General features: G+C 36.8%; 57 protein-coding genes and 3 pseudogenes (1 of these 60 running past the window's edge). 22 read left to right on the top strand and 38 right to left on the bottom strand.

Annotated features, from left to right (window positions below):
• The 3 genes from L647_RS0119555 to ggt all read right to left on the bottom strand — a co-directional run.
• On the bottom strand, nucleotides 1-27 hold the 5' portion of the coding sequence (locus L647_RS0119555) for an SIMPL domain-containing protein (protein WP_024612527.1). It extends 699 nt beyond the left edge of the window; only the first 27 of its 726 coding nucleotides appear in the window; its start codon is at nucleotides 25-27; its stop codon lies off the left edge, out of view.
• A gap of 153 nt (nucleotides 28-180) precedes the next feature.
• On the bottom strand, nucleotides 181-1,875 hold the full coding sequence (locus tag L647_RS0119550) for an NAD-dependent malic enzyme (RefSeq protein WP_024612526.1): 1,695 nt from the start codon (nucleotides 1,873-1,875) through the stop codon (nucleotides 181-183).
• Between the two features lie 286 nt (nucleotides 1,876-2,161).
• Nucleotides 2,162-3,934, bottom strand: coding sequence for a gamma-glutamyltransferase (gene ggt, locus L647_RS0119545; protein ID WP_024612525.1), 1,773 nt, complete (start codon nucleotides 3,932-3,934; stop codon nucleotides 2,162-2,164).
• Between the two features lie 64 nt (nucleotides 3,935-3,998).
• On the opposite strand from ggt, the gene rrtA reads away from it, so the two are divergent.
• Nucleotides 3,999-4,622 (top strand): rhombosortase, encoded by a 624-nt coding sequence (rrtA, locus tag L647_RS0119540; protein ID WP_029880553.1) that lies wholly within the window; start codon nucleotides 3,999-4,001, stop codon nucleotides 4,620-4,622.
• 81 nt (nucleotides 4,623-4,703) lie between these two features.
• Here the strand turns inward: rrtA and L647_RS0119535 are convergent, their stop codons facing one another.
• The 5 genes from L647_RS0119535 to L647_RS0119515 form a co-directional block, all read right to left on the bottom strand.
• Nucleotides 4,704-7,211, bottom strand: coding sequence for a prolyl oligopeptidase family serine peptidase (locus L647_RS0119535; RefSeq protein ID WP_024612523.1), 2,508 nt, complete (start codon nucleotides 7,209-7,211; stop codon nucleotides 4,704-4,706).
• A gap of 135 nt (nucleotides 7,212-7,346) precedes the next feature.
• A complete protein-coding gene (locus tag L647_RS0119530; RefSeq protein ID WP_024612522.1) occupies nucleotides 7,347-8,513 on the bottom strand; it encodes an endonuclease/exonuclease/phosphatase family protein in 1,167 nt (388 codons plus the stop codon).
• Nucleotides 8,514-8,638: 125 nt separating this feature from the next.
• Nucleotides 8,639-9,787 (bottom strand): 5-(carboxyamino)imidazole ribonucleotide synthase, encoded by a 1,149-nt coding sequence (locus L647_RS0119525; RefSeq protein ID WP_024612521.1) that lies wholly within the window; start codon nucleotides 9,785-9,787, stop codon nucleotides 8,639-8,641.
• A 2-nt stretch (nucleotides 9,788-9,789) separates the two neighbouring features.
• Complete coding sequence (gene purE / locus L647_RS0119520) at nucleotides 9,790-10,272, bottom strand: 5-(carboxyamino)imidazole ribonucleotide mutase (RefSeq protein WP_024612520.1); 483 nt, start codon at nucleotides 10,270-10,272, stop codon at nucleotides 9,790-9,792.
• 151 nt (nucleotides 10,273-10,423) lie between these two features.
• Nucleotides 10,424-12,013 carry an ABC-F family ATPase gene (locus L647_RS0119515; protein ID WP_076917068.1) on the bottom strand — a complete coding sequence of 530 codons (1,590 nt, stop codon included), beginning with the start codon at nucleotides 12,011-12,013 and terminating at the stop codon, nucleotides 10,424-10,426.
• A gap of 648 nt (nucleotides 12,014-12,661) precedes the next feature.
• On the opposite strand from L647_RS0119515, the pseudogene L647_RS01000000124660 reads away from it, so the two are divergent.
• Nucleotides 12,662-13,869, top strand: a pseudogene (locus L647_RS01000000124660) (porin).
• A gap of 86 nt (nucleotides 13,870-13,955) precedes the next feature.
• Here L647_RS01000000124660 and L647_RS0119505 read toward each other — a convergent pair.
• Nucleotides 13,956-14,864 carry a LysR family transcriptional regulator gene (locus L647_RS0119505; RefSeq protein ID WP_024612518.1) on the bottom strand — a complete coding sequence of 303 codons (909 nt, stop codon included), beginning with the start codon at nucleotides 14,862-14,864 and terminating at the stop codon, nucleotides 13,956-13,958.
• 107 nt (nucleotides 14,865-14,971) lie between these two features.
• On the opposite strand from L647_RS0119505, the gene L647_RS1000000126595 reads away from it, so the two are divergent.
• The 3 genes from L647_RS1000000126595 to L647_RS0119495 are packed head-to-tail and all read left to right on the top strand — an operon-like array spanning nucleotide 14,972 to nucleotide 17,304.
• Nucleotides 14,972-15,691: an MFS transporter gene (locus L647_RS1000000126595; RefSeq protein ID WP_253948911.1), complete on the top strand. Its 720-nt coding sequence runs from the start codon at nucleotides 14,972-14,974 to the stop codon at nucleotides 15,689-15,691.
• Nucleotides 15,610-16,143, top strand: a complete 534-nt coding sequence (locus tag L647_RS1000000126590; RefSeq protein WP_343223090.1) for an MFS transporter — start codon at nucleotides 15,610-15,612, stop codon at nucleotides 16,141-16,143. The genes L647_RS1000000126595 and L647_RS1000000126590 overlap by 82 nt, the downstream gene beginning before the upstream one ends.
• A gap of 24 nt (nucleotides 16,144-16,167) precedes the next feature.
• Complete coding sequence (locus L647_RS0119495; protein WP_024612517.1) at nucleotides 16,168-17,304, top strand: MFS transporter; 1,137 nt, start codon at nucleotides 16,168-16,170, stop codon at nucleotides 17,302-17,304.
• Between the two features lie 545 nt (nucleotides 17,305-17,849).
• Here L647_RS0119495 and L647_RS0119490 read toward each other — a convergent pair.
• From L647_RS0119490 to L647_RS0119480, 3 genes are all read right to left on the bottom strand, one after another.
• Nucleotides 17,850-18,731 (bottom strand): alpha/beta hydrolase-fold protein, encoded by an 882-nt coding sequence (locus tag L647_RS0119490; RefSeq protein ID WP_024612516.1) that lies wholly within the window; start codon nucleotides 18,729-18,731, stop codon nucleotides 17,850-17,852.
• 35 nt (nucleotides 18,732-18,766) lie between these two features.
• Complete coding sequence (locus tag L647_RS0119485; protein ID WP_024612515.1) at nucleotides 18,767-19,378, bottom strand: MarC family protein; 612 nt, start codon at nucleotides 19,376-19,378, stop codon at nucleotides 18,767-18,769.
• A 145-nt stretch (nucleotides 19,379-19,523) separates the two neighbouring features.
• A complete protein-coding gene (locus L647_RS0119480) occupies nucleotides 19,524-20,081 on the bottom strand; it encodes a GNAT family N-acetyltransferase (protein ID WP_024612514.1) in 558 nt (185 codons plus the stop codon).
• Between the two features lie 95 nt (nucleotides 20,082-20,176).
• On the opposite strand from L647_RS0119480, the gene L647_RS0119475 reads away from it, so the two are divergent.
• Both L647_RS0119475 and msrA read left to right on the top strand, forming a co-directional pair.
• Entirely contained in the window at nucleotides 20,177-20,380 is a 204-nt protein-coding gene (locus L647_RS0119475; RefSeq protein ID WP_024612513.1) for a hypothetical protein, read from the top strand.
• Nucleotides 20,381-20,583: 203 nt separating this feature from the next.
• Nucleotides 20,584-21,183 (top strand): peptide-methionine (S)-S-oxide reductase MsrA, encoded by a 600-nt coding sequence (gene msrA, locus L647_RS0119470; protein ID WP_024612512.1) that lies wholly within the window; start codon nucleotides 20,584-20,586, stop codon nucleotides 21,181-21,183.
• Nucleotides 21,184-21,253: 70 nt separating this feature from the next.
• Here msrA and L647_RS0119465 read toward each other — a convergent pair whose 3' ends face one another.
• Entirely contained in the window at nucleotides 21,254-21,490 is a 237-nt protein-coding gene (locus L647_RS0119465; RefSeq protein ID WP_024612511.1) for a hypothetical protein, read from the bottom strand.
• 73 nt (nucleotides 21,491-21,563) lie between these two features.
• Nucleotides 21,564-22,577: a DUF5924 family protein gene (locus tag L647_RS0119460; RefSeq protein ID WP_024612510.1), complete on the bottom strand. Its 1,014-nt coding sequence runs from the start codon at nucleotides 22,575-22,577 to the stop codon at nucleotides 21,564-21,566.
• Nucleotides 22,578-22,897: 320 nt separating this feature from the next.
• On the opposite strand from L647_RS0119460, the gene L647_RS0119455 reads away from it, so the two are divergent.
• Nucleotides 22,898-23,212 carry a hypothetical protein gene (locus L647_RS0119455; protein ID WP_024612509.1) on the top strand — a complete coding sequence of 105 codons (315 nt, stop codon included), beginning with the start codon at nucleotides 22,898-22,900 and terminating at the stop codon, nucleotides 23,210-23,212.
• Here L647_RS0119455 and L647_RS0119450 read toward each other — a convergent pair.
• The 3 genes from L647_RS0119450 to L647_RS0119440 form a co-directional block, all read right to left on the bottom strand.
• Entirely contained in the window at nucleotides 23,204-23,593 is a 390-nt protein-coding gene (locus L647_RS0119450) for a hypothetical protein (protein WP_024612508.1), read from the bottom strand. The two genes, L647_RS0119455 and L647_RS0119450, sit on opposite strands and share 9 nt — an antisense overlap.
• An 88-nt stretch (nucleotides 23,594-23,681) precedes the next feature.
• The gene (locus L647_RS1000000126070) at nucleotides 23,682-23,834 is read right to left on the bottom strand and encodes a hypothetical protein (protein WP_158001080.1); all 153 of its coding nucleotides are present in this window, start codon (nucleotides 23,832-23,834) and stop codon (nucleotides 23,682-23,684) included.
• Nucleotides 23,835-23,978: 144 nt separating this feature from the next.
• On the bottom strand, nucleotides 23,979-24,383 hold the full coding sequence (locus L647_RS0119440; protein ID WP_024612507.1) for an RDD family protein: 405 nt from the start codon (nucleotides 24,381-24,383) through the stop codon (nucleotides 23,979-23,981).
• 674 nt (nucleotides 24,384-25,057) lie between these two features.
• On the opposite strand from L647_RS0119440, the gene L647_RS0119435 reads away from it, so the two are divergent.
• Together L647_RS0119435 and L647_RS0119430 are read left to right on the top strand one after the other, a co-directional pair.
• Complete coding sequence (locus tag L647_RS0119435; protein WP_024612506.1) at nucleotides 25,058-26,035, top strand: DUF1852 domain-containing protein; 978 nt, start codon at nucleotides 25,058-25,060, stop codon at nucleotides 26,033-26,035.
• 78 nt (nucleotides 26,036-26,113) lie between these two features.
• Nucleotides 26,114-27,145: a methionine synthase gene (locus L647_RS0119430; RefSeq protein ID WP_024612505.1), complete on the top strand. Its 1,032-nt coding sequence runs from the start codon at nucleotides 26,114-26,116 to the stop codon at nucleotides 27,143-27,145.
• 218 nt (nucleotides 27,146-27,363) lie between these two features.
• On the opposite strand, the gene L647_RS0119425 is transcribed toward L647_RS0119430, so the two are convergent.
• Nucleotides 27,364-27,621 (bottom strand): hypothetical protein, encoded by a 258-nt coding sequence (locus tag L647_RS0119425; RefSeq protein ID WP_024612504.1) that lies wholly within the window; start codon nucleotides 27,619-27,621, stop codon nucleotides 27,364-27,366.
• 201 nt (nucleotides 27,622-27,822) lie between these two features.
• Nucleotides 27,823-28,578, bottom strand: a complete 756-nt coding sequence (locus L647_RS0119420) for an ATP-binding protein (RefSeq protein ID WP_024612503.1) — start codon at nucleotides 28,576-28,578, stop codon at nucleotides 27,823-27,825.
• A gap of 1,000 nt (nucleotides 28,579-29,578) precedes the next feature.
• On the opposite strand from L647_RS0119420, the gene L647_RS1000000126585 reads away from it, so the two are divergent.
• From L647_RS1000000126585 to L647_RS1000000126575, 3 genes are read left to right on the top strand one after another with little or no spacing between them, the layout of a single operon-like run.
• Entirely contained in the window at nucleotides 29,579-30,193 is a 615-nt protein-coding gene (locus L647_RS1000000126585; protein WP_050582007.1) for an ISAs1 family transposase, read from the top strand.
• 24 nt (nucleotides 30,194-30,217) lie between these two features.
• Entirely contained in the window at nucleotides 30,218-30,511 is a 294-nt protein-coding gene (locus L647_RS1000000126580) for a hypothetical protein (RefSeq protein ID WP_253948910.1), read from the top strand.
• Nucleotides 30,478-30,696, top strand: coding sequence for a hypothetical protein (locus L647_RS1000000126575; protein WP_033024530.1), 219 nt, complete (start codon nucleotides 30,478-30,480; stop codon nucleotides 30,694-30,696). The genes L647_RS1000000126580 and L647_RS1000000126575 overlap by 34 nt, the downstream gene beginning before the upstream one ends.
• Before the next feature lie 138 nt (nucleotides 30,697-30,834).
• On the opposite strand, the gene L647_RS0119405 is transcribed toward L647_RS1000000126575, so the two are convergent.
• From L647_RS0119405 to L647_RS0119365, 9 genes and pseudogenes are all read right to left on the bottom strand, one after another.
• A complete protein-coding gene (locus L647_RS0119405; protein WP_024612502.1) occupies nucleotides 30,835-31,059 on the bottom strand; it encodes a hypothetical protein in 225 nt (74 codons plus the stop codon).
• 103 nt (nucleotides 31,060-31,162) lie between these two features.
• Nucleotides 31,163-31,678: a hypothetical protein gene (locus L647_RS0119400; protein ID WP_024612501.1), complete on the bottom strand. Its 516-nt coding sequence runs from the start codon at nucleotides 31,676-31,678 to the stop codon at nucleotides 31,163-31,165.
• 57 nt (nucleotides 31,679-31,735) lie between these two features.
• Nucleotides 31,736-32,245, bottom strand: coding sequence for a hypothetical protein (locus tag L647_RS0119395; protein WP_024612500.1), 510 nt, complete (start codon nucleotides 32,243-32,245; stop codon nucleotides 31,736-31,738).
• 160 nt (nucleotides 32,246-32,405) lie between these two features.
• Complete coding sequence (locus L647_RS0119390; RefSeq protein WP_024612499.1) at nucleotides 32,406-32,753, bottom strand: hypothetical protein; 348 nt, start codon at nucleotides 32,751-32,753, stop codon at nucleotides 32,406-32,408.
• Nucleotides 32,754-32,818: 65 nt separating this feature from the next.
• Nucleotides 32,819-33,016 carry a hypothetical protein gene (locus L647_RS1000000126065; RefSeq protein WP_024612498.1) on the bottom strand — a complete coding sequence of 66 codons (198 nt, stop codon included), beginning with the start codon at nucleotides 33,014-33,016 and terminating at the stop codon, nucleotides 32,819-32,821.
• Nucleotides 33,017-33,490: 474 nt separating this feature from the next.
• A pseudogene (locus L647_RS1000000126160) lies at nucleotides 33,491-34,145 on the bottom strand (integrase core domain-containing protein); the annotation flags it as partial.
• A gap of 5 nt (nucleotides 34,146-34,150) precedes the next feature.
• Entirely contained in the window at nucleotides 34,151-35,356 is a 1,206-nt protein-coding gene (locus tag L647_RS0119375; protein WP_024612497.1) for an ABC transporter permease subunit, read from the bottom strand.
• Nucleotides 35,349-36,137 carry an ATP-binding cassette domain-containing protein gene (locus L647_RS0119370; RefSeq protein WP_024612496.1) on the bottom strand — a complete coding sequence of 263 codons (789 nt, stop codon included), beginning with the start codon at nucleotides 36,135-36,137 and terminating at the stop codon, nucleotides 35,349-35,351. Before L647_RS0119370 ends, L647_RS0119375 begins: the two co-directional genes overlap by 8 nt.
• Entirely contained in the window at nucleotides 36,134-36,946 is an 813-nt protein-coding gene (locus L647_RS0119365) for a DUF3025 domain-containing protein (RefSeq protein WP_024612495.1), read from the bottom strand. Before L647_RS0119365 ends, L647_RS0119370 begins: the two co-directional genes overlap by 4 nt.
• Before the next feature lie 118 nt (nucleotides 36,947-37,064).
• Here L647_RS0119365 and L647_RS0119360 point away from each other — a divergent pair, with 118 nt between their 5' ends.
• The 3 genes from L647_RS0119360 (at nucleotide 37,065) to L647_RS1000000125080 (ending at nucleotide 40,403) form a co-directional block, all read left to right on the top strand.
• A complete protein-coding gene (locus L647_RS0119360) occupies nucleotides 37,065-38,690 on the top strand; it encodes a M28 family metallopeptidase (RefSeq protein WP_024612494.1) in 1,626 nt (541 codons plus the stop codon).
• A 126-nt stretch (nucleotides 38,691-38,816) separates the two neighbouring features.
• Nucleotides 38,817-39,992 (top strand): putative manganese transporter, encoded by a 1,176-nt coding sequence (locus L647_RS0119355; RefSeq protein ID WP_024612493.1) that lies wholly within the window; start codon nucleotides 38,817-38,819, stop codon nucleotides 39,990-39,992.
• Between the two features lie 168 nt (nucleotides 39,993-40,160).
• Nucleotides 40,161-40,403, top strand: a complete 243-nt coding sequence (locus L647_RS1000000125080; protein ID WP_158001078.1) for a hypothetical protein — start codon at nucleotides 40,161-40,163, stop codon at nucleotides 40,401-40,403.
• 550 nt (nucleotides 40,404-40,953) lie between these two features.
• Here the strand turns inward: L647_RS1000000125080 and L647_RS0119345 are convergent.
• The 6 genes from L647_RS0119345 to seqA form a co-directional block, all read right to left on the bottom strand.
• Nucleotides 40,954-42,540, bottom strand: coding sequence for a dihydrolipoyllysine-residue acetyltransferase (locus L647_RS0119345; RefSeq protein ID WP_024612490.1), 1,587 nt, complete (start codon nucleotides 42,538-42,540; stop codon nucleotides 40,954-40,956).
• An 8-nt stretch (nucleotides 42,541-42,548) separates the two neighbouring features.
• The gene (locus L647_RS0119340; protein WP_024612489.1) at nucleotides 42,549-43,526 is read right to left on the bottom strand and encodes an alpha-ketoacid dehydrogenase subunit beta; all 978 of its coding nucleotides are present in this window, start codon (nucleotides 43,524-43,526) and stop codon (nucleotides 42,549-42,551) included.
• Nucleotides 43,526-44,740, bottom strand: coding sequence for a thiamine pyrophosphate-dependent dehydrogenase E1 component subunit alpha (locus L647_RS0119335; RefSeq protein WP_024612488.1), 1,215 nt, complete (start codon nucleotides 44,738-44,740; stop codon nucleotides 43,526-43,528). The genes L647_RS0119340 and L647_RS0119335 overlap by 1 nt, the downstream gene beginning before the upstream one ends.
• A gap of 265 nt (nucleotides 44,741-45,005) precedes the next feature.
• Entirely contained in the window at nucleotides 45,006-46,058 is a 1,053-nt protein-coding gene (gene astE, locus L647_RS0119330) for a succinylglutamate desuccinylase (protein ID WP_024612487.1), read from the bottom strand.
• Between the two features lie 125 nt (nucleotides 46,059-46,183).
• Entirely contained in the window at nucleotides 46,184-47,821 is a 1,638-nt protein-coding gene (gene pgm / locus L647_RS0119325) for a phosphoglucomutase (alpha-D-glucose-1,6-bisphosphate-dependent) (protein ID WP_024612486.1), read from the bottom strand.
• A 9-nt stretch (nucleotides 47,822-47,830) separates the two neighbouring features.
• Nucleotides 47,831-48,424 (bottom strand): replication initiation negative regulator SeqA, encoded by a 594-nt coding sequence (gene seqA, locus L647_RS0119320; protein ID WP_024612485.1) that lies wholly within the window; start codon nucleotides 48,422-48,424, stop codon nucleotides 47,831-47,833.
• A 241-nt stretch (nucleotides 48,425-48,665) separates the two neighbouring features.
• On the opposite strand from seqA, the gene L647_RS0119315 reads away from it, so the two are divergent.
• The 5 genes from L647_RS0119315 (at nucleotide 48,666) to fur (ending at nucleotide 51,203) form a co-directional block, all read left to right on the top strand.
• Nucleotides 48,666-49,433, top strand: a complete 768-nt coding sequence (locus L647_RS0119315; protein ID WP_024612484.1) for an alpha/beta fold hydrolase — start codon at nucleotides 48,666-48,668, stop codon at nucleotides 49,431-49,433.
• Between the two features lie 95 nt (nucleotides 49,434-49,528).
• On the top strand, nucleotides 49,529-49,750 hold the full coding sequence (locus tag L647_RS0119310; protein WP_002962930.1) for a DUF2788 domain-containing protein: 222 nt from the start codon (nucleotides 49,529-49,531) through the stop codon (nucleotides 49,748-49,750).
• A gap of 2 nt (nucleotides 49,751-49,752) precedes the next feature.
• Complete coding sequence (gene ybfE / locus L647_RS0119305; RefSeq protein WP_002962928.1) at nucleotides 49,753-50,031, top strand: LexA regulated protein; 279 nt, start codon at nucleotides 49,753-49,755, stop codon at nucleotides 50,029-50,031.
• Between the two features lie 14 nt (nucleotides 50,032-50,045).
• Nucleotides 50,046-50,573 (top strand): flavodoxin FldA, encoded by a 528-nt coding sequence (fldA, locus tag L647_RS0119300; RefSeq protein WP_007586856.1) that lies wholly within the window; start codon nucleotides 50,046-50,048, stop codon nucleotides 50,571-50,573.
• 186 nt (nucleotides 50,574-50,759) lie between these two features.
• Complete coding sequence (gene fur / locus L647_RS0119295; RefSeq protein ID WP_024612483.1) at nucleotides 50,760-51,203, top strand: ferric iron uptake transcriptional regulator; 444 nt, start codon at nucleotides 50,760-50,762, stop codon at nucleotides 51,201-51,203.
• A gap of 307 nt (nucleotides 51,204-51,510) precedes the next feature.
• Here fur and glnS read toward each other — a convergent pair whose 3' ends face one another.
• Complete coding sequence (gene glnS, locus L647_RS0119285) at nucleotides 51,511-53,169, bottom strand: glutamine--tRNA ligase (protein WP_024612482.1); 1,659 nt, start codon at nucleotides 53,167-53,169, stop codon at nucleotides 51,511-51,513.
• Nucleotides 53,170-53,387: 218 nt separating this feature from the next.
• Between glnS and L647_RS0119280 the strand changes: the two genes are divergently transcribed.
• Nucleotides 53,388-54,458: a DUF3083 family protein gene (locus L647_RS0119280; RefSeq protein ID WP_024612481.1), complete on the top strand. Its 1,071-nt coding sequence runs from the start codon at nucleotides 53,388-53,390 to the stop codon at nucleotides 54,456-54,458.
• Between the two features lie 60 nt (nucleotides 54,459-54,518).
• On the opposite strand, the gene sucD is transcribed toward L647_RS0119280, so the two are convergent.
• The 3 genes and pseudogenes from sucD to odhB form a co-directional block, all read right to left on the bottom strand.
• Entirely contained in the window at nucleotides 54,519-55,391 is an 873-nt protein-coding gene (gene sucD, locus L647_RS0119275; RefSeq protein ID WP_024612480.1) for a succinate--CoA ligase subunit alpha, read from the bottom strand.
• A pseudogene (sucC, locus tag L647_RS01000000124635) lies at nucleotides 55,391-56,561 on the bottom strand (ADP-forming succinate--CoA ligase subunit beta). Before sucC ends, sucD begins: the two are co-directional and overlap by 1 nt.
• A gap of 177 nt (nucleotides 56,562-56,738) precedes the next feature.
• Nucleotides 56,739-57,671 (bottom strand): 2-oxoglutarate dehydrogenase complex dihydrolipoyllysine-residue succinyltransferase (gene odhB, locus L647_RS0119265; RefSeq protein ID WP_024612479.1); only part of this gene is annotated, 933 nt, incomplete at its 5' end.

The following is a 57,671-nucleotide window of genomic DNA, read 5'->3' as shown; positions in this document are numbered from 1 at the left end:
ACCTAAAACGAGAGTCAGTGTTTTCATAAGTCGATCCTTTAATTTTGTAAATGCTATTAAAGACTTTACGTGGTTAATTAAATATGAACAAGCACAAAAAAACAGGCAATTGCCTGTTTTTTGTTAAGCGTTGTAACGAATGCTATTACGCCATTTACTTTAAATTACGTATAACCGTGATTAAACACTACAACGTTTGTAATTACGGTATTTTGGTAACCAGTAATTTCTATCGATTGCAGCCCATAGCGCATCATCACAAATCTCAAGGGCAACGCCCTCTTCAATTGCTTTTTTAGCAACTGCAAATGCAATTCGCTTACTTAGCGTTTCAATTTCAGTAAGCGCTGGTAATAAACTACCTTTACCTGTGTTTGCACGCGGTGAAGACTCAGCAAGCATTTCGCTAGACACACTTAGCATTGCATCCGTAATACGGGTTGCTTTAGCCGCAATAACACCCAAACCAATACCTGGAAAAATATAACTATTGTTACATTGTGGGATTGGGAAAATTTCACCGTTATATTCAACCGGATCAAATGGGCTACCGGTTGCAACAAGTGCTTTACCGTCGGTCCATTTAATTACATCTTCAGGAAGCGCTTCTACCTGCTTAGACGGATTACTTAATGGGAAAATCACAGGCTGCTCACAACCAGCATGCATTGCACGTATTACTTGTTCTGTAAATAAACCCGGTTGACCAGATACACCAATTAGAATGTCTGGCTCTGCACAGTGCATAACATCAAGTAATGATGCGTATTCACCGCTGTAAGTCCATTCGCTTAAGTTATCTTGCGGTTGAGCCAATGCTTGTTGGAAATCACGTAAGCCTTCCATTCCCTCTGAAAGTAACCCAAAACGGTCAACCATAAATACTTGGCTACGCGCTTGAGCTTCAGTAATGCCTTCAAAAACCATTTGACTAATAATTTGCTCAGCAATACCACAACCAGCAGAACCTGCACCAACAAAAACTACTTTTTGCTGGCTTAGCGTTGAATTTTTAACACGACATGCAGCAAGTAAAGAGCCAACAGTTACAGCTGCAGTACCTTGAATGTCATCGTTAAAGCTACATATTTCATTGCGGTAGCGCTTAAGCAATGGCATTGCATTTGGTTGTGCAAAATCTTCAAACTGAAGTAACACACTAGGCCAACGGCGTTTAACTGCTTTAATAAATAAATCTAAAAACTCATCGTACTCATCTTGAGCAATACGTTTATGACGCGCACCCATGTACATAGGATCGTTTAAAAGTTTTTCGTTATTAGTACCTACATCAAGCATTACAGGTAATGTATATGCTGGGCTTATACCACCACACGCAGTGTAAAGTGATAATTTACCAATTGGGATACCCATACCGCCAATGCCTTGATCGCCAAGACCTAAAATACGCTCGCCATCGGTTACAACAATAACTTTTACTTTGCCTTTTGTAGCGTTACGTAAAATGTCGTCAATTTGGTAACGATCGTCGTACGAAATAAATAGACCACGTGCACTGCGGTAAATGTCTGAGAATTTTTCACAGGCATCACCCACTGTTGGGGTATAAATAATTGGCATCATTTCTTCAAGATGATCGCGCACTAAACGGTAGTAAAGTGTTTCGTTATTATCTTGAATTGCACGTAAGTAAATATGCTTGTTAAGGTTGTCAGTAAAGCTTGAGTACTGCTGGTAACAACGTTCAACTTGCTCTTCAATCGTTTCAAAGCGTGGAGGAAGTAAACCAGCAAGATTGAAATTTTCGCGTTCTTTTTTGCTAAAGGCACTGCCTTTATTTAATAGCGGAGTTTCAATTAGGCCAGGGCCAGAATGGTGTATGTAAAGATAATTTGGATCAGTATTTGTTGTCATATTTCCAGGCTTTAACGAAGTCTTAAGTTATGATCTGCCATTATCATTGTTAAAGGTTTAATTGCAATGAATATGAAACTTGTCAGACCAATGAGAATATACAAATACGAGCTTTACTCGTTCTTGTATTATACCCAAGCTGCCTTAAGATGCGAGTTTCAGTTGGAATTAAACGTTATTTATGCAACCCATTGATTGTAAATAATAGTCACCCTATTACTAAAATCAAAAAAGCAGCATAAATAACGTCTAAACTCTCTTTAGATGGCTTGGGTATTTATATAATTTAAAATTTGATAGTGGCGTTTTTCTTCGTTAAATCAGACAACGCAACACCTTCGCGACGAGGGTCGGCACCGCCATACAGTTTGTTGTTTTTCACTTCAACAGCATGTAAGCCTGAGTTTAAATCGATAACGCGCACATTATGCCCACGTTTAGTTAATGCAGGTGCAATTGCTTCAAGCGCTGTGCCTTTTTCAAGACTGGTGTAATCGTTACGATTTGTTGTACGAGGTAAGTTAATCGCATCTTGCGCTGATAAATTCCAATCAATAACCCCAACCACCACTTGCGCTACGTAATCAATAATACGACTACCACCTGGTGAGCCTACAACTAAACGTAAGCTGCCATCTTTATTAAATACCATTACAGGTGACATAGAGCTACGCGGGCGCTTACCGGCTTCTACACGGTTAGCAACAAGTTTGCCGTTAATGCGCGGAGAAAGCGAAAAATCAGTTAATTGGTTATTTAAAATAAATCCGTTAACCATAACTGTAGAGCCAAATGCCATTTCAATAGAGCTGGTCATCGACACTGCGTTACCTTTACTATCTACAATCGATACGTGCGACGTTGACGGCAACTCATAAGAATCATCCATTGCATAACTTAAATACCCGACTGGATTACCGGCTACGGCTTTTTGGTCTGTTTCGGTAATTAATTTAGCGCGTGATGCAATATAGTCTTTGTTTAGTAACTCTTTTGTTGGTACTTGCGTAAAGTCGGGGTCGCCCATGTATACGTCACGATCAGCAAATGCAATACGCGATGCTTGGCTAAAGTAATGAATTGCTTTTTCGCCATTTGGTTTAAGGGCAGCCATATCTTTATGCTCAAGCAAGCCTAGCATTTGCAGTACCGCTACACCGCCACTGCTTGGTGGTGCCATTGAACATACGTTATAAGCACGGTATTCAATACATACGGCGTCTCGTTCTTTACTTTTGTAATCAGCTAAGTCTTGTACGCTTAATTTACCAGGTGCGATTTTAGAGTTTTGAACTGCATTAACCATTTGTTTAGCGTTATCGCCTTTATAAAACGCATCAATCCCCTGTTTTGCAATGTCTTTGTATAAATCTGCAAGTGGCTGGTTTTTTTTAACCGTGCCCGCTTCAATTAATTTTCCATTAGGGTAAAAATATTCGTTAATTACCGGCATGCTCATTACACCCGGATTTAGTTGGCGCGCTAATAGGCCGTGTAAACGAGGCGACACCACAAAACCCTGCTCAGCAAGTTCTATTGCGGGTGTAAATAATTCACTCCACGGTAAGGTGCCGTATTGTTTATGTGCACTAGCAAAAGCATGTAAAATACCTGGTACGCCAACAGAGCGTCCGCCAACAACAGCTTCAATCCATTTTACTGCTTTACCATGTTTATCTAAAAACAAGGTTTCATCTGCATCTGCAGGTGCAGTTTCACGACCATCAAAACTTGTTAGCTTATTGTTTGCTTTGTTGTAATACATCATAAATGTACCACCACCAATTCCCGACGATTGCGGTTCAACTAAGGTAAGTACTAGTTGAGTAGCAATAGCAGCATCAACTGCGCTACCGCCTTGAGCTAAAATACGTTGCCCAGCTTGAGAAGCATATGGGTTTGCTGCTGCAACCATATACTTATCACCAGTCACAACTTGTTTATGAATAAGACCTGTTGCTGCTTCTGGTTCGCGAGTTTCAATTGTTTGCTGTGCAAAAGAAGGCAATGTTACCGCGCACAGGCTAATGGCAAATAATGAGTTAAGTTTAAAATGCATAAAAATACTAAAAACACTTAATTACGATGAGGTAATTGGCATCTTAAAGTTAAACGGGCACAATATGCAAAAATTTATACTAAAAAATTACAATAAAATGTTTAATTTACCACTACAACCACGTTATTTATTACCGCCTATAACTTTGCTGCTTTTTAGTACCATTTTTGCTGCATTTGATTTAAATAATTTACTTGAATTTAACCGACCTTTAGTTAATCAAGGAGAGCTATGGAGAATATTTACCAGCCAGTTTGTACATGCTAATTGGGCTCATTTAGGTTTAAATGCCAGCGGTGTTTTATTAATTTGGTTACTACATGGTGAATATACATCCCCTACTCGCTATGCATTTAATATATGTACGTTGGCACTTTGGTGTGGTTTAGGTGTGTACTGGTTTTGTCCAAGTATCCATATTTATACTGGTTTAAGCGCATTGCTTCATGGCGTGCTCATTTGGGGCGCAGTTAAAGACATAACCGTAGGGCTTAAATCGGGTTATTTATTATTTATTGGTGTATGGATTAAAATAGCGTTTGAGCAATTTAGTGGTCCTAATGCTGATATAGGCAAACTTATTAACTCTACTGTCGCTATTGATGCGCATTTGATTGGCGTAATTGGCGGCACTTTATTAGCCATACCGCTGATTGTTGAATACTTAAAAAAGAAAAACAAAGTGTAATTTTTGTTCAATCCAAAAAACGCCGCGTTAGTTTATTTAACTAACGCGGCGTGTTTGTTTTTATACTTTAAGAATTAAGAATTAAAGTGTTTCTTTAAATAACTTATAAATACGACGATATTCGTCTAACCAGCTTGAAGGCTGAACAAAGCCATGTGGTTCAACAGGGAATATAGCTGTTTCAAAGTTTTGTTTTTCAAGCTCAATTAAACGCTGCACTAAACGTACTGAATCTTGAAAAAACACATTATCGTCAACCATTGGTGAGTTAATTAATAAACGTTTGTTTAAGCCCTCAGCGTAATAAATTGGTGAGCTGCGCTCATATGCAATTGGGTCAACGTCAGGGTGGTTTAATATATTAGCCGTGTAACCTGTATTGTAATGTGCCCAATCAGTAACAGGTCTAAGTGCAGCACCCGATTGAAATAACTCAGGCGCAGTAAACAATGCCATAAAGGTCATAAAGCCGCCGTATGAGCCGCCATAAGTACCGACTGCTTTAGTATCAACATTGGCATTTTGTGCCATCCATTTAACGCCATCGGCTAAATCTTGTGTTTCAGGAGTCCCCATTTGACGATAAATTGCGGTACGCCAATCACGTCCGTAACCTTTAGATGCGCGGTAATCCATATCCATCACTATATAACCTTCATCTGCGAGTAATGAATGAAACATAAATTCACGAAAATAAACCGAAAACCCCATATGTGAGTTTTGTAAGTAACCCGCGCCGTGGTTAAAAATAACCGCTTTGCGGTTTTTGCCTACTTCACCTTCTACGTAATCAGCTGGGTAGTACACTTTTGCGTATATTGGTTGATCAGTATGGCTCGATGGCACAGCAACAATTTTAGGGGCAGTTAGTTTTTTAGCTAAAAACTCATCCGACACAGTGTGCGTTAATCGCGTTGCTTTTGTATTTGCTTTAGCATCTGCTACATAAAGCTCATTAGGCATTGTAATTGTTGAGTGCTTAAGGAGTAACTTGGTTTCATCAGGGCTTAACGTGTAATCGGTCATACCATTTAAATCAGTTACTTGCTCGCTATTACCTGTTTGTGGGTTAACACGGTAAATTTCGTACAGGCCTGGGTGCTCAACATTCGCTTTGTAATAAATTGCGCTGTCATCGCTGGCAAGCGTTAAGTTAGAAACCTCAAATTGGCCTTGTGTTAGCGCAGTTGCTTTGCCGTTAATTGGTTTTTTATAAAGCTGGCTGTAACCTGACTCTTCCGATAGGTAATAAAGCGTGTTTGAGTTATGTAACCAACCAAAGTCGTTAAACGCGTAAGCAATCCATGCATCGTCATGCAGGCGATGTTGCGAGACAAGTTTGTTGTTTTTAAAATCAACGGTAGCAAGCCAGCGGTCTTTGTTGTCCCATGCTTCAAGCATGACAGCTACTTGCGAGCCGTCATCGTTCCATACTATTGGGCTTTGCTCAAACCCCCAGTCCATAATAAGGTTAATGCCACGAGGCGCCTTTTTAGACTTATATGTTTTACCATCACGTGCATAGTTTTCTTTTTTAACTGCGGCTAAAACATCTTCATCAAAGCCCGGTAAGGTATTAAAGCTAAGTGATGTTTGCTCTTTGTTAGTTAAATTGATGTACACAAGCTGCGATGTTTCTTCTTTAGCATCTGCAACACGGCGGCGTGCTTTTTTAGGTTCTATAGTGGCGTCATTTGTAATGTAGTTAGGCATAATATCGCCATCACCGCGCCAATCTGTTTGCTTTTGTACAACGACTAACAGCGCATCACCATTTGGCGAAAGCTGTGCTTCTGCAACTTTATTACCATCACCTAAGTAGTAAGCCGTGTTAGCAATTGAATCGTTTTGTTCATTAATTTGCTCATTACGTGCTTGCTTATCTTTTTTGTTTTTTTGTTGAAGCGCCACAAACTTAATCAATTTATGCTGCTCTTTAGCAATATACGTGCTTGGCTCTTCAATCCCTTTTGGCTCATCACCAAGTTTTAAGTTAGCAAGCTCGCTCGTTAAGCCTGTTTTTAAATCAACTTTAAAAAATACATTGCCTTGGCGGTAAACTAAATCGCCATTATTTAAAAATTGTGGTTTAGATTCGCTTGCTGATGTCGCTGTAATTTGTTTAAGTTCACCGGTTTTTAGGTTTTTAACAAACACATTGCCTTTAAACGTATAGGCAGCCATTGTTTTATTTTTTGAATAAACAGCTTTATTTGAACCCACAGTATGAAGTTTATTAAGTGCTACCTGCTCTGCTGTTTGGCTAGTAACCGATTGGCTAAATAAATCGCGTAGTGTATTACCTTGCTCTTTTTGAGCATAAATAATAGTAGCCGAATCGCTAGCCCAATAAGCGCTCTCTGGTTGATTGCCCATCCAATCAGGATCGGCCATTGCTTGTTCTAACGTTATTTTTTGTGAGCCGATATCTGCTGGCGTGTTTACAACCGCAGCAACATTAGTTGCTGGTAAAGCACTTTGCTGTGTTGGAGAAGAAGTGTTTGCTGTAGCAGCACAACCTGCAAGCATCACACTTGAGGCAACAGCTAATGCCACTAACGTTTTAGATGAAGAAAAATTAAAAATCATAGTGCTTCTATACAGTTATTATAATTAGACCGTATTTAAGCAGAAGTACTCAAGTTATTGCAATTTTTTAAGATAAATAGCTATTAAACAAGGTAAAGCTCAGTTTAATAGCGCTTTACAGCCGTTTGGTTATGCTTATTCAACTATTAAATCAAGCCAAACCAGTCGATGATCGCTTGAAGCGTTTCTATCTTCAATTAAACGATGCTCATCGCTTGTTTTACTTGGCCAAAACACACCGCCGTTTTTAATTTTTAATCCATAATTTGACGGTAGTACGTAATCTACTCGAGCCTGCCAATTTGCACTGTAGTTTTGCCCATAAGGTACACTGCTATATTGCTCTTTAGCGCCTGTACTTTTTGGAGTAAAGCTGGCGTTAATGAGTGGATTTTTAAGTATTTGATCGGTTGTATTAGTACGTGCTTTGTCGCCCTCGGGAGCTGCATTTAAATCGCCTAAAATAACAAAGCGAGAATCGGCTTTTAGCCCCCCTTTTTTACCTTGGTCATCGTAAATGTAATTAGCATTTGCTACATAATCGGCAATTAGCCTTACTTCGTCATGATTACGTTTACCATTACGATTTTCTTCGCCATCAAACACCGGTGGCGTTGGGTGCGATGCAAGTACATGTATGGTCTTGTTGTTTACAGTAACAGGTAAATCCCAAAACGACTTAGAGCTCAGTCTCAGTGCTTGCCATTCTTGCTCGTTATACCAGTTTTCACCTGTTTTAGGCATTAATGGCATTTGCGCGTTAGGCATGTCTTTGTATTTAAAGGTTTGCAACGTTCTTATTTTATCAAAATCAATTGGGAATTTAGAAAGCACGACCATGCCGTAATGCCCTTCAAAAAAGCCAAAACCTTGTGCATCGCCCATTACGCCATTTTTTTTACCATCGTTATCTAAATCAAATTCTGTTGCTAAACCGGTGTTAACAGGCGCTATATAAAAATAAGGATAATTTATAGCATCTTGCTTTTGCTGACTTACATTTAAATAGTGCTTATTAAAGTACTCTACACCTTGCTCTTTAGGTATAAAATCAAACTCATTAAGTAAAATAATATCAGGACGAACACGTTGAATTATTTCAGCAATATTTTTAATTTGTTGGTTATTTGATTTAAGTGCGTTAACCAAGGCATCGCTTTTAACTTGCTCGCCTTTAGGTGTGTGATTTGTTGCATCCATGCTGACATTAAATGTAGCAACACGAAGAGAGTCTGATGCAAATGCATTTATACTGAAAGAAGCCGCAACAAGTATTGCGCTATAAATTGCTTTAAGTTTCATTAAATAATTTCACTGTAAAATTGTAGACAACTTTATTATTTCACAAACTCGATAACCAAGCGCTTTATTTAATCAAAAAAAATGCCGAGCAAGCTCGGCATTTAGTAAAACAAAGAATTAATTGTTTAATGTAAAATTAGGTTTGCAGCCGCTTTTAAAAGACCTGGGTATTGTTCCTCAGGTAAATATTCTGTGAGCTCTCCAACTTTATCAGCCAAGTCGTTCATACTATCTGCCGATACGTTTATATGACCCATCTTACGCCCAGGCTTTGGTGCTTTACCATACCAATGGCTAGTAACATCTGTAAACTTTAGAACGTCAGCTGGAATGCTTGGTTGACCAAGAACATTTATCATCGCGGTGATTTGTTTAAGCTCAGTGTTACCCAAAGGTAAGCCTGCAACAGCGCGCATGTGGTTTTCAAACTGCGAACAATGACATCCCTGCTGCGTCCAATGACCAGAGTTATGAACACGTGGAGCAATTTCGTTAACAAGCAACGTGCCTTGTACGTCAAAAAACTCAATAGCTAGCACGCCTACATAATTAAGTTCATTCGCTAACTTTGTAAATGCAGTAGTGGCTTGAGTTTGCACGCTATGATTATTTTTACCTGCAATAGAAAACGTTAGCACACCATCTGTGTGCTCATTTTCTGTTAATGGGTATATAGCAACGTTACCGTGTATATCGCGTGCGCCAATAATGGAGACTTCGCGATCAAATGGGATCATTTTTTCTGCAATAATAGTGTGCGGTGCTTGCTCTGTGCCAGAGGCAATAAAGTCTGCCATTTCTGACCAAATTTTATCTATTTCTAAGTCAGATTTTAAACGCCATTGACCTTTACCATCATAACCCGCTTGGCAGGTTTTAATGACTAATGGCTTACCTAAACTTTTAACAGCTTGTTCTAGATGTGCTTTTTCAGTAATTAATTGATACGGCGCACACGCTACGTCGGTTTTATCAAGTAATGCTTTTTCAAGAGCACGGTCGCCGCCAGTTTTAATGGCCGCTTTTCCTGGGTAAAACTTATTGCTATTACAACAAAGTGTTAATACATCATCAGGAATGTGTTCAAATTCTGCTGTAATTGCGTCAGCGTCTACAATAGCCTGCTCTAGTGTTGTTGTATAAACTTCACCAGTTAACGGGTGCATGATTTTTTTGCTGCCTACATCGTAAGCAACCACATTTAAATTAAGTGGTGCACCGGCAAGACTCATCATTCGAGCTAATTGACCAGCACCTAAAATTAGAATATTCATTATTACTCTGCAGGATTTGGATTAGCTAAAATAGTCTCGGTTTGTTGTTTACGAAACGCTTCAATTTTTGCAAAAATTTCTGGATTTTGACATCCTAAAATTTGCGCAGCTAATAAACCTGCATTTGCAGCACCGGGCTCGCCAATTGCTAATGTGCCTACTGCAACGCCTTTTGGCATTTGGCAAATAGACAGTAACGAATCAACACCGTTTAATGCTTTTGATTTTACTGGAACACCCAGTACAGGAAGCGAAGTAAATGCAGCCGCCATACCTGGTAAATGCGCCGCGCCGCCAGCACCCGCAATGATAACTTTAATGCCGCGATCTGCGGCTGAACTTGCGTAATCAGCAAGTAATTGAGGAGTTCGGTGTGCAGACACAACTTTAGTTTCGTACTTAATGCCAAAGTGTTCTAGCATAAGTGCTGCGTGTTCCATGGTTGGCCAATCTGATTTAGAACCCATAATAATGCCAACAGTCATAAATATTCCTCAGTAATGTATTTTCAAAATAGCGGACTTATGTCCGGTTTTAGGCGGGTATTATACCCAAACCAAGTTTAATTGCGACTCACAAAAACAAAAAAAGCCATGTTTAAACATGGCTTTTTAGAGTTAACGGGTAAATAGGTTATTAAGCTTCTTTACTCGCTAAGTATTCTGCGTAGTTGCCTCTAAAGTCGATTATTTCACCGTCTTTAACTTCCCAAATACGAGTAGCAACAGAGGATACAAATTGACGATCGTGCGATACAAACATCAATGTCCCTTCGTAGGCTTCAAGTGCTAAGTTAAGCGCTTCAATAGATTCCATATCCATGTGGTTAGTTGGCTCATCCATAAGTAATATGTTTGGTTTATGCATCATAATTTTACCAAACAGCATACGACCTTGCTCACCACCAGATATTACTTTAACTGACTTTTTAATATCGTTTTGCGAAAACAACATACGACCTAAAAAGCTACGAACTACTTGCTCGTCGTCGCCTTCTTGTTGCCATTGCTCCATCCACTGAAACAAGTTCATGTCGGTTGCAAATTCGTCAGCGTGATCTTGCGCGTAATAACCAATGTTCGCGTTTTCAGAAAACTTAAACTCACCGGCTTTAGGCGCCAAGCGCCCTGCTAAAGTATTAAGTAATGTTGTTTTACCAACACCATTTTCACCAATAATAGCAATACGTTCGCCAACTTCTACTAAACCTTCAAGGCCTGAGAATAAAGTTGTATCGTCAAAACCTTGCGTTAGATTATTCATTTCAAGTGCGTTGCGGAATAACTGTTTTTCTTGATCGAAACGAATAAACGGCGTTTGACGTGATGACGCTTTAACTTCATCTAACTGAATTTTATCAATACGCTTAGCACGCGATGTTGCTTGCTTAGCTTTAGATGCGTTAGCAGAGAAACGCGAAACAAACTGTTGAAGCTCAGCAATTTGGTTTTTCTTCTTCGCGTTTTCACTTAATAACTGCTCACGGGCTTGCGTTGCTGCAAACATGTATTCGTCGTAGTTACCTGAGTAAATACGTAGCTCGCCGTAGTCAATGTCGGCCATGTGTGTACACACAGAGTTTAAAAAGTGACGGTCATGCGAGATGATGATCATGGTACAGTCGCGTTGGTTCAACACGTCTTCTAACCACTTAATAGTATAAATATCCAAGTTATTGGTAGGCTCATCCAGTAGCATAATGTCTGGGTCTGAGAACAATACTTGAGCAAGTAGCACACGCAGTTTAAAACCAGGTGCTATTTCAGACATTGGACCAAAGTGTTGGTCTGTGCCAATACCTACGCCTAATAAAAGCTCGCCTGCTTTAGATTCAGCAGAGTAACCATCCATTTCGGCAAATTCAGTTTCAAGATCGGCTACTTTCATGCCGTCTTCTTCACTCATTTCTGGTAAAGAATAAATACGGTCGCGCTCTTGTTTAATTTCCCATAATTGCTTGTGACCCATGATCACAGTGTCAATTACTGAGTATTCTTCGTATGCAAACTGGTCTTGGTTTAATTTAGCAACGCGTTCATTTGGATCAGTACTTACATTACCTGAAGACGCTTCAAGCTCACCACTTAAAATTTTCATAAATGTTGATTTACCACAACCATTTGCACCGATTAAACCGTAACGGTTTCCGTCGCCAAATTTTGCTGAGATATTTTCAAATAATGGTTTAGCACCAAATTGCATGGTGACATTAGCTGTACTAATAATAGCGCTACCCTCCGAGGGTGTAAGGATGTATTTAAATTGCGCGCAGTTTATACCAAATTAGGCCTTTTTTCTATCAAAGATTATTTTCAAACACTGGCATTACAGTGCATTTTTAAACGTACTACCCTTATTTAAATGTACAGTAATAAATAAAGCTTATAAGAAGGCTGGTGGCTTATTTTAGTAAGAATTAAATTTGGGCTTAAAGTAACCTTTTATCAATTATTTCAATTAATAAAACTATATTTAAAAACAACTCAGCTTATTGATAAATGAGGGATGGTATCTATCTGGTTTAATCTATCGGATTTTATTACCTTAAAATTATTTTTAGTTATACCTTTGAAAATAAAGCCATTTTAGAGCAATTACACTACATGTTATTTTTTAATCAACGTGAAATAAATTCAAATTAATATTTATGCTATTAAGCGTTTTACAGCACTATTTACCTATCTAACCACATCAATAATCAAATGTTTTTAACACAATAAAAACAACGTTAACGGTGAGTGAATATTCTTGGTGTTTTGTTGTCACTTTTAATGAGTATTTTTCACTTTTGAGCTATATAGTGCTTTGTTAGTCTGCAACTATTAAAATTTTACTTTGGTAAAAACAGTCGTTCACACACTGAGGCAATATAAAATGAACATAAAATTAGCGGCACTGTTTAGTGCACTTATTGTAGCTGCTCCGACTGTATTTGCAGTCGAATTGTATAAAGATGACACTAACGCCTTAAATGTTGGTGGTTATGTAGATGTTCGTGTAATTAATACTCAAGGTCAGACCGAAGTCGTCAATGGTACCTCACGAATAAACTTTAGTTTTGAGCGAAAACTTAAAAATGATTGGATGGCACTTGCACTTGTAGAATGGGGTGTAAACCCTGTGGGCAGTAGTGATATTGTTTACAATAACCGCTTTGAATCCATTCAAGATGAGTTTTTGTATAACCGTTTAGGTTATGCGGGTCTTTCTCATGAAAAATACGGGCAACTTACAATCGGTAAACAATGGGGTGCTTGGTACGACGTAGTTTATGCCACAAATAATAGCTTTGTGTGGGATGGTAATGCCGCTGGTGTATATACGTACAATAAAGACGATGGCGCAGTGAATGGAACTGGTCGTGGCGACAAACTCGTGCAGTATCGTAATAGTTACAAAGAATTTGATTTTACAATACAAGCTCAATTAAAAAACGATGATTTTTATACCTGCGATATTACCGATATATCACAATCGCAATGCCAAACATTATGGGAGTCTGGTGATAGTGCAGCCCAAAGAGTCGAATTTAACTCAACGTTTGGCAGTGCAGTTACTTATAACGTAACTAAAATGCTTACCCTTACTGCAGGTGTAAACAGAGGAGAGTTTGACCTTACTTTTGTGATGGTACTACCCGCTCAGTTGAGGACTTAATATACGGTGCGGGTATTAAATGGGGCGACTTTAATGCACCTGGCTTATATGTAGCGGCTAACGTTAATAAAAACCAAAATCATGATACCGACAACCTAGGACGTTTAATTAAAGATGCTATTGGGGTCGAAACCTTTGCATCGTATCGTTTTGATAACGACTTACGCCCTTTTATTGCCTATAACCTGTTTGACGCCGGCGACGACTACGTTATTCAGCCAAACTTTAACGCCGATCCAAATGATGTATTTAAACGTCAATTTGCTGTTATTGGTTTGCACTATCTTATTGATGCAGACACTATTGCTTACGTAGAAGCACGTAAAGATTTTGGTGGCTTTCAAAGTAATAACAAAGAACAGCAAGCTTTAATGGAACAGTCGGAGGATGATGGCATCGCTATTGGCTTTAGATATAAACTTTAATGCTAATTTAAGCTAAATTTATTTAAAACCCTACGATAATTATATTGTAGGGTTTTAGTCGTTTTACTCGGATTTTAAACAAGTGTTTAAGCCATGCTCCGTTGTATCTCGGGCTTTGCGGCCAGCGCTATATCAACAAAAGCGTGTACTGTTGCGTTTAAGTTACTTTGTTTATATTGCACTTCTACCGGTATTTTTTTAGTCGCATTTTTTATTGCCACAAACACACACCCTTCGCTATATAATTTACGAACACAATGTGGAGCAATCGATATTCCAAGCCCTGCTGCAACTTCGGTAACTAATGTTTGCATATGTCGAGGGTGGCTTATTATATTTGGCGAAAAACCAGCACTTTTACAAAGCATTATGGTTTCATCAAATAAACCAACTGCTTCGTCTCGATCAAAAATAACAAATTTATCATTTTTTAAGTCATTCAAATCAATACTCAATTTGTCAGACTCGTTATGATCTTTATTTAAAACAGCGACTAACTTATCGATATAAATATCGTGTTTTATAAATTCATCACTAATTGACTCAGGTAATGGTCGCGAAAATCCAATATCAATTAATTCATTTTTAAAAGCGTGTATTTGTTCCGTCGCGGTCATTTCGAACAAGGTGACATGTACATGCGGATATTGCTGTTTATATTCTCGTACAAGTGTTGCCATAAAGGTTAAGCATGCCGAACTTAAATGGGCAATATTAAGTGTACCTACCTGCCCATTGTGCGCTCGTTTAACTTGAGTTTTAGCTTTTGCAGCGAGCGCCAAAATTGCGTTGGCATCTTTTAATAACTGCTCACCGGCTTGAGTTATTGCAACATCTCTCGAGTTTCTTATAAATAATACAACATCAAGCTCGTTTTCTAACTGTGCAATGTGCCTGCTTATTGCCGGCTGCACGGTGTGTAGCTCTTTCGCTGCCTCTGAAAAACTTTGATGCTTAGCAACGCTTACAAAGCTCTTTAATGTTTTTATGTCCATAACATGCCTAAAATACAATAATTGTATAGATTCTATAAAATAATATGATTTTTGTTATAGGTAAAGAACTCTTATTATTACCCCATGTTTAAAAATCAGAGAGCACTATGGCAAAGCCTGAACATAATCAATCATTGAGTCGGTTTATATTATTACTGATGACCACTGCAATTGCTGCAACAGCCGCCAATTTATATTACAGCCAACCTATTTTGCCGCTTATAGCGAGCGAGTTTAACTTAAGTAATTCGCAACTAGGCAGTATTCCAGCGTTAACACAAATTGGTTATGCGTTTGCCTTATTGTTTATATCTCCTTTGGGTGACTCAATTACCCGCAGGCGTTTAATTAGTCTTTTATCGTGTTTATTGGTGTTTGCTTGCGGTACTGCAATGCTAGCGCCAAACTATTCGTTGTTACTTATCTCGGTATTTTTAATTGGTGTAAGCGCCAATATTACCCAGCAGCTAATACCGTTTGCGGCATCGCTTGTATCTGCAGATCAAAAAGGTGCAACATTAGGCACCTTAATGATGGGCTTAACCATTGGTATTTTACTTTCAAGAACGTTAAGCGGATTTGTAGGTGAGCAATTTGGCTGGCGAAATGTATTTTTAATGTCGGCATTACTTGCAGCTTTATTTGGTGTACTACTCCGCATTTTTTTACCTTCAAACAAGCCCAGCACTAACTTGCGTTACTTGGCGCTTATTAAAAGTACATTGGCATTATTTACTAAACATAAATCGCTACAACATTTACACTTTCAGGTGCTTTTTGGTTTGCTTCATTTAACGTACTTTGGGCAACACTTGCTATTTATGTAAGCGATGAACCATTTAACTACAACGCACAACAAGCTGGTTTATTTGGCGTAATTGCTTTGGCAGGAGTAATTGGTGCTAAGTCATCTGGTAAATGGGTTAACAAACTAGGATCTAAAACTTTAATAATGATTGCTCTTGCGTTAGCAGCTATTGGTTTTGCAATTACCGGTTTATTTAATGGCAGTTTGGCATCATTAATAGTGGGTATTATCTTAATCGACTTTGCCATATTTAGTGCTCAAGTCGCTAACCAAGTTCGTGTTTTTAGTATTGATCCATCAGCGCAAAGCCGCATAAATGGAATTTACATGTTGGGTTATTACATTGGCGGCGCTGTTGGCTCAATGGTTGGTGTAAAAGCATTTGCACTTTATCAGTGGCCAGGAGTTGTAGTTGTAAGCATTATATTTATTTTACTAAGCGCAGTTTTTAACTCTTTAGCTAAAAAATAATTACTTTAAAATTTAGGAGTACATATGAATAAATTAAAAACAGCAGGTAGCTTTACACTCCTTTGCATAGCTAGCTTAACTATAATGGTAGGCACTTTACTTGCTCCGGGTTTAGTAAGTATTTCACAAGGATTAGGTATAACCGATAACGCCGTACTTTTAATTACACTTCCCTCGTTAGGTGCCGTTGTGTTTGCTCCTATTGCGGGAAAACTAATAGATAAACACGGCGCTTATAAACTCTTAATAATTGGTTTGTTTTTATATGGTCTTGCAGGTGCCAGTGTTTATTTTTTAAATGGTCCTACATTAGTATTTGCTAATCGATTTTTACTTGGTGGCATAACTGCTGTTGTGATGGCTAGTTGCACTGTTTTAATTTCAACATGGTACACAGGCGAAGCGCGCCTAGGTATGATTGCAAAACAAGGCATGGCAATAGAGCTAGGTGGTGTTGTATTTTTATTTTTAGGTGGTTTACTTGCGTCGCAGTTTTGGGGCTTACCACTTTCACTTTATTTAATTGCATGGGTATTTTTAGCGATGCTTTTGTTATTTGTGCCAAATAAAAATTTAACAAACAACAATAACGAAGAAATAGTTGAGCTCAACACGGCTAAAACGATTAACGGACTTTCTTTAAAAAGTGTATATGTAATCTCGACTTTAGCAATGACCATATTTTTTACATCAACCGTTTTACTTCCTATTACTATGAATGCACAAAATTATAACGAGTCACAAATTGGTCAATTACTCGCATTTATATCTTTAGTCGCGGTAGTTACAGCTGGCTTTATGCCTAAAGTAACAAAGTTGCTAGGTGAACCCAAAGTGTTGGCATTTGCTTTTTTAGCTTTTGGTTTATCGTATATTTGTTTTACATACGCAAGCACCCTACTTTTAATTTTAGGTGCAATATTAATAGGCATAGGGTTTGGTTTTAGCATCCCTCTTTTAAATCATATGACGGTTGAACTAAGCGATGTAAAAGTACGTGGTAAAAATTTATCTTACTTTACGATGGCTGTATTTTCGGGTCAGTTTTTTACGTCTTTTATGGAATATATTCCTGGTGGTGAGCAAAATGTATTTATAAGTTGTAGTGTATTCGCATTTATAATTACACTCGTATTATTTTTTAAAAAAGCAAAGCCTTAATATGTAGTAAAAGAGCATTTATAAAATGCTCTTTTACTTCTCTAAATCTACCATCTTGTATTTCGCACTCCCTTTTTGATCATTTTAGTTACAATTTACTCTATTGCTTAGGCAAGTATTAAACTAAATTTAGTATGATGTGTTCTTTATGTGTGAAGCCACCAGCCATTAATTATTATTATTCTTTAACTACAAAAACAGTATTAAAACTATGATGTAACTTTGGTGAGGTTATATTGAAATTGCACGATACTTACACAGCATATTACTAACCCTCTAAACACACAACGTACATTAAAAGCTGTAAACAAATTATGGGCTATATAAGTGCTAAGTATTGATAGCATTTTAACTCAACGACCATTAACTGTATATAAATACAGTTCTTAAGAACGTTATACAAAACTGACTTTAAAACCAGACAAACGTATAAGTACTTAATAATATTAAACTAAGTCTAAAAATATAAAGTTTGTTTGTTATTAAAAATATATAAAACAGCATTAACTGTATATTTATACAGTTAATACTTAAACCAAACAAACTTACTCTTTAATAAACTTATTATACCCCGCCAAAGCAGTAGCTACGCTAAGCGGTAGATTATCTGAGTGCTCTGCACCTGCATTTATAGCACTTTGCCACACAAGGTTATTATTAGGATTTGCTGTTAAAGCTGACTCTAAATTATTAAACGCCTCTAACATTAATGGGTTCTCTGCTCCACCCACAGATATATACAAATAAGTACGTGATTTAAGTCTGCTAGATTCGTTTTGTAAAAATGTCTCTACTCTTTTAACTACGGTCATGTCGTCATACCAAGCTGCAGGACTAAATGCAAAGTAGCCATTAAACAATTCAGGCTTTGTATGCAGTGTATAAAGTACAAAGCTCCCTCCAGCCGAAAACCCACTTAAAATACGATTATCAGTAAGCTTATAGTTAGCCGACAAATACGGGAGTAGCTCTGTTTCTATAAATTGCAAAAACTTATCGGCTTCCCCATTCGGTTCAGGAAGTGTTTCAAGCTCTAAACGAGGCTCTGTATTTACCTCTTGTCGAGCATAAGGAGGCACTAAATCGCGATTGCGTGTATCAGTAAAAAATAAATTAGGAATAGACACCAATATAGCCTTATCCCCTTTTTCACTTTTGGCTTGCTTTGTAAGTGTTTGATCCCATGTTTCTAAATTAAAATTACCATCTGTTTTAATAATTAATGGGTACGCTTTTTTGGGATTGTAATTAGCGGGTAATCTAATAAACACTTTGCGGGATTCGTTAAGCACTTTAGAGTTAATTGTTATATCTGTATAGGCAGATACATAATGGTTGTAATAACGAATGGCTAAAATACCTAAAGCAAATATTACAATGGCTAAACTTAAATTTATAAAATAGTGTTTTGCTATTTTTACAGCCATACGGCATTTCCTAAATATTGAATTAACAACTAATTTTAATCTAGCTTAACCCATTGTTTTATTTCAAGCGCAGTCATAATAAGCTCTACTGAAAACGCAGCTAATATCATCCCCATCACGCGCGTTAAAATAGATGCTCCACCAGTACCAATTAGCTTAATAATTTTACCCGACAGTAATAACAATATTAATGTAATGCCCAATACGCCAAGTGTAACAAGGGCTGTGCCTATCTGAGTCGAAATTGGATGTATATGGTTATCGGTAAGTAATATAACCGCTAATATAGCGCCTGGAGTTGCTGTTGCAGGTATGGCAAGCGGGAATACTGCAATATCGTGCTCTGGATCTTGCTTTGCTTTATTTGAGTCGCTACCAAAAATCATCTGTAAACCAAATAAAAACAATATAATACCGCCCCCTAATTGAAACGATACTAACCTAATACCCATTGCATTAAGTATAAGTTGACCAATTAAAATAGAGCCTAATAATACACACCCTGCATAGAGCACCGTTTTAAAGGCTGTTTTACGACGTTGTTGATCTGTTAGGTGTGAGGTTAGCGCAGCAAACAGCGCCATAGTTCCTATTGGGTCTATGGTAGCCCAAATAACGAGGGCATCTTGGAAGAGTTTTTCTAGCATATAAAATCCTTGTTAAGCGAACACGTTTAATAAAACTCGGGTAACAAATTCATTTGCTTACACTTCATCATTATTTAAAGTGATTATTTTTATAACATTATAGACTCTTTTCTAATTAAATATTCAAAAGTGGTTATTAAACATTTTAGCTTTTTAAGCACTTAAACCAAATTTCGCTTTTATCCTTACCATCATTTTCATCTAACTTTAAATCACCCACTCCACACATACTTTGTATGACCGCTTTACTCGTAAGCGAAAATCCAAGTTTAGTTAATAAAGTATGCGAACGTATATTTTGCGTACTCACCTCAGCAAAAAGGTAGTTTATTTGCTGTACGCTTGGCAAAGCACTTATAAAACCCACCAGCGCTTCAAACATTAAACCTTGTTGCCAAAAAAGCGGATCGAGTTCAAAACCAATAAATGCAGTCTTACTTGTATGTTCTATTTTATATAAACCACATGTGCCTATTAAATCTCTATCTGTATTATGTTCAATTGCTAGACGAATAACTTCGCCCTCGTAGTATGCGCTTATATCGTCTTGTATTAATTGTTTAATATCGGCTTTGCTAAGCGGAGTTTTATAATCATTAAATTGAGCAACAAGTGGATTATTTAAAATAGTAAATAATTTAGCGGCATGCTTATGAGTGATCAAACGCAGAGTAACGCGAGGTAACTTTAAATTTTTAAACATTTATTTTTAGTTAGTCAGTTGAAATAGCTCTTTATGGAAATACATTATTAACTTACCATATCCCATTAACAAGTATTATATGAGTGCACATTCCCATGAACGACGAGTTTAAAGTAATACAACCCACAACGACTGTCTATTGCCCAAAGCGCGGCGAAGGCTGGACCCTAACAGGTATTACTAATATTAATGAATTCACCTCAGTGATGTTTGACGGTACACGCTACACCCTCCCTGCTCGCGAAATAGTTGAGGAGCTTTTGCCAAACCAATTAGCAAGAGAACAACAAAATAAGTAACAAGCTGTTTAACCACTTATCAGTAATAGGCTGCCTATTAAGTTATTAGGTAGCCTTTTTGTTATCAATTCTTTGTGCATATCTATTTATAGTCACTTCAAAAATTAGCACTTAATAAAAATGAAAGACGTTTTGTAAATAACAGGTCTAATTGTATAACTACATAGCGCTTTATACATTCATCATTTAGATGTGAGATTTTTATGAAAAAAATATTAGGCATAGTTTTAACTTCATCTGTACTGTTTTATGCGTCACTCGCCCATGCAGATAAAACCGAAAAAGCCGTTTTAGCCGGTGGTTGTTTTTGGTGTATGGAAAGCGATTTTGAAAAGCTAGAAGGCGTAACTGACGTTATTTCTGGTTTTACTGGTGGGGAGTTAAAAAACCCAACATACAATGGTAATCATCGTGGTCATTACGAAGCGGTCGAAATTACATACGACCCTGCAATAGTAAGCTATAAAGGTATACTCGATCATTACTGGGTGAATATTGATCCCTTTGATGCACGAGGTCAATTTTGTGATAAGGGTCCAAGTTACCTAAGTGCTATATTTGTTGCTAATGAACAAGAGCGTAAATTAGCTGAAAAAACAAAAGAAGCCGTAATAGCTGAATTTCCAAATCAAACCGTTGTTACGCCAATATTAAACGCGAGTACCTTCTATCCTATTAAAGGAAAAGAGAGCTACCACCAAGATTATTATAAAAACAACTCAATTCGTTACAATACTTACCGCTGGCGTTGTGGACGAGATAGCCGCTTAGAAGATATTTGGGGCGATAGAGCTACTCATTAAACGCAATGAGATAAAGTCACCTCATTGTATTAATAGCTAAGGGCTGCTTTAAATAAGCAGCCCTTATAAATTAATAACTTAAATAAGCCATAAAGATAATTAATACAACATAAAAACAAAAACCTAATAGAAATATTAAATCAACCTTTCTAGCTTTGCTCGCTCTATACGATGCAAAGTCTTTAAGCTCGCCTTTATACCGCCCAAGCGTTACCACTTTTAAAAGTAACCAGCCGGTCGAGTAAAACAAAAAGCTCAAACCAGTTTCAATTATTAGCCAAATAAAAATTTCAAATGCAATACTCATAACTTATATCCATTAGTTAAGTATGCAAAAAACAATATCAGCTATTTGTTCAAATTGCAGCCAACTGAGTTAGTTAAGGTGTAACAATAAATTTCGTTAAACCAATTAATTGACCAGATTCAGTAACTACCTTAACTTGCCACTTACCTACAGCATCACTTGGAAAGTTTACTTTATGAGTCCATGCTCTATAACCAAGCTCTCGTCCGCCATTTATATTTAGCGTTATCCGATCAACTTCTTTTTTATTATGTATCCATACATGAAATATTTTTTCATTTAAGCCTCTTGGCGCTTTAACGGCTGTCCAGCTATATAAACCTTGATGATGCAGCGTATAAGAATCTAACTGTTTAATACTCCCTACGGGCTTTTTATGTTGTAAGTCAACTTCATGAGCCAGTGTAATATCAGTTAAACGCAATGCTGCCGGTGGTATATAGCTTTTAAGCTGCCAAATACCAGCGCTTAATGAAGATAAAACAAGCACAAGAATAGGAAACCGCCACCAGCGCACATTAGGCATTAAATTACCTAAACTAGGAAGTGTAATAATTACAGCAGTAACTAAAGCAATTACGAGGCTTTGGCTTGTTGTAAGATTTAATAAAATGGGTAAAGTTACAAGCAATACAACAAACAAAGCAAAATTATGAAATATACTAAATAATGTACGATTTTTGGCTAGCTTCTTGTAATAAAAGGGATCAATAACTGAGGCAACGGCACATAAAATAATTAGCGAAGTAAAAATGGCTTGTGGATGATCCCACTGAGTAACAGCCAAAAAGAAGGGTAAAGCAAAAAATAGACTTTCTTGCTGTACCATCTGTAATGCAAAACGCATTACGTTAGGAGAAACAGCAATACCAAATTTTTCTTCCACCTTATCACGCAGCCAATTATCAATAATCAACCACAACCAACTAACAAGCAAAAATATAGCAATAACCTGCGAAAACGACTCTTTTCTATCAACAAGTACAAAACTAGCAACACCAGATAAAAAAGCTAAAACAGCAAGTAAACCAGGACGTTTTTGCATTGCATTTATGAATTTTGTTATTAAATTTTTTAAGTAATCCATCTATTAGTACTTCCTTACGGGTATATACTCTACAGAGTAATATTTAAGTTCGTAATTTTACCTACCTCTAAATGAACTACAGATAGACGAGATATAAAAACTTTATTCACAACAGGGTCTTAGTAAATTGTTTTAACTATAATGTAAGGTTAAATAATCAGATAAATTTTTAGTTAAATGCAATACAGTTATGGGCTCTAATAGATAATGAAATATCATGTGTATTGTTCAGTCAGCAAAAGCGTGGATTATTAGTTAGGTAAGTAGTTGGATAAGCTTATTAAAAAACTCGCAAAGCAACCACTATGTGGAAATAGTAAATGGAAGTAAAAATGTTTGTAAGTGTCAGTAATTTTAAACGTATATTATGGAATAAGTTATCGGGGTCAATCTATTGGTTACTTGTTTGGCCTTATGCGAGTATGATTTTTAAATCAAACCCCCACTATCCGGCTTACTTAAAGCCTATTGGCGTATTCCTCGTATCTTCAGAGTATTCTGCCCCAAAAGGGTACTATACCAGCATGCCTTATATTCTTAATGATATTTTGCCCGCAGTATGTTTTTGGATTGTATGGATAGTAATTATTATTGTGCTTCCTAGCCCTAAGTCTAAGTTCAAAAAATTAGCATAAGTTAGAAAACTGATTGCAACAGCTCGTATCCTTGCAGATAAAGTTTTTTACAACCCAACCTTTATTGTTATAAATATAGCCACTTCCACCAGCAAAAATGTCGTATGAATATGTTTTGTGGTCCATTATTAACTTCCCAGAATATTTACAAGGCATAATAAGTGACTCACCGTGTTCCTTTTCATTACTCACTTGCTCTGCATTATCAAAATACAAAGCAATTTCAGTTTTAGTAAGTAATAAATTATCACACACGTTATATTGCGTATTTTCCTCATCAATCACTTTTTTAAAAGTTAATATTTTAAAGTTATCTTCATAGTTAAAACTACAAGATACAATAAATAAAGCAGCTACTGCACACACAACATTCTTAGTCATAAATAATCTCTGTATTTAGCTTTTTAAGTAACTTTTTAAGTAATTATATGAATGTTCTTTAATTTAAATATTATTTACTATTTTAGAATCATTCATCATGGTCCTCTTTTAACTCTACAACCATTTTACCTGAGGCTAATCCTTTAGGCTCTTGTATGTTATTATTTTCAAGCTCTAAAACTAGCTTTTTCAGATTAGCTTTTATAAGTTTTTCTTTTAGTAATCGTTCAGCATCGGTCATTATCACCTCCTAATAGAGCCATTCATAAATATTGCTACAACTACCCAGTACTACAACTACATTTGCTATGTACTTTTATCTATATGTTAATTTTTATGCCATATCGAATTGGCACACCTAACAATAACGTAAATTAAAGGTTCATTACTTTTTAGGATTTTTGACGACGACTGTGTTTGCTAACATATCATGAAAACTTTGATGCTTTTTTGATACAAATAGCGGAATTATAAAAGCCAGATTAAACGATACTATAAGTGAAAATAGAAGCGACCTTTTAAATAATTGAAAAACAGTCGCCTTATTGCCAGTATTTGCATCCACGATGCTAAGACCAAATATTCTTTTTCCCACATTAATATTTAATACCCAATAAATAAAAAACATCATAGGTATATAGCAAAGCATAAGCCATTCAATCGGTATATTTTCATTAAACAGATTAAATGTTTTTCCTACTGTTGTTAGTACATACAATGGCAACATAACCAAAGTAATATCAATTATAAAAGCGGGAAACCGCAGTAAAGCTACTTTATTATCCGTCATTTTGTAATCATTCCTTTGAGCAAGTTAGTCAGTAGTATGTCTTTGATTTTACATTAACAGACATTTCACTCAAAAAAACGACCTCTGTTAATTAACAAATTAAAATCTGTCGAATAAATAACAACGCTATAGATTTTTGAGTAGCTAAACGCAAGTTACTCTTAGCTATCTAAACGTTATAAATGGGAGGAGCACCGTTCTGTGCATTTCAACAATACTTTAATTACACCACACAACAACATAAGCCGCTGTTTTTAAATGAAAATAAAACTTAAAAATAATAAAGCTATATAAATATTTATTTATTCTAGTTTAAAAAACAAGTGTTGAATATCATTCATGTTCAACATGAAATAAATACAAACAGCGAAAATGGAAGTCTAGACACCTACACTTCCCTACTAAAACCCTATAATTTCATCACGTATTTTGACTAATTTTTTTGTAATTGCATCTATTCATATCAAGTAATGAATATGACTCATGTTTTATGTGAAATTAAACCGTTTTTATTCATGTACCAACCCACGTATAAATTACTCATCACTTAGCGCTAAACACTATTACTAACAACTTAAAGCTGCTGAATAACAAACCAGCACACTAAGTTAAAAGGTTAATAAAGCGCAAAGCATCAATCAGGTTTAAATTATAAAAATTGGATACATAACACGATGAAAAAAGATTTTACATTTAACATTAAAAGCGTTTCACTCGACGAAAATTATCATCCATCAACCAATACACGTATCACAACCAATTTTGCTAATTTAGCAAGAGGTGAATACCGCCAAGCAAACTTGCGTAACGCCTTGAACATGATTAACAACCGCTTTAATGCCCTAGCCCATTGGGATAACACCAAAGGTGAGCGTTATGCTGTTGAGCTTGAAATTGTGTCTGTTGAGATAGGGATTGAAGACGGCGGCGAAAGCTTCCCCTCTATCGAAATATTAAAAACAAATATTGTTGATCATAAAACTAATAAGCGCATTGAAGGCATTGTAGGAAACAACTTTTCATCGTATGTGCGCGACTACGACTTTAGCGTACTCCTACAAGAGCATAACAAAGGAAAGTCTCAATTTAGTATTCCTGATGACTTTGGGGTTTTACATGGCAAACTATTTCAGTCATTCGTAAATTCGGATACATACAAACAAAACTTTAAAAAACCGCCGGTTATATGCCTAAGTGTGTCAGATAACAAAACCTACAACCGCACCGAAAACCAACACCCGGTACTTGGCGTAGAATACGAACCAAATGACTCATCTTTAACAGAGCAATACTTCAAAAAAATGGGCTTACAGATACGTTACTTTATGCCACAAAATAGTGCCGCACCTTTAGCATTGTTTTTCTTTGGTGATTTACTTAATGATTACAGCAATCTTGAGCTTATAAGCACCATTAGTACGATGGAAACGTTTCAAAAAATCTACAGACCAGAGATTTATAATGCCAATGCAACAGCGGGTAAATCATATAAACCAAACTTAAAAAACTTGGATCATTCATTAACTCAAATTGTGTATGACCGAGAAGAGCGCGGCAAGTTAGCAAATGAACAAGGCAAATTTGCACAAGAGCATTTTATCAAGCCGTACCAAACGGTTCTTGAGCAATTCTCTACTCGCTATCTGTCATAACAACTAATAGTAACAACCAGTAATAACGCGCTTAAAGCTACGTTTAATAATTAACTAAAATATACGGCATTATTTATTATGAAAAAATTACTACCTACATCTACCGCTGGCAGTTTACCTAAGCCTTTATGGCTTGCAGAGCCAGAAACACTTTGGTCACCTTGGAAATTACAAGGTGACGAATTAACCCAAGGTAAGCACGACGCCCTGCGTTTGTCATTATTCGACCAACAACAAGCAGGTATTGATATTGTTAGCGATGGCGAGCAAACAAGACAGCATTTTGTAACTACGTTTATAGAGCACCTAAACGGTGTTGATTTTGAAAAACGCAAAACAGTAAAAATTCGTGACCGATACGACGCAAGTGTACCCACCGTTGTTGGCCCTGTGAGCCGCCAAAAGTCTGTGTTTGTTGAAGACGCCAAGTTTTTACGAAAGCAAACAAAGCAACCTATAAAATGGGCTTTGCCAGGCCCAATGACCATGATAGACACATTATACGACGATCATTATAAAAGCCGCGAAAAACTAGCGTGGGAATTTGCCATAATTCTAAATCAAGAAGCAAAAGAGTTAGAAGCCGCAGGCGTTGATATTATTCAATTTGATGAGCCCGCGTTTAACGTGTTTTTTGATGAGGTAAACGACTGGGGTATTGCTACATTAGAGCGCGCAATTGAAGGTCTTAAATGCGAAACAGCTGTGCATATTTGCTACGGCTACGGCATTAAAGCCAATACAGATTGGAAAAAAACATTGGGAACTGAATGGCGACAGTACGAAGAGGCATTTCCTAAGCTTCAGCAATCTAATATCGATATTATCTCACTAGAGTGCCATAACTCCCATGTACCAATGGATTTACTAGAACTTATTCGCGGTAAAAAAGTAATGGTAGGCGCAATTGATGTAGCAAATCATACTATCGAAACGCCAGAAGAAGTAGCTAGTACACTGCGTAAAGCATTGCAATTTGTAGATGCCGACAAACTCTACCCGTGCACAAACTGCGGCATGGCACCTCTACCTCACCATATAGCCAGAGGTAAACTAAATGCCTTGAGCGCTGGGGCTGAAATTATCCGAAAAGAACTATCAGTAAAATAATCAAAATACTACACGTAGTAGAGTGCTCTATTTAATATAATTAGATTCAATAAATATGAATGCTCTACTAACCTGTAATCTTCGGCTTGTTCCAAATAAATATTTATAACGTCATTTAAAAATAATTTAATACGTTAAATTGCCCAAATATTTATGTAAAAAGGAATAAAAACAATATCTTTATTGTTCATGTTAAACTAAATATACCGCACTACTAATTAACGTAAATTCCAGTCAGCAACTAATTTAATGCTCACTTTATCACCACTCCAGTTTATCGGTTCTACTAATTGCACCATCTCAATTTCTTTCTCATTTAGTAATTCATTATCTTTATTATAAAGCCTAATATATCCAGCTTCATCACCTGCAGAGCTACCTGGCATAACAGGTAATATATTGTCATAGGAAAATAACTCAATTCTATATTGTTTATCAGGACTCATAAAAACAGAGTGCGGTGACGATAAAAGCATTTTCCTAAACGAGAGGATGTTTAATGATAATATAAACAATACACAGATTATTATTATTAAAATGATCGTTTTTTTACAATGTAATTTACTCAATTTTATCCCTACTTTGTAAAAGCATTTTGGATAGTTTATTTTACCTATCTCATCAAATCTGAATTATTGTTTATATTTATCAAACTTGCCTGCCGCATTACTGTTTTTTCAAACGTGATTAAATAACAGCTCAGCATAACGTTTCATTGGTACATTTATTATTGTTTGTAACGATATAGCTTTATCTATCAGCTCACTCTTAACTAATAAAGGCATAGTGTTGTTAAAAGCAAAAACGATTTTGTTGCCACCTTCTATTGTAAAACTTAGAATTCTTCCTTCAAACTCTTTATCGAGTAACTGGTCAAATTTTTCTTTAAGTTGCGCTTTGGTATGGCAAATATTAAGTACAAGTACGCCATCAAAAGTTAGCGCATTTTTACAATGCCGTAAGTAAGATGAATCCACCTGATCCGACTCCATACCTTCTGAACTATATAAATCAGAGAAAATAACATCCGTTTTTACCTGTGTTTTTTTCATATAATTTGCCGCATAATCAATATGAATAAAAAGACGATCTGATACAGGGACTCCAAAATATTTTATTGCCATGTCAGCAACTGCTTGGCGATACTCAACGGTATGTATAATAAGATCAGGAAAAGCATGATAAAGATTTTTTGCTATTGAGCCTGCACCAAGCCCCATAATCATCGCAGTTTTTAAATTTGGTATAAAAAAGAGTGCAGTCATCATTGCTTGTGTATAAGCAAGATTTAACCCATTGATGTTATTTAACTTGATGCAACTTTGATAAATTTTTCCATCAAAGCTAAGGATTAGATTTTTTGGGGTTTGATATACATAAACAGGGCCGTGCTCATCAGTAACTGATGCAATACAAGTGCCTTTAATATCCACGAATTCTCAATGCGTGATGTAATGAAAAATGAGTATAACTTACTTAACACAATGAAGGTTGTTAATATGACCTATTAAAAATAGCTCAAGTGATCGGCGTATCTTATTGTTGCATCGTGCTACCAATTTTCGACCAAGATTTTTAGTTTACTATTATTTTCTTTAAGCTCTACACCCTCGTAATAAGCTGATATGAAGATTAGGTTAATGCTTTTATTTACTCTGACCAGAAAGTACCGCCTATCTTGAAATCTGCACAAAGTAATCTAACCCTCCCGCATCAGCAAGGATAAAATATTTTTGAGAGAGTAACTACCCGGTAAAAACACCCGCTCATTTTCAACATCAGGAGGAACATTTATCTCACAGGGCTTATAGCGATAAAGAATAAGCGCAGAAATTTACGTCGATTAAATCAATTTAATATCACCTAAACTCAGGATGTTAGACCATCATATACGGGGGGAATTGCCGTCTTGAAGATAATCAATATTATATTTTAGATGTTGTTTCCAAAGAAAAAACTCAAAAATAGCTTTAAGATACAGTTGAAACACTGCTTTATTTAAGCACTTTGTAATCAACATTTCTAGGTAGTAAGAATGCGAGTTACCTATCTAACATAGCAAAATAAGAAAGACTAGCTGGAGTGATAATTATCGGGAGTGAATATACTTTAGTTTATAAATTAATCAAAGCATCTTTCCGCCTATACCTGGCTAAGGTCACGAATTTTAACCTTGACTTAAAGACTCCTTTCGTAAGGTGTATTCTTATGTCGATATTCAGTTATTCGATGACTCTCGTCAATAAGATAAAGTAGTTTATAAACTATTCGATATCATATCCTTAGCTGTCAGCGCCATTTCAAGGTTATATTAATAAGCTAGGTAACCGAAATGCGCTTTACATAGTTAGTACCTTACTGCCAGGGCAAGATCACGAACTTTACCTTGACTTAAAAATATGATCTTATACTTCTTTTTTAAGGAGTATACCCATGCCTAATATTCAGTTATTTAAATATTTCGAAACAATCGATGACCCTCGACAACAAGGCAAAGTGATTCATAAACTATTTGATATCATATTCTTAGCCGTTAGCGCTGTTGTGTCTGGATGCCAAGGCTGGGAGGATATTGAAGATTTTGGTCATGACAGATTAGATTGGCTCAGGAAATATGTTCCCCTAGAGCAAGGCATCCCTCGCCATGACACAATTGCTCGTGTGCTGAGCCGTATTGATATGACGCAATTTCAAGATTCTTTTTCTTCTTGGATGAAAGCATGCGCGAAATTAACCCAAGGCGACGTCGTAGCTATTGATGGGAAATGCTTAAAAGGGTCATTTAATCAGTCAGATAGGCGCGATGCACTTTATATGGTCAGTCCATTTGCATGCGAAAATGGTGTCGTTTTAGCGCAATGCCCTGTTGATAAAAAGTCGAATGAAATAACGGCGTTACCAACACTTCTTGAGTTACTTGAGATAAAGGGGTGCTTAGTCACAATTGACGCCATGGGATGTCAAAAATCAATTGCAGAAAAAATAGTGAGCAAAGAAGCTAATTATCTTCTTGCCGTGAAAGCAAATCATAAAGGACTTTTATCGTAAATAGAGAGGGCTTTATTACCGGAGGTGACACGACAAGCGTCTGAGGGGATTTTGTTTAATGAAGCTGATTATCAAAAAAACAGAGAGGAATTTAGGTGTTGTGCGGTGCGTCATGACGTAAGTAATTTACCAGAAACGATACACTGGGAAGGCGCAAAGACAGTGGGCGTTATTGTTTCTTATAGAAAGGAAAAAGGCAAAGTAAGCAATGAGTTATGTCATAGATACTATATCAGCTCAGCACTTTTAACGGCGGAAGAATTGGCAAGGTCAGCGCGGGAACATTGGCAAATAGAGAATGGCTTACATGGCGTTTAGACGTAGGGTTTAAAGAAGATGAGTGCCGAATTAGGCGCGAAGGTGCAGCGCCTGTATTTGCAGGGCTGAGACATATCGTATTTAATCAACTAAAAGCTGAAACAAGTTTTAGTAAAGGTATGCCAGCAAAACAGAAGAAAGCGATGCGCAGTACAACTTATCTTGAAAAGGTATTGAATCTATAGTGTTTTTTCATGCTCTTGCCCTGGTGTAGAAATGAGGTAGCAATAAAATTTATTTAGTAAATAGGCAATATAACAAACTATATAATTTTTTAAATATTTACTAAAAAACCTCATCTTGAAATTTTCATTATTTATTCGTTATGCTTTTTTATTAAGAAGCTTTTTATTTAATTTTTTTATAATTAAAATATACACAACAGGTGTAATACAAATATAAACAAGTAATGAAAATGCCAACAGTATTGCACCATTAACATTATTAGCTATAAAAAATAGCCCACATAAAACACATACCCAATAAGCAAAACCTAGCAATTCATCAAGTAAGCTAAATTTTATAAAATTAAATTTTTTGTTACTCATATTTAGCAGACCACTTGTTGTGTTCAAACCAATAATTATTTAGCAAATAGAAAAATTATTAAGATTAATAACTAATAAATATAGAAGTGAGGTGCCAGCGTTACTAAATAAAACTAACAGATGACAAAAATTCATCACTTTGTGTATTTAATCCAACGCACAATAAGTTATAAACACCCTGCTTATACATAAACATACGGTTTTTAACTGATTTACCCTCTTTACTTGTTATATTCATTTCGTAACCATTAACACCATCGTGCTCAATGTAGTTTTCGCTATTCATAACCCCACTAAAACGTCTAAGTAACCCCTGCCTACCAGGACGAATACCGTCTTCTAATGTGCCTTTAGGTACACCCTCGCCCAAATACTCCGATATTGAAACAACGCAAGAAGTGTCCTCATCTTTAGCTCTAAAAGTAGTAACTTTAAATTTACCATAACCGGTTATGTCATTTATCTTCGATGATATTTCTGGTTTGCTTAAAAAAGTAGCTTTAAAGTTATAATCTTCAAAAACGAGCTCTTGGGATGATGAGCTTAATAATGATGTTTCCGCCGTAAAATATTTATAAGCACCAAATGCAATTACTAAAATTAAAATATACTTAACCAAGGTACGTTATCCTTCTTCTTTTGTTTTTATTAGGCAGGTAAATAGAATTTTTACTCGTTAGTTGTAAGCCCAAGCATCCGTTATTGTTACTTCGCACTTGTTATAATTAGTTGTTTCTTTTTGAGCTATTCCTCTTACTCTAAAGTTAGTTAAAGTATTTGGTAAAATATTTAAATCGTCATCTGTTACAGATAACGTATCAACTAATACATTTTGATCAGTTACAAAATCTACCTGAAACTTTACTTGTTTAAACGAAAAATCAGAGTCATTTTCTATTTGCCCCATGCATGCTACATAAAGCCCATCGTTTTCGTTTTTACTACTAATTTCAGTTACTTTGGCGTTTAGGTTTTTCATTGCTTTATCTTCTTGCGCTGTAACAAAAATATTTTGATAAAAGATAAAGCCAAAAACCCCAACAATACATAAAGCTAATGCACCAATTAACACTGGGTTGTTTTCTAAATTAGAATATTTTGCTTGTAACGAAGTACATTGCGGACATTTTTTAGCACGTGCATCTATAGCGCTAAAACACATAATACATTCTTTCGTGCTGTGCATAACCATCCTTGATAACGGTGAAACAAAAAAGTAACTATTTTAATAAGCTTAAGTGTAACCATATAAACGCAACCGTAAACAAAAACTAGACTTTACTAAATCACAAGTTTAAACAAAGCAAAATTACTGTGTAAATAAGCAGTGTATTTTATGCACTGGTTTATATAGAAAATAATTTGGCTTTTTCATTATTTAACAGCCTATCTTTATTTCTATCGTAAATAACTTCGGCTTCGTCTTGAGTTATTACGCCTTGATCGAGTAAAAATTCTAAACTTTCTTTATATATTTCTAATTTTTTTGAGTTGTCGAATTCTGGTCTTATTTTAAGGCTTTTTATTTCTGTAGATAACATACTTTGAAACTCACTCAACTCTTTACTATTAGGATTATTGTTCCAAAGAGTCAGAGCCGGATTACCATTATTTCGAAAGCGATATACAACCACGTCTGTTATTTTATAAAAATACTGTTGAATGCATATTAATGCTGGTACTAAAAAAATCAAACCTGCGTTGAGTGACTTGGGATCTAAATTTATTGCCGACTCGATAAAAAAGCGAACAACACCAATTAAAAAAAAGCAGATAGACCTAACAGTATTAAAGGTCTATGAAAGTACTTATCTGACTCCTCATCAAGATCGAATAAACTAAAAACCTCTTCATTCATCCCTTTAATAGAAGATTGAGTAACTTTAACTTTCCCATTATCAAGCAGCTCTACTTTTTTACGTCCCTGCATAAATTTTTTCTGTTCAAATGTTCTCATTTATTATTCCCTAATATCATTACAGCTTTTTATGCTGAACATTTTGATTTCGTTAATGTTAAATATCAACCATATAATTTAAAATATATATCTGCATTATTATTACAGAAAGTTAAGATTAAGTAGCAAATTGAGGATTTACAATACTTGCTTGACATTAAATAAATAAAATTAATGCTAAGAGCAAGTACATTACTGAAAAGTTACTTATTATACTAAGGCGTGTTGACCTTTCGTGATTGATTTTGCAGCTGTATGTTTTGTATCTAAGCAAGGCAGATCATACGTGGTATGGTTATTCCCCATAAATAGGCGATAATGCAGCATAAATGTGTAATCCCCCATTTTAATGTAGTTTAACTGTAGAACTTCCGTTGTTTAACTTTTCCAGTTTTCGTATGGTGTTATACCAGTTATACCAGTTATACCAGTTATACCAGTTATACCAGTTATACCAGTTATACCAGTTATACCAGTTATACCAGTTATACCAATGTTAGGGCGTTCGTTATTAAAAGTCCACAACCAATCGGCAGTTATATCTTATAACTTACTAATATCATTGTAAATATAAAGAATTAGCCTGTTGTAACGAACCGTTCGCTTGAAGCGCTCTATCTACGCATTTTGTTGTGGATTATTGGGCTTAATAAATCGTAATTCGATATTATTATTCAGCGGTCATTGTGCGAGTTTATGGCTAATATATTCTGGACCATTATCATACCGAATAAGCTTAGGCTTAACGCCCACTCTATTATTTGATTTAATGAGCGGGTCACACGCTCATTAGAAGGTGATAAAGCAGCGTCAATAGTCTGTCCTTCACAATTAGAATAATCAATTACATTAAGTAAATATCACGCTCCGCATAACAGAACATGCATAAAATCCAAGCTCTTCAGCATACATTTAATTTAAACGTCTGTTTTCATCTTCAAGCTTTTTCATTCGCGTCATTAGATAGGTATCTATGTCACCGTATTTTACGCGCCATTTATAAAAGGTTGAGAGTTGACAATACCAAGTTCAAGACATAGCTCAGGATTGGCACACCGCTTTCAACTTACTCTAAAATAGCGAGAATTCGGTTGTTTACAAAATGTGCTTTTTTTAAACTTTCTCTTATGTTTATTATCTAAATAATACATCTTCTTTTTTAAACCACTTAACACAAAAAGATAAACAAATTAATGCTAGACCTGTCGTGGAAATAACTATTAAATAAACTAAATTATAGTCGACTGTTCCTTTTAATAACTCTCTAATTGCGATAGATACATTTAATACAGGGACTATAGACGTTTTTAATGTTAATTCCATATTTGGCATCATTGAAATAGCTAATGGAACAAAAACTAGCATAGAAAGAGGACCCATATAATTTTGAGCTTCTTTAAAACTTTTCGAATAAATAGATATTGCAAGTACTATACTTGAGAAAATACATGCTAAAGGCATTAGTAAAATAAGAATCAACAACAAATCATTAATCCCAATCAATCTTATAGCATCTATTATATAATCAATTGATACAAACCATTTAGCTAAAATAATCCACAGTCCCATACTCCCAACTGTGATAAGAGATGTAGTCATTGAAGCTGTAAATATCGTTAGAAATTTACCTAAAACTATTTGAGTTCTTGTTATTGGTGTAAGTAAGAGTGTTTCTAAAGTACCTCTTTCTTTTTCACCTGCACCTAAATCAATGGCTGGATAACTCGCACCAGTTAAGACTAATGGAATTAATAAGTAAGGTAATAAAACACCAATTTTCTCGCCAAAACTTTCTCTTAGATCTGCAGTATCAACTTCTTCAATTGTTACTGGAGAAAGAATTAAAATTTGTTCATTATCTTTTGTAATCCCTAAAAACTTTAAATTTTCACGTTGAACAACTTCCTTATATTTAACAAATATAAGTCTTATTTTTTCTGATATATAACTTATTCTACTAGAGTTGTTAAAAATTATTTCAATATTAGTTTTGTATGTATTTTGATTTCCACTTAATTTTATTCTTTGTATATTAATTCCAACATCAATATCTTTATTTTTCACAGCACTAATCAGGTTGTCTCTTGATCCATTATCAACTTTTGATAATTTAAAATTTTTATGATAAAAAATATCTTCGCTAAAATCTTTGGCTAAATCAGTCCCTAATATTGAGTAGTTATGTACTTCTTGATCTGCTTCAATCTGAGCTTGGACCATAAAATAGCCTAACACTCCAAAAATCATAGGAAATATAAAAATGGGTAAGGCGACCACAAACATTAAGGTTTTTCTATCACGTAATAACTCTTTTATCTCTTTTTTATATACCTCAAACATCATGTTTCTCCGTTAATATGTTCATAAACGCTTGATTAAGCTCATCGCTTTTACCTGCCTGCTTAAATTCATCTACTGTTCCATCAAAGCAACTAATGCCTTCGTTAATTACAGCGACTCGGTCACATAAAAGTGCAACTTCATCTAAATGATGGGTAGAAAAAATAACAGGTGTACCTTGCGCTTTTAAGCCTTTAATAAACTCAATAACAGTTTGGGTGGTCATTATATCAAGGCCTGTTGTTGGCTCATCAAGTACAACAACTGCTGGCCGATGCACAACCGCACGCGCAATATTTGCTTTTTGCTTCATACCTGTTGACAGATTTTCTGCGCGTTTGTCTACAAATTTATGCATATCGAGCAATGTAAATAGCTCATCACAACGCGATGCAATATCGTTTTTATCCATGCCGTGGAGCTTTGCAAAATACTCTATGTTTTCTTTTACAGTTAAGCGACCATACAAACCGGTAGAGCCAGATAAAAAACCGATAGACTTACGCCCTATCAGCGGTTTTTTTACAATATCGTTTCCGGCAATTGTTATTGTGCCTTCATCGGGCTTTAACGCGGTTGAAATCATTCTAAGTGTAGTTGTTTTGCCTGCGCCATTTGGACCTAATAACCCTAGCACCTCACCTTTTGCACAGCTAAAACTCACATCTCGTACTGAGTGAAAGTAATCTTTATCTTCACGAGGGTCGATGTCATCTATTTTATTTTTTTTGTGATCTTTAGTTAGCTTAAATTTCTTTTTAAGCCCAGCTACTTCTATCATGTTCGGTTCCTTCGTTTCGCTCTAAAATAATCTGTATTGTTGTAAAATGAGTCGTCTTTGTTTTCGTCATGCCAGCCAGGCACGCCTAGTAAAGGCAGTGGAGAAAGCTGTTTATTATCGGCTAAGCAGTTATCTGTTTTAATCATCTCATAAAGGGCTTGATCAAGGTACTTGTATTGAGTTACTAAATCTTTACAAAATATTTCATTAGGTACACAAACAAATAACGCTTTACCCGTTAAGCCTATATAAGGTTTAGTAAGCATTTCGTAATTTGCATGACCAAACATAAAAGGTTTTATTGTTTTACCCCACTCATGTTTGTGTTCAATAAATGCTGTTTTCCATTGGTGATCGCAAAGCCACTGCTGCCATTTACTCTCGCTTATAGCTAATACAACACCACATTCATCAAAGAGCGTTAGTGCATTACGATGCTTAGTGCGATGTTGTAAACCATGCTCAGCTATATCTTGCACATGCCGCTCGTTTATCAACGCTTTAGTTTTAGGAAATAAACACCAAATAAAGCCGCCAAATAAGTCATGCCAATTCTCTGTACGCGTTGGTACTTCGCCAGTTTCAAAAATAACTTGTTCATAATAACGATCGCCAAAATCTATTTTTGCGTCATCAATAAATTGTATAGGTAAGTTATTTGCATTAATTGCCTTTAGATATGGGGTAAACCATTGTGGGCTTGGCCAACTTGTTTGTTCATTAATTTTAAATAGAGTATTTAAATGGGAAAATGCACCACTTTGTAAACTACTTGGTTGCCACTGCTCAGGAGGAGTAAAACGCTTCATTATTATTAATTACTTACTAGTTTATACCTTAAAATTTGTAACAGTTTACCGCAAAAACTGGTTCTACTTAATAGAAGTTAATATACTAATCACAACTTAAAACAAGAAACGAGCTGATATGAAACATTATTTCTCTCTAACCCTACTTGCTACAGCTGTATTAGCAGGTTGCGCAACAACAAGTATAACTCCGTCTGACGTAACAAATGGTTACAACAGTATTCAAGCAGATGAACTTGCTGAGCATGTAAAAGTACTGGCATCTGATGAGTTTGGTGGTCGTGCTCCTTCATCACCTGGCGAAAAACTAACGCTTGATTATTTAACTGCGCAGTTTAAAGCTTTAGGTTTAAAACCAGGTAATGGCGACAGTTACTTACAAGAAGTGCCATTGGTTTCTTTAGAAGCTGATTCGAACATGGTGCTTAGTATTGGCGGTAAAGACTACCAATACAAAAAAGACATGGTTATGGGTAGCAGTCGCATAAGCGCTCAAGAAGGCATAGAAAACTCTGAACTTGTATTTGTAGGCTACGGCGTTAACGCACCAGAATACAATTGGAATGATTACGAAGGTTTAGACGTTAAGGGCAAAACGGTTGTAATGCTGGTTAACGATCCAGGCTTTGCAACAAAAGATCCTGCGTTATTTACTGGCGACGCAATGACCTATTATGGGCGTTGGACATACAAATATGAAGAAGCAAGTCGTCAAGGTGCAGCTGGTGCAATTATTATTCATGAAACATCACCTGCGTCATATCCATGGTCAGTAGTTGAAAACTCTTGGAGCGGTGAGCAGTTTGGTTTTCAAAAAGAAAACAATAATATGGACCGTGTAGCCGTTGAAGGCTGGGTTACAACTGACGTAGCAAAAGAGCTATTTACTAAAGCAGGTTTAGATTTTGATACCGTTAAAACAAATGCTGCTAAAGGTGCTTACCATGTTGATATGGGCGATTTAACTGCTTCTGTTAATATTAAAAATACAATTAAAAAATCGGTGTCATATAACTTTATCTCCACTTTACCTGGTAGTGAAAAACCAGATGAGCATGTTATTTACTCAGCTCATTGGGATCACTTAGGCACAGATAAAACACGTAAAGGTGATCAAATTTATAACGGTGCTCACGATAATGCAACGGGTACAGCGGGTCTTATTGAAGTAGCTGAAGCTTTTACTAAATTACCTAAGCACCCTAGCCGCTCGATGACCTTTTTAGCTGTAACAGCTGAAGAGCAAGGCTTATTAGGTTCTAAATACTATGCCGCAAATCCAGTAATTGCAGCGAATAAAACCGTTGCTAACATCAATATGGATAGCTTAAATTTATTAGGCAAAGTAAAAGATATGAACGTGGTTGGTATTGGTAAATCTCAAATGGATGAGTTTTTAACTAATGCAGCTAAAGAGCAAAGCAGAACAATATCTGGCGATCCTAAACCATCATCGGGTGGTTACTACCGCTCTGATCACTTTGCATTTGCAAATATGGGTATTCCGGCAATGTATGCAGGCGGTGGAACTGTGGCTGCTGATGAAGAAACAGCTAATTATCGTAAACGCATGAGCTTAGTACTTCGCGGTTGTTACCATCAACCGTGCGACCGCTACCGTGATGAATGGGATTTATCGGGTGCTGTTCAAGACTTACAATTATTTTATAAAGTAGGTTTTGATATTTCTGAAACAGAACAGTGGCCAACATGGAATACAAACTCTGAATTTCAGCGTAAGTAGCCTTATTTGAGTTTGCTTATCGAAAAATTCAAAGTGAGTAATCGATTTAAATAGATGCAAATGATATTGATTATCATTTAATTAAAATATACAGTGTGACTTAGTTAATTAATTAGGTCGCATTGTATGATTTTACTCCCTCAAATTGGTTTTATTACTCCAGCCTCAAAACGATTCATGAGTCAAAATAAACGCTTATTGCTGCCTTTATTTATTTTAGCGTGTTTAGCATTTCCGCATTTACGAGAAATAACAATTACGGCACTTAGCGATGCTTTTTTTCAGGTAAGCGTGTTTGTTGCCGCTACCCTCTTAATTTATTACTACGCTATAGAGCACTTACCTCAGTTAGAGCTAAGTTACTTAAGCGCTAAGTCGCCTATTTTAGAAATTAGCTTTGCTGCTGTTTTAGGTGCATTACCTGGCTGTGGTGGCGCTATTATAGTTGTTACGCAGTTTACTAAAGGTCAAGCTAGCTTTGGCGCTATTGTCGCAGTTTTAACCGCAACAATGGGCGATGCTGCATTTTTATTACTTGCTACACGTCCCAGCGAAGGCTTACTCATTATGGGTATTGGGCTGCTGGTGGGTACTTTTAGTGGCTTACTGGTTAATGCGATACATAAAAAAGATTTTTTACGCCCTACAGCGCAAGAACAAAAACACCAAATAAAAATACTCCCAACTAATATTATTAAAATCAGTAAACCAATTTGGATGGTAGCAATTATTCCAAGCCTTATTATTGCTTTTTTAATTGCGTTTAATGTTGATTTTTCTCAGTTTGGAGCAAGTACAAGTACTCTAATTAATATCTTTGGTGCGGCAATGGCATTATTTGTTGTTAGTATTTGGGCGCTTTCATCAAAAGGTGAAAGTTATAAAGAAGTAACTTCAGAAGACGATACGTGTAATCCCCCCTCTAAAATAGTAAAAGTATTACAAGATACCCATTTTGTAACAGCATGGGTTGTAGCATCATTTATGTTATTTGAAATTTTAGTCAATATTATTGGGCTTGATTTAAAAACGTGGTTTGTACACTACGCTTATTTAGCACCACTGATTGCTGTACTTATTGGGTTTTTACCCGGTTGTGGTCCACAAATCATTGTAACTACTTTGTATATTCAGGGCATTATTCCTTTTAGTGCTTTAGCTGGGAATGCAATTTCTAACGATGGAGATGCGTTATTTCCTGCAATCGCAATGGCGCCTAAAGCTGCTGTTATAGCTACGCTTTACACGTCTATCCCCGCATTAATAGTTGGTTATGGGTTGTATTTTTTTGCTGAAATTTAAAAGAATGAGAATTAAAAAACACAAAAAAGCTCAGCAATTGCTTAATGCCGAACAGTTAATAAATATTTAACGATCCATTACCTAGCTTCTGTAGTGTGTTTGATAGAGTTAACTAGCCATTTATTAATGAGGAGCGTCTTTTATAGTTGCCGTACTAATGAAATGGTGTTGGCTGAAGACTTAATTGAGGTAACGCCCGATAACTCACTGACGTTATTTGATAGAGGCATCTATTCTCTAGTCTTGCCCAATCCTTGGCAAAATGCTGGGGAAAATAGGCATTGGCTTCAACCGATGAGAAAAGGCACGCAATATGAAATTGTTCGCTCTTTAGGTCGTCAAGAGAAACTCATCAAGCTAAAAAACAGCAAAAGCGAGAAAAAAGTTCGACGATTTACCAGAGAACATTGAAGTCAGGCTAGTCACAAAAACGATTAAGGGGAAAGAGGTGAATATACACACTTCACTGACTGACCCAATGCGTTTCCCTAAGGCTTACATTATTGACCTCTATAGTGAGCGGTGGGAAATTGAACTTGGCTATCGAGAAATGAAACAAACCTTGCTAAATAGTCACTTCACGCTACGTAGCAAAAACCTGAGATGATAGCGTATGTTGAGCTATAACTTGCTCCGATACCGGATGGTGAAAATGGCGCAGAAAAAGCATGAAATATATGCAAAATACCTGAGTTTTACGACGTGTGCTATTAGTATTATTAACCTTATTTATACAATTTTTATAGAAAATGCAGCACGCAAACCTAAATCAATAGAGCAATTACAAGCTCAAGTTGAACATCACATATTACCGATAAAACGGGAGCGAGCGTATCCAAGGTGTATGAAACCAAAACCCAGTAAATACCTCAATAAAAAAACGCCAGTCCGCTGTTAACTGACTGGCATTAAGCATAAGCTGGTTTTTATTTGATATTTAAAATACACCACAATAAAGCGACTAGCTCATTGCCATCATCATTGTCGAAGGATTTTCTAAATACGATTTCCACAAATTATTAAAGCGCGCAATGGTACCACCGTCAATAACACGGTGATCCCCAGACCAACTCACTTGCATTATTGCTTTACTTACAACTTGCCCATTATCATCAAAACGCGGTAAGTGCTGTAATTTACCTAAAGCAACAATTGCTACTTCTGGTTTATTAATAATGGGTGAAGCAATAGTACCGCCAATCGCACCAATGTTAGAGATGCTAATTGTCCCACCTTTTAAATCATCCGGTGCAACACGGCCTTCTCGCGCTGAGAGAGTTAAACGTGTTAAATCATTTGCCACATCAACAATACTTTTACTCTGACACGATTTAATATTAGGTACTAACAAGCCAATTTTTGAATCAACCGCTATACCAATATTATGATCGTTATAATAAGTTAGTTCAGTGCAATCATCATTCACTTTAGAGTTAAGTACCGGGTACTCTTTCATTGCTAGCGAAAGTGCTTTTATGAAAAATGGCATCATGGTGAGCTTTATACCTTGTACTTTATATTGCTCTTTTAATGAACTACGTAGAGCGATTAGCGCTGTTAAATCTATCTCGTCACTAAATGTAAAATGCGGAATAGTTGAAACAGATGCCATCATTTGCTTGGCCATTGCAGCCTTAATACCCTTAATTGGCTCTACTCGTACGCCACCGCTTAAAATCTGCGTTTGGTTTTGTACTGCACTTTGAGAAGCATCGCTATTAAGAGGTGATGTATCAATTGTATTTGGTACTTCGCCTTTTACAAACTCTTCAATGTCTTGCTTGTAAATTCGACCATTTTTCCCACTGCCTAGTACACAGGTTAAATCTACATCAAGCTCGCGTGCTTTACGACGAACAGCAGGAGATGCAACTGCTTTTTGATTGACGACTTTTATCGCTTGCTCTACTTTCCCCGATGATGGCATTTCTGCGACGGCATTAGTCTGCGCCTTTACGACAGCGTGGTTTATATCAACATTTGGCTTTGCTGCACTGCCTGCAATTGTCATTTGAAACAATGGGCTATGTACTTTAGCTATCTCACCTTTTTGATAATATAACTTTTGAACTGTACCTGTGTATTTTGCCGGAATTTGCACTAATGCTTTGTCAGTCATTACATCACAAACTGCTTGGTCTTCTTCTATTTCGTCGCCTTCTGCAACTAACCAATCAACAATTTCACACTCAACAATACCTTCACCAATATCGGGTAATATAAAGTCCTCAACTAAATCAGCTGCACCGTTATTAGTTTGAGGTGCTGTTTGTACTATTTCTTGTGCTGATCCATTACTTGGGCTCTCACCCGCTACATCCATCGCAAATAAAGGTGCATGTACTTTGGCAATTTCACCTTTTAAATAGTATAGCTTTGTAATTACGCCATCATGTACCGCTGGTATTTGTACCAATGCTTTATCAGTCATCACATCACAAATTGGTTGATCTTCAGACACAATATCGCCCTCTTTAACTAACCAATCAACCACTTCGCATTCAACAATGCCTTCGCCAATATCGGGTAATATAAAATCTTTAGCCATGGTAACCCCTAAAAATCCATTGATTGTTTAATTGCAGCTAACACTTTCAGTGCGTCCGGTACGTATTCTTTTTCAAGTGCCAATGGGTATGGCGTATCTAAGCCACATACACGCAAAATTGGCGACTCTAAATGCAGGAAACACTCTTGTTGGATTGTCGCTGCAATCTCAGCACCAAACCCATTGGTTATAGGTGCTTCATGGCTTACTATTAAGCGGCCTGTTTTAGTAACCGACTTTGCAATTGTTTCAGCATCCCACGGCAAAATACTACGTAAATCTATTACTTCACAACTTATGCCTTGTTCGCTTGCTTGCTGTGCTGCATCTTCAATTATTTCCATTTGAGCACCCCATGCTAAAAGCGTTATATCTGCGCCTTCTTGCACTACTTCCGCTTTGCCTAATTCAATGCTGTAATCTTCTTCGGGTACTTCGCCTGTTGATGCACGATATAGTCGTTTAGGTTCAAAAAAGATAACTGGGTTATCGTCTTTAATTGCTGCGCGTAATAAACCTTTGGCTTGATAAGGGTTACGCGGTACAACCACTTTTAAGCCTGGCGTATGCGCAAAATACGCTTCAGGAGATTGAGAATGGTATAATCCACCGGCAATACCGCCACCATAAGGTGTACGAATAGTTAAATTACCTACATTAAACTCATTCCCACTGCGGTAACGAAATTTAGCCGCTTCATTAACTATTTGATCAAACGCTGGAAAAATGTAATCAGCAAATTGAATCTCTGCCAGTGCTGGTGCACCAAAAGCCGCTAAACCATTAGCAAAACCCAAAATACCTTGCTCGGTTAAGGGCGTATTAAAAACGCGGTGCTTACCATACTTTTCTTGTAAGCCCGATGTTGCTCTAAATACACCACCAAAGTAACCAACATCTTCGCCAAAAATACAAGCTTGAGGGTGTTCATTCATAGTGATGTCGAGCGCAGAGTTAATTGCGTGGAGCATATTCATTTTAGCCATTACTTAATTCTCCCTGCTGTTACTGGGTAAGCATCGGGATGCTGTTTTATATGTTCTTTTAATTGCTCGTACTGACGTTGCAATAATGGAATCGGTGTGTCGTAAACATCAGATACCAACTCTTCTAAAGCGGGTTTTGCAACAACTTCAGCACGCTTAAGCGCTGCTAAAATTTCTTCTCGAATCGACTCTTTTGCTTTTACATCGTCGTCTTCGTTTAGCCAATCTTGTTTAATAAGCCACTTTCTGAATTTATCTATTGGACATACTTGATGACTAGCTTCTTCATCTTTAGAGCGATAACCACTTGGGTCGTCTGACGTAGAGTGCGCACCTAATCGATAAGCAATCGATTCAATAAGCACAGGCTCACCTTGTGTTGAGGCTATTTCGCGTGCTTTTTTAGTCGCCGCATAAACAGCAAGTGCATCTGTGCCATCAACACGAATAGTTTTAATACCATAGCCCACACCACGCGAGGCAATACCGTCACCTTTAAACTGCTCATCAGCAGGGGTTGATATTGCATAACCGTTATTACGTGCAAAAAATATAACCGGTGCTCTGTGAACAGCCGCCATATTTAAACCAGCATGAAAGTCACCTTCAGACGCCGCCCCTTCGCCAAAATAACAAATAGTAACGTTATCAATTGGGCTTGCAAGTTCACCTGTTTTAGCGTCTATATGTTTAACTTTTTGACCGTATGCGTAACCTGTAGCTTGGGGTATTTGCGTACCCAATGGCGATGAGATTGTCATGTAGTTTAATTCTTTTGAACCATAATGAATTGGCATTTGACGACCTTTGCCTAAATCAAGCTCGTTTGAAAACATTTGGTTCATAAATTGATCAAGCGTAAAGCCACGATAATGAAGTGCTGCTTGTTCTCGGTATTGCGCCATAATCATGTCGTTTTGATCAAGCGCTGCAGCAGAGGCTGTAACGGCGGCTTCTTCGCCTAAACATTGCATGTAAAAGCTAACACGGCCTTGGCGCTGTGCACCTTGCATGCGCTCATCAAGCAAGCGAATAAAACGCATTGTTTCGTATAATTTAAGTGCGGTATGTTTTGAAATGTCAGGTGCGGTTGCACTAGGATGAATGTCGCCGTCCTCAGTTAAAATACTAAGGGTTGGAATAGTTAACGCATTGCCATCAATAAATTCAAGCTTATGGTTAATATTCAGCGATACGTTATTTGGATTACTCATAACCTACCTTCTTTTGTTGTCGGTAAAAAAGTGCCCCTTTAAATTATTATTATGGGTGATTGTTGCGGAATAAACTTTGCAACATCTGCACTATCTTTAATTAAAGCTACCAACACTTTACGTTAACGTAAAGTGTTATTCAACATGTCTGAGACGAAACAAAAGTAAATATTGGTCAAATAAGTGGCAAGTTAACTATACGGTTATTTTAATGAATACTAATCATATAGTTAACTTTAAATAATGCGTGGTCTGATGAGTTCAATTAAACAAAATCGCTATTAATTTTCATTGGGATAACGGTTAATAACGCTCTTTGTCCTAAAGCTACATTTGCATTAGGGAATATTATTGCTTCACCTTCTACGTCAGCATAAATTGCTGTATCACCATCGGTTGCGAGCAATTCACCTTTAGCAAAGCCTGTAAAGTTCTCGGCATCATCAGAAAAAGGAAAACTAAAATTGTCCTGTGTCCTGTTAATTGTTCTATGCACTGAAAACAACTCAAAGTCTTCTGCATTAAATTTAAGGTATTCAACGTCAGTTTGGCTAATTAATGCAGTCAGTGTTTGCTTTGTTTTTTCAAAACGTGTCATATCGTTTTGCCCAAATGGCTTAACTTGTCCAAGCTCTACTGTAAACGAGTCTGCACCATGTACAAATGACGAATAATAGCTAAAAGTTGTCGCAGGTGATTTCATCATTAATACGGTATTTACACCACAGCTTAACAAAAATTGTAACTGCGACTTTTTCCATGGCTTACCATGTAAAAATGGATACACAGCAAATTTTTCATTTTTAGAACCTCTAATTGCAGTGTGTAAATCGTAATGACATCGGCTACTGCCTTGCTCACCTCGCTTATAAAAATCGCTTACGTATTGCTCAAGCTTTGCAGCGCGGTTTCGCTCATTATTCATTGGTACACCTTCAACAGTATGATGACCATTAAATAATCTATTTAGATTTTCTTCTACAAAACGCAGACCAATATTAATTGATTGTGGATTACCGTAAATAAACAAAGCGCGCTGCTTAAGTATTAGCTCACCTTTTATAATTTGTTTAATGAGTGCATCGCAAATTTCGATTGGGGCGGTCTCGTTACCGTGTACAGCGCTTGAATAAACTACATCCTTTGACGTTGTAACAGCAGGCTGAAACTCAATTACGCCGGTATCGTGTATATTCACACGAGTCCCATTATCTAAAACAAATTCACCTGCATCTAAATGCCATTCGTTGTTACGGCTAAGTGTTAAAAAATCGCCGGTTTGTTTTAATTCATTTAAGTAAGATGGATTGGCTGACATGTAATAAGCCCTTTTATAATATATGTGAGAGTGATTGCTTGTGCATTTATTAGTAACAGTTGCTCAAGTTATAGAAACAAAAACGGCTGATTAAATCAGCCGTTTTAAAAAGTCATTAAATTAAGTTAACTAATAACTGAATCTACAAGCTTTTTAGCTTCTTTTTCAAGTAACGCTAAATGCTCTTCACCTTTGAATGATTCTAGGTAAATTTTATAAATATCTTCGGTACCTGATGGGCGCGCTGCAAACCAACCATTTTCGGTTACTACTTTTAAACCACCAATAGCAGCGCCATTACCTGGTGCATGTGTTAGCTTTTGTAAAATAGGTTCACCTGCAAGCATATCCGCTTTTACATCATCTGCACTTAACGCTTTTAAACGTGATTTTTGACCGCTTGTAGCAGGTGCATCAAGGCGTTTATAAATTGGTGAGCCAAATTCTTGCTCTAATTCTTTATAAAGTACCGACGGTGTTTTACCTGTAACGGCTAATATTTCTGCGGCTAATAGCCCCATAATAAAGCCATCTTTGTCTGTACACCACACAGTGCCATCAAAGCGTAGGAAAGCAGCGCCAGCGCTTTCTTCGCCACCAAAAGCAAGCTTGCCTTTACTTAAGCCATCAACAAACCATTTAAAGCCAACGGGTACTTCTTTTACTTTACGTTCATTTCGGGCAGCTACTTTGTCGATCATTGAACTAGAAACCAGCGTTTTACCAATTTCTACACTTGAATTCCAATCTCGGTGTTTTATTAGGTAATCAATTGCCACGGCTAGAAAATGATTTGGGTTCATTAATCCATCTGGCGTAACAATACCATGACGGTCATAATCTGGGTCGTTACCAATAGAAATATCAAAGTCATCTTTTAGCGCTACAAGATTTGCCATAGAGTATGGTGATGAACAATCCATACGTATTTTGCCGTCTTTATCTAGTGGCATAAAAGCAAATCGTGGATCAACGTTGTCGTTCACAACCGTTAAATTCAGATCATATTTTTTAGCAATTACAGGCCAAAAATGAATTCCTGAACCACCAAGCGGATCGATACCAACTTTAATGCCCGCTTCACTAATTGCTTTTAAATTAACTATATTTTCTAGGTCGTTAATATAAGGTGTCATTAAGTCTTCGTACTTAATAAATCCAGAACGAGACGCTTTAGCAAATGGAAATAATTCAACTTCAACCAAGTCTTCTAATAAAAGTTGGTTTGCTCTGTCTTCAATCCATTTAGTTACATCGGTATCAGCTGGTCCGCCATTAGGTGGGTTATATTTAAAACCACCGTCTTCAGGGGGATTATGCGAAGGCGTTACTACAATACCGTCTGCAAGCTCATTTGGATGAAGTTTATTATGGCTAACGATTGCATGGCTAATCACTGGTGTTGGCGTAAAATCCCCATCTTCTTGTGTGATCACTTGCACTTCATTCGCAACAAGCACTTCTATTGCAGAGTTAAATGCGGCTTCACTCAATGCATGTGTGTCTTTACCTAAAAATAAAGGACCAAATATATCGTTTTGCTTTCTGTAATCACATATAGCCTGTGTGATTGCTAAAATATGAGATTCATTAAACTTTACATCGTAAGAACAACCACGATGACCAGAGGTACCAAAAGCAACACAATGCTCTGGGTTTTGTTCAAGATCAGGTTCATTTAAATAATAAGCAGATACTAATTTTGGTACATTAACCAATGCTGATTGTGGAGCAGTTTTGCCTGCGCCTGAGTGAATAGCCATTATATTTCCTTACAGGTAATCGCGAATTTTTTCAGCTTGCTCTGCGCTATAACCAAGACAAAGAGCAACTTCGTGAAGCATCATTTTTTTGCGTGTAGTATTAGAATTCGTCATAACCCAATATTCACTATCCGTTATGTTTTTAGGATTCATACTACTACCGCTATTAACTAAATCTTCTTTACTTGTAGCAAAGTAGACTCTATCTCGACCTTTTATATCTAATACTGCAGAAAAGTCGGTTTTATGAGTTCGATAAAATGCACTTAAAATAAATAAAAATCGACCAACAACGCCCTTTTGCATTCCCAGTTCTTCTTTATTCAATATATTAAAAACATTAGCGTTTTTTTGCTTCACTGGTGTGACAACAGCTGGAGTTTGTTTATCTGCCATCGATTCAGTTGGCTTTACGCTTGTTAAAGAAGTGGTAGACGTAGTTACGGTTTGATTATTTTGATTAATTTCTACGTTAGCGGATTGAATTTTCTCACCGCTCAGGTTTAATAAACGACGTAAAATAGTGGATGCACTTTCGCCAATACTTTGTGTATTGCTGGCAATATACTGATATAACTCGTCGTCTATGTCGATTTGTTTCATGTTTTTCCTGTTATTACGGGTCACATTTTTTTCTCCCGACTGATTATACCCAAACCAATAAGAAATGCGAGTTACAACAAGCACTCCCGACAACATATACTTTAAACATACAAATAGACTATTATTTAGTTCTTTGTTGTTGAATTAACATTCAAAAGCCCAATTTAATAAATAGTCGCTGTATTTTTTGCTTTTTAAAGCAATGCTCGGCAAACTATGGCGAAATTTTTAGGAGGCTGGTATGCAATTAAACTATAAGCAACAAGGGCAAGGTCCTAATGTTATTTTGATCCACGGGCTTTTTGGATCATTAGAAAACTTAAACGTAATCGCAAAACCATTAAGTGAAAACTTTAATGTTATTAATGTAGATCTACGCAACCATGGCCTGTCACCTCATAGCAATGAAATGAACTATCCGGCAATGGCACAAGATATTATTGAACTCTTAGCTGATTTAAGTATAGATAAAGTACACTTAGTTGGACACTCTATGGGAGGAAAAGTAGCAATGGAATTGGCACTTACTCACCCAGAGCTTGTAAATAAACTCGTTGTACTTGATATAGCACCTGTTAGTTACCCGGCACGTCATACAAAAATATTACAAGCATTAAAAGCCGTTTCAGCGCGATCAATAGACGATAGAAAGCAAGCTGATGCTATAATGCAGCCGTTTATTGAAGAACTTGGAGTTAGACAATTTTTGCTTAAAAGCTTGGCTAAAAATGATGACGGTCAATTTGCATGGCGATTTAACTTAGATGTGCTTGATAATAAATATTCGACAATCACATCCAATGTTAATGAAAACAATTCTTGTTTATGCGATACTCTTTTCATTAAAGGTAATGATTCTGACTATATTTTGCCTGAGCATCGTAATGCAATTACAGCACGCTTTAAAAACACCAAGGCTAAAATTATTCATGGGGCTGGTCATTGGCTTCATGCCCAAAAGCCACTTGCTGTAAATAAAGCAATAAACGACTTTTTAACTGCGGTTTAAAGTAATTTTAATCGCGTGTTTTTGATTCTGCGCACTAAATATATGTATATTTATATGCTATAGTACGCGCCGTTTAATTTAAAGGTTATACGTTGATGGTCAGTCAGTTAATTAACGAATTTGATACCCTAGGGTTGTATTTTGGCTTAGCCGGTATTTTCATATTCATCGGCATGGCAATTAAAGACGTACTAAAAAGTGGCAATGTACCTAAGTTCGGACAATACATTGTTTGGGGTGTGCTCTTTTTAGGTTGTTCAGGCTTTATTGCTAAAGGGCTGATTCAAGTATTTTGGCAAGGCGCAGGTGTAGGTTAGGCATGGCGAAGTCAGAAACAGATAGAACTACGCTCGATTTATTTGAATACGAAAAACGCCCAGGCAGACCTAAAACCAATCCCCTTTCACGGGATATGCAGTTAAAGGTAAATAAACGTAATCAAATAAAAAGAGATAAAGCACGTGGTTTAAAACGTGTTGAATTTAAAGTTTCATCGCAGTTATATCAAGCATTAAGTGATATGGCAGATGCACAAAATATTAGCCGCAGTGCGCTGATTGAAACGATTTTACAAGAAAGATTGGCTATTGATACATAAAAGGTTTTAAATCCATGGCAAGTGTAGGCATTTTTTTCGGAAGTGACACAGGTAACACAGAACACGTAGCAAAAATGATCCAAAAAGAATTGGGTAAAAAGCTAGTGGCTGTTCATGACATTGCAAAAAGCTCTAAAGAAGAGATTGCTGAATTTGATTTGATCTTATTCGGTATTCCTACTTGGTATTACGGTGAAGCACAATGTGATTGGGATGACTTTTTCCCTGAACTTGAAGAAGTAGACTTTGAAGGCAAACTTGTCGCTATTTTCGGTTGCGGAGACCAAGAAGATTACGCTGAGTACTTTTTAGATGCTATGGGTATGATCAACGATATCGTAACTGAACGTGGCGCTATTGTTGTTGGTCATTGGCCAAGTGAAAGTTATGACTTTGAAGCATCTAAAGGTATGGCTGATGATAAGCACTTTGTAGGCTTAGGTATTGACGAAGACCGTCAACCTGAACTAACAGAACAACGTGTTAAAGCATGGTCTGCTCAAGTATATGAAGAAATGTGTTTAAGTGAATTAGCTGACTAATTTACTGCATATACCGCTAGCTGTTTAAATAATTATCAAACAGTTAGCGTTTTAAGCTTTAGTGGCAATATAAATCAATTGTTCTTTGCACTTAACGCTTAGGCACGTTATCCTGTTTGTTGCTAATGTGTCGTGTACATCTTTGCAAGATGTCTAGTATAACCAAATAAAATTGAGACAGATTTAATGACTGATCATAACTTGGAACTTAAAAAAGCCGGTTTAAAAGTAACTTTACCGCGTATTAAAATATTAGAGATTTTACAATCTCCAGATAACCAACACATCAGCGCTGAAGATGTTTACAAAATTCTTTTGGATCTAGGTGAAGAAATTGGTCTTGCGACCGTATACCGTGTACTTAACCAGTTTGATGATGCAGGTATTGTAAGCCGTCATCATTTTGAAGGTGGTAAGTCTGTATTTGAACTTTCTGGCAGCACCCATCACGACCATTTAGTATGTTTGAAATGTGGTAAAGTTGTAGAGTTTGAAGATGACATGATTGAACGTCGTCAACTTGAAATTTCTGAAGAAAATGGCATAACGCTTACAAACCATTCTTTATATTTATACGGTGAGTGTAACGATAAAGCAGCGTGTAAAGAATTTAGCGACGCTAATAGCTAATACCGCTTTTTAAAGCAATAAAAAACCTGCTAAGTGCAGGTTTTTTTGTGCCTAAAATACGCTTGTAATAAATATACCCAGTAAATACTGGGGATATTAAACCTGAACTCTGGTTAAGAGATTTACCAACGTATTGAATCATGGTGATATTTAAATTTATTTTCTCTAGCCAGAGATTTTAAGTGAAAACAAGGCGAATTCACGCGTCAATAGCTGGCCTATTGCAAGTAAATTCAACGCAGTTAGCGCTGAAAATAGCTGCTCGAGAAAGATTTATTATCCAGAGTTCAGGTTTTTTAGATATTACTTATTGAGTTTTAGACCAAGAATCACGAAGACCCACTGTTTGGTTAAATACAACGTGCTCTGATTTAGAATCACGAGAGAAATAACCAGTACGCTCAAACTGAAAGCCCTGCTCTGCTTGTGAATTAGCAAGGGATGGCTCTAATTTAGCGTTTGATAAAACAACCAGTGACTCTGGATTTAATGTTGTTTCAAACTCATCAGCTGCTGCTGGGTTTGGCACACTAAATAAACGGTCGTATAAACGAACTTCTGCCGTAATAGACTCTGGTACTGAAACCCAGTGAATAACACCTTTTACTTTACGTCCATCACTTGGGTTTTTACCTAGTGTTTCAGTATCGTAAGTACAGAAAATAGTTGTGATTTCGCCATTTTCGTCTTTTTCAACACGCTGGGCTTTAATAACGTAAGCGCCACGTAAGCGAACTTCTTTATCGAGTACTAAACGTTTGAACTTGTTATTTGCTTCTTCTTTAAAGTCTTCTCGTTCAATGTAAATCTCACGAGTAAACGGTACATCACGACGACCCATTTCTTCTTTATTTGGGTGGTTAGCCACAGATAAAATCTCAACCGTGTCTGCATCGTAGTTTTCAATAACAACTTTAACAGGATCGAGTACGGCCATTGCACGTGGTGCATTTTCGTTTAGATCTTCACGGATACACGCTTCAAGCATGCCCATTTCAACCATATTCTCTTGTTTTGTTACACCTATACGCAAACAAAACTCACGAATTGAACCTGGTGTATAACCACGGCGACGTAAACCTGCAATTGTAGGCATGCGTGGGTCATCCCAGCCTTCTACATGGTTATTTACTACTAAATCGCTTAGCTTACGCTTTGACATAATAGTGTATTCAAGATTTAAGCGTGAAAACTCAATTTGCTGTGGGTGACACTCTAAACTGATGTTATCAAGTACCCAGTCGTATAAACGGCGGTTATCTTGAAACTCAAGAGTACATAATGAATGTGTAATGCCCTCTAGCGCATCAGAAATACAATGCGTGAAGTCATACATTGGGTAAATGCACCACTTGTCTGCTGTTTGATGATGATGAGCAAAACGTACGCGATAAATAATTGGATCGCGAAGCACCATAAATGAGCTAGCCATATCAATTTTAGCACGCAGGACACATTCGCCTTCTTTGAATTCGCCAGCACGCATTTTTTCAAATAACGCTAGGTTTTCTTCAACTGATGTATCTCTGTATGGACTATTTTTACCTGGCTCTTTTAATGTGCCACGGTACTGGCGTGCTTCGTCTGCTGTTAAAAAACAAACGTATGCTAAGCCTTTATTTATTAACTCAACAGCATAACCAAATAAAGTATCAAAATAGTTAGAAGAATACTTTATATCGCCATCCCAATTGAAGCCTAACCACTGTACGTCTTCTTTTATAGAATTAACGTAGTTAATGTCTTCTTTTTCTGGGTTTGTATCGTCAAAACGCAGGTTACATAAACCATTGTAATCTTTTGCGATGCCAAAGTTTAAACAAATTGATTTGGCATGACCAATATGCAAAAAGCCATTTGGTTCTGGTGGAAAACGTGTATGCGTTGTTGCATGCTTTTTACTTGCTAAGTCTTCATCAATTTTGGTTCTAATAAAGTTACTTGGGCGATTCTCAATTTCCGCCATAGGAGTGTGATCCTCTAAATATTACGTAATAACAAAACTAATGCATTATTACAAAAACATACACTAACATACAGCACTAGATTAAGGTTTATTTTTGATATTGCTTAACTTTAATTCAGCTGAACCATTGTTTATGAATAAAATTTGTTTTAAAGCAATATTTAAGTAATCAAAGCCACTTATAGTAGACTAATAACCTACTTTATAAGGACTCGAAGATGGCTACACTTAATCAACATCGCGTTTATATTCCTACTAACGCACGCGCAAATCACTATTTACTAGCCGAAATAACGCCAAATGAAGCGTTCTATAATAGTTTTAGTAATATCAATTGTTGTTATGAACGTATAGCACGTCAGCTATTTGCATGCTGTGATGAATATGAGCTTCATAATGTTCATTTACTCGCAAACGATAAACTACCCGTTGTACGCTTTCATGATGAGTCTTATCAATTAGAAACCGATAAGCAAATGTTGTTTTTTTATAATCCTCGTTATCACGAGGCCCATAAAATTTATTACACTGAAGATATACCAAGTAAAAAAATACGCATTCTATTTTTAGCAACAGGCGACGATTTACGAGCTAACTCTGCAGAGTTTCATAACAAAGTTCAAAAAGTATTAAACACCCTACAAGGACAACTGTTAATAAATCAACCTCAGTTTAAACTACGCGATCATCAGCACTTAACGTATGACTTATTTGCTAAAGAAAAAGGCAATAAGGAGAGCTATGGTTACAAATTAAGAAGTCTCTACCCTCGCTATCAGTCAAGACAATGCAGCATACCCGATGATTATGCAGAGATGACTTACGCCACTTTTACTATACCGGTTTCGCGCGCTATTAAAACGCAGTTTCAAACACTAATGAACACAAACGACTATGCTAGATTTTATGACTACTTTGCTTACTCATTTATACGTGCGTGTCAAAATAACAATCTAAATCATGGCGCTATGGTTGCTAACGGCGCAACGCCTATTATACGAAACAGTAAAATAGATAAAAGTGAAGGTAATAATGAACTTCAAAAGTTAAGTTTTGATATTGAATCTAATGAAAATCAAATTAAGCACTTTTATGAAGCAAGTAAATTAGTAGAAACGTTGCATTTTGTAGTGGTAGCAACGCAGCAGGATAAACATGAAATGGGTTACGGTCGATTTATGAACCAAGTAGAAAAAACAATCCATACTTTGTGTAATGAGCTAGCTATAAATAAACAACGCCAAGACTTATCGGTACGTTTTTTTCAGCATATTAGTTATCCATTCTAAATTTTCACCTAATAACAAAAAGGCCCGCATAAGCGGGCCTTTTTAAAGAAAAACAAGCGATTACCAGCCTGTTTTCTCTTTAAGTGCTTTACCGATATCAGCAAGTGAACGTACAGTTTTTACGCCTGCAGCTTCTAATGCAGCAAATTTCTCATCAGCAGTACCTTTACCGCCGGCAATGATTGCGCCAGCGTGACCCATACGCTTACCTTCTGGTGCAGTAACACCAGCAATGTAAGATACTACAGGTTTAGTTACGTGAGCTTTGATGTACTCTGCAGCTTCTTCTTCTGCAGTACCACCAATTTCACCAATCATTACGATTGCTTCAGTTTGTGGATCTTTTTCGAACATTTCTAAAACGTCGATAAAGTTAGTACCTGGAATTGGATCACCACCAATACCAACACACGTAGACTGACCAAAACCAGCATCAGTAGTTTGCTTAACTGCTTCGTACGTTAAAGTACCAGAGCGAGAAACAATACCTACTTTACCAGGTTTGTGGATGTGACCAGGCATGATACCAATCTTAGTTTGACCAGGAGTAATAACACCTGGGCAGTTAGGACCGATCATACGAGTACCTGTTTGATCTAGTTTAACTTTAACGTCAACCATATCAAGTGTAGGAATACCTTCTGTGATACAAACAATAAGCTCGATGCCAGCATCAATAGCTTCTAAGATTGCATCTTTACAGAAAGGAGCTGGTACATAGATAACTGAAGCAGTTGCGCCAGTTTTTTCTACAGCTTCACGAACTGTGTTGAATACAGGAAGACCAAGGTGCGTTTGACCGCCTTTACCTGGGCTTACGCCACCAACCATTTGTGTACCGTATTCAAGTGCTTGCTCTGAGTGGAAAGTACCTTGACCACCAGTGAAACCTTGACAGATAACTTTTGTATCTTTATTAATTAATACAGACATTATTTGCCCTCCGCAGCAGCAACAACTTTCTCAGCAGCGTCTGTTAGTGATTCAGCAGCAATGATATCTAGACCTGAGCTCTTAAGAACTTCACGACCTAACTCAGCATTAGTACCTTCTAAACGTACAACTACTGGTACGGTTACGCCAACTTCTTTAACTGCGCCAATGATACCTTCAGCAATCATGTCACAACGAACGATACCGCCAAAGATGTTCACAAGAACAGCTTTAACATTGTCGTCAGAAAGAATGATTTTGAATGCTTCAGAAACACGTTCTTTAGTAGCACCGCCACCAACATCCAAAAAGTTAGCCGGCTTGCCGCCATGTAGGTTTACGATGTCCATAGTACCCATTGCTAGGCCTGCACCGTTAACCATACAACCAACATTGCCATCTAGGGCTACGTAGTTAAGCTCAAAGCTTGCTGCATGCGCTTCACGTGCATCTTCTTGAGATGGATCGTGGAACTCACGGATTTTAGGTTGACGGTAAAGTGCATTACCATCAATACCGATTTTGCCGTCAAGACAATGAAGATTACCTTCATCTGTAATTACTAACGGGTTGATTTCAAGTAATGCGAAATCAAAATCAGTGAACATTTTACCAAGACCCATGAAGATCTTAACGAACTGTTTCATTTGTACTGGGTTAAGACCCAGTTTGAAACCTAGTTCACGTGCTTGGTAAGCTTGAGGACCTACTAACGGGTCGATCTCAGCTTTGTGGATAAGTTCAGGTGTTTCTTCAGCAACAGTTTCAATTTCAACACCGCCTTCAGTAGACGCCATGAAAACAACTTTGCGAGATGCACGGTCAACAACTGCACCAAGGTACAATTCGTTCGCGATATCAGTACAGCTTTCTACTAAAATTTTAGCAACTGGCTGACCTTTTTCGTCTGTTTGGTAAGTAACTAGGTTTTTACCTAACCAGTTAGCTGCAAACGCTTTTACTTCGTCGATAGTTTTAACTAGCTTTACACCGCCAGCTTTACCACGTCCACCTGCGTGAACTTGAGTTTTAACAACCCACATATCACCGNCCGCCGATCTTTTCAGCAGCTGCTGCAGCTTCTTCAGGTGTATCGCAAGCGAAACCTTGAGAAACTGGTAAACCATATTCGGCAAAAAGTTGTTTTGCCTGATACTCATGCAAATTCATGATGCTTTATCCAATTTTTTATACTAAAAGAGCTGAATATTTTTTCAAATATACAACTATCCCAAATTGCGCACCTAGTATAGATCCCAAGGCTTAACATGAAAACCCCAGTATGACCAAAGGCGCAAAAAAAAAGCTGTGAATGTTCATTCACAGCTTACATTTCATACTACTGGATTAAACATCCAGCAATAAGCGTGTTGGATCTTCAAGTAACTCTTTAATAGTTACTAAGAAACCAACCGATTCTTTACCATCAATTATACGATGGTCGTAAGAAAGAGCTAAATACATCATAGGAAGTATTTCTACTTTACCATTCACTGCCATAGGACGGTCTTGGATTTTATGCATACCCAAAATTGAAGACTGTGGCAAGTTGATGATAGGTGTAGATAGTAATGAACCAAATACGCCACCATTAGTAATAGTGAAGTTACCACCAGTCATATCTGCAAGCGTTAACTTACCGTCACGACCTTTAAGTGCTAATTCACGGATACCTTTTTCAATTTCAGCAACAGATAGTTTGTCACAATCTTTAAGTACTGGAGTAACTAAACCACGTGGTGTAGATACTGCAATGCTGATATCAAAGTAATTATGGTAAACAATATCATCACCATCAATCGATGCATTTACATCTGGGAAACGCTTAAGAGCTTCAGTTACAGCTTTCACATAGAAAGACATGAAACCTAAACGAATGCCGTGACGCTTTTCAAACGTTTCTTGGTACTGCTTACGAAGGCTCATGATTGGTCCCATGTTCACTTCGTTGAATGTAGTTAACATTGCAGTTGAGTTTTTAGCTTCAAGAAGGCGTGTCGCAATCGTTTTACGTAAACGAGTCATAGGTACGCGTTTTTGAGTACGATCGCCCATCGGTGCAGCTGGAGCAGAAGCTTCTGCTTTTTTAGCTGCTGGTGCTGGTGCTTTTAAGAAAGTATCAACGTCTTCTTTAGTCACACGACCATTTTTACCCGTGCCTTTGATTTTAGAAGCGTCTAGGCCTTTCTCAGCAATTAAACGACGAACTGATGGTGTTAACACATCTGAACTTTCGCTTGAATCTGCTGCTGGCGCTGCGTCTGCTTTTGCAGCTGGAGC

Source organism: Pseudoalteromonas sp. TB64 (assembly GCF_000498095.1).
GTDB lineage: Bacteria > Pseudomonadota > Gammaproteobacteria > Enterobacterales > Alteromonadaceae > Pseudoalteromonas.
Note: the sequence above shows the minus strand (reverse complement) of the source record. Positions and strands in the feature narration are given on the sequence as shown.

Coding starts and splice junctions, on each gene's coding strand:
- L647_RS0119550 (WP_024612526.1), bottom strand. CDS start 1,875: ATGACAACAAATACTGATCCAAATTATCTTTACATACACCATTCTGGC.
- ggt (WP_024612525.1), bottom strand. CDS start 3,934: ATGCATTTTAAACTTAACTCATTATTTGCCATTAGCCTGTGCGCGGTA.
- rrtA (WP_029880553.1), top strand. CDS start 3,999: ATGCAAAAATTTATACTAAAAAATTACAATAAAATGTTTAATTTACCA.
- L647_RS0119535 (WP_024612523.1), bottom strand. CDS start 7,211: ATGATTTTTAATTTTTCTTCATCTAAAACGTTAGTGGCATTAGCTGTT.
- L647_RS0119530 (WP_024612522.1), bottom strand. CDS start 8,513: ATGAAACTTAAAGCAATTTATAGCGCAATACTTGTTGCGGCTTCTTTC.
- L647_RS0119525 (WP_024612521.1), bottom strand. CDS start 9,787: ATGAATATTCTAATTTTAGGTGCTGGTCAATTAGCTCGAATGATGAGT.
- purE (WP_024612520.1), bottom strand. CDS start 10,272: ATGACTGTTGGCATTATTATGGGTTCTAAATCAGATTGGCCAACCATG.
- L647_RS0119505 (WP_024612518.1), bottom strand. CDS start 14,864: ATGGACATAAAAACATTAAAGAGCTTTGTAAGCGTTGCTAAGCATCAA.
- L647_RS1000000126595 (WP_253948911.1), top strand. CDS start 14,972: ATGGCAAAGCCTGAACATAATCAATCATTGAGTCGGTTTATATTATTA.
- L647_RS0119495 (WP_024612517.1), top strand. CDS start 16,168: ATGAATAAATTAAAAACAGCAGGTAGCTTTACACTCCTTTGCATAGCT.
- L647_RS0119490 (WP_024612516.1), bottom strand. CDS start 18,731: ATGGCTGTAAAAATAGCAAAACACTATTTTATAAATTTAAGTTTAGCC.
- L647_RS0119485 (WP_024612515.1), bottom strand. CDS start 19,378: ATGCTAGAAAAACTCTTCCAAGATGCCCTCGTTATTTGGGCTACCATA.
- L647_RS0119480 (WP_024612514.1), bottom strand. CDS start 20,081: ATGTTTAAAAATTTAAAGTTACCTCGCGTTACTCTGCGTTTGATCACT.
- L647_RS0119475 (WP_024612513.1), top strand. CDS start 20,177: ATGAACGACGAGTTTAAAGTAATACAACCCACAACGACTGTCTATTGC.
- msrA (WP_024612512.1), top strand. CDS start 20,584: ATGAAAAAAATATTAGGCATAGTTTTAACTTCATCTGTACTGTTTTAT.
- L647_RS0119465 (WP_024612511.1), bottom strand. CDS start 21,490: ATGAGTATTGCATTTGAAATTTTTATTTGGCTAATAATTGAAACTGGT.
- L647_RS0119460 (WP_024612510.1), bottom strand. CDS start 22,577: ATGGATTACTTAAAAAATTTAATAACAAAATTCATAAATGCAATGCAA.
- L647_RS0119455 (WP_024612509.1), top strand. CDS start 22,898: ATGGAAGTAAAAATGTTTGTAAGTGTCAGTAATTTTAAACGTATATTA.
- L647_RS0119450 (WP_024612508.1), bottom strand. CDS start 23,593: ATGACTAAGAATGTTGTGTGTGCAGTAGCTGCTTTATTTATTGTATCT.
- L647_RS1000000126070 (WP_158001080.1), bottom strand. CDS start 23,834: ATGACCGATGCTGAACGATTACTAAAAGAAAAACTTATAAAAGCTAAT.
- L647_RS0119440 (WP_024612507.1), bottom strand. CDS start 24,383: ATGACGGATAATAAAGTAGCTTTACTGCGGTTTCCCGCTTTTATAATT.
- L647_RS0119435 (WP_024612506.1), top strand. CDS start 25,058: ATGAAAAAAGATTTTACATTTAACATTAAAAGCGTTTCACTCGACGAA.
- L647_RS0119430 (WP_024612505.1), top strand. CDS start 26,114: ATGAAAAAATTACTACCTACATCTACCGCTGGCAGTTTACCTAAGCCT.
- L647_RS0119425 (WP_024612504.1), bottom strand. CDS start 27,621: ATGCTTTTATCGTCACCGCACTCTGTTTTTATGAGTCCTGATAAACAA.
- L647_RS1000000126585 (WP_050582007.1), top strand. CDS start 29,579: ATGCCTAATATTCAGTTATTTAAATATTTCGAAACAATCGATGACCCT.
- L647_RS0119405 (WP_024612502.1), bottom strand. CDS start 31,059: ATGAGTAACAAAAAATTTAATTTTATAAAATTTAGCTTACTTGATGAA.
- L647_RS0119395 (WP_024612500.1), bottom strand. CDS start 32,245: ATGCACAGCACGAAAGAATGTATTATGTGTTTTAGCGCTATAGATGCA.
- L647_RS1000000126065 (WP_024612498.1), bottom strand. CDS start 33,016: ATGAGAACATTTGAACAGAAAAAATTTATGCAGGGACGTAAAAAAGTA.
- L647_RS0119375 (WP_024612497.1), bottom strand. CDS start 35,356: ATGTTTGAGGTATATAAAAAAGAGATAAAAGAGTTATTACGTGATAGA.
- L647_RS0119370 (WP_024612496.1), bottom strand. CDS start 36,137: ATGATAGAAGTAGCTGGGCTTAAAAAGAAATTTAAGCTAACTAAAGAT.
- L647_RS0119365 (WP_024612495.1), bottom strand. CDS start 36,946: ATGAAGCGTTTTACTCCTCCTGAGCAGTGGCAACCAAGTAGTTTACAA.
- L647_RS0119360 (WP_024612494.1), top strand. CDS start 37,065: ATGAAACATTATTTCTCTCTAACCCTACTTGCTACAGCTGTATTAGCA.
- L647_RS0119355 (WP_024612493.1), top strand. CDS start 38,817: ATGATTTTACTCCCTCAAATTGGTTTTATTACTCCAGCCTCAAAACGA.
- L647_RS0119345 (WP_024612490.1), bottom strand. CDS start 42,540: ATGGCTAAAGATTTTATATTACCCGATATTGGCGAAGGCATTGTTGAA.
- L647_RS0119340 (WP_024612489.1), bottom strand. CDS start 43,526: ATGGCTAAAATGAATATGCTCCACGCAATTAACTCTGCGCTCGACATC.
- L647_RS0119335 (WP_024612488.1), bottom strand. CDS start 44,740: ATGAGTAATCCAAATAACGTATCGCTGAATATTAACCATAAGCTTGAA.
- astE (WP_024612487.1), bottom strand. CDS start 46,058: ATGTCAGCCAATCCATCTTACTTAAATGAATTAAAACAAACCGGCGAT.
- pgm (WP_024612486.1), bottom strand. CDS start 47,821: ATGGCTATTCACTCAGGCGCAGGCAAAACTGCTCCACAATCAGCATTG.
- seqA (WP_024612485.1), bottom strand. CDS start 48,424: ATGAAACAAATCGACATAGACGACGAGTTATATCAGTATATTGCCAGC.
- L647_RS0119315 (WP_024612484.1), top strand. CDS start 48,666: ATGCAATTAAACTATAAGCAACAAGGGCAAGGTCCTAATGTTATTTTG.
- L647_RS0119310 (WP_002962930.1), top strand. CDS start 49,529: ATGGTCAGTCAGTTAATTAACGAATTTGATACCCTAGGGTTGTATTTT.
- ybfE (WP_002962928.1), top strand. CDS start 49,753: ATGGCGAAGTCAGAAACAGATAGAACTACGCTCGATTTATTTGAATAC.
- fldA (WP_007586856.1), top strand. CDS start 50,046: ATGGCAAGTGTAGGCATTTTTTTCGGAAGTGACACAGGTAACACAGAA.
- fur (WP_024612483.1), top strand. CDS start 50,760: ATGACTGATCATAACTTGGAACTTAAAAAAGCCGGTTTAAAAGTAACT.
- glnS (WP_024612482.1), bottom strand. CDS start 53,169: ATGGCGGAAATTGAGAATCGCCCAAGTAACTTTATTAGAACCAAAATT.
- L647_RS0119280 (WP_024612481.1), top strand. CDS start 53,388: ATGGCTACACTTAATCAACATCGCGTTTATATTCCTACTAACGCACGC.
- sucD (WP_024612480.1), bottom strand. CDS start 55,391: ATGTCTGTATTAATTAATAAAGATACAAAAGTTATCTGTCAAGGTTTC.